At 49.9% G+C, this 57,671-nt stretch carries 50 protein-coding genes, 1 tRNA gene and 1 pseudogene (1 of these 52 running past the window's edge); 32 read left to right on the top strand and 20 right to left on the bottom strand.

Annotated features, from left to right (window positions below):
- From BUB73_RS10835 to BUB73_RS10775, 13 genes are all read left to right on the top strand, one after another.
- Positions 1-931, top strand: partial view of a phage tail tape measure protein gene (locus BUB73_RS10835; protein ID WP_139259194.1) — the 3' portion only. It extends 677 nt beyond the left edge of the window; the window shows 931 of its 1,608 coding nt (coding positions 678-1,608); its start codon lies off the left edge, out of view; the stop codon is at positions 929-931.
- The gene (locus tag BUB73_RS10830) at positions 928-2,157 is read left to right on the top strand and encodes a DNA circularization N-terminal domain-containing protein (protein WP_083539750.1); all 1,230 of its coding nucleotides are present in this window, start codon (positions 928-930) and stop codon (positions 2,155-2,157) included. Before BUB73_RS10835 ends, BUB73_RS10830 begins: the two co-directional genes overlap by 4 nt.
- Positions 2,154-3,203 (top strand): phage baseplate assembly protein, encoded by a 1,050-nt coding sequence (locus BUB73_RS10825; protein ID WP_073285702.1) that lies wholly within the window; start codon positions 2,154-2,156, stop codon positions 3,201-3,203. The genes BUB73_RS10830 and BUB73_RS10825 overlap by 4 nt, the downstream gene beginning before the upstream one ends.
- Positions 3,200-3,751: a phage baseplate assembly protein domain-containing protein gene (locus tag BUB73_RS10820; protein WP_073285700.1), complete on the top strand. Its 552-nt coding sequence runs from the start codon at positions 3,200-3,202 to the stop codon at positions 3,749-3,751. The genes BUB73_RS10825 and BUB73_RS10820 overlap by 4 nt, the downstream gene beginning before the upstream one ends.
- Before the next feature lie 53 nt (positions 3,752-3,804).
- Positions 3,805-4,257 carry a phage GP46 family protein gene (locus tag BUB73_RS10815; protein ID WP_073285697.1) on the top strand — a complete coding sequence of 151 codons (453 nt, stop codon included), beginning with the start codon at positions 3,805-3,807 and terminating at the stop codon, positions 4,255-4,257.
- The gene (locus BUB73_RS10810; RefSeq protein WP_073285694.1) at positions 4,247-5,431 is read left to right on the top strand and encodes a baseplate J/gp47 family protein; all 1,185 of its coding nucleotides are present in this window, start codon (positions 4,247-4,249) and stop codon (positions 5,429-5,431) included. Before BUB73_RS10815 ends, BUB73_RS10810 begins: the two co-directional genes overlap by 11 nt.
- A complete protein-coding gene (locus BUB73_RS10805; RefSeq protein WP_073285691.1) occupies positions 5,431-6,330 on the top strand; it encodes a DUF2313 domain-containing protein in 900 nt (299 codons plus the stop codon). Before BUB73_RS10810 ends, BUB73_RS10805 begins: the two co-directional genes overlap by 1 nt.
- Positions 6,331-6,341: 11 nt before the next feature.
- Complete coding sequence (locus tag BUB73_RS10800) at positions 6,342-7,295, top strand: hypothetical protein (RefSeq protein WP_073285688.1); 954 nt, start codon at positions 6,342-6,344, stop codon at positions 7,293-7,295.
- Positions 7,296-7,312: 17 nt separating this feature from the next.
- Complete coding sequence (locus BUB73_RS17890) at positions 7,313-10,678, top strand: collagen-like protein (RefSeq protein ID WP_139259193.1); 3,366 nt, start codon at positions 7,313-7,315, stop codon at positions 10,676-10,678.
- Positions 10,679-10,689: 11 nt separating this feature from the next.
- Positions 10,690-11,505, top strand: a complete 816-nt coding sequence (locus tag BUB73_RS10790) for a hypothetical protein (protein ID WP_073285682.1) — start codon at positions 10,690-10,692, stop codon at positions 11,503-11,505.
- Positions 11,506-11,537: 32 nt separating this feature from the next.
- Positions 11,538-11,822 carry a hypothetical protein gene (locus tag BUB73_RS10785; RefSeq protein ID WP_073236218.1) on the top strand — a complete coding sequence of 95 codons (285 nt, stop codon included), beginning with the start codon at positions 11,538-11,540 and terminating at the stop codon, positions 11,820-11,822.
- Positions 11,823-11,900: 78 nt separating this feature from the next.
- Positions 11,901-12,389 (top strand): hypothetical protein, encoded by a 489-nt coding sequence (locus BUB73_RS10780; RefSeq protein WP_088658822.1) that lies wholly within the window; start codon positions 11,901-11,903, stop codon positions 12,387-12,389.
- On the top strand, positions 12,386-12,808 hold the full coding sequence (locus tag BUB73_RS10775) for a D-Ala-D-Ala carboxypeptidase family metallohydrolase (RefSeq protein WP_073236212.1): 423 nt from the start codon (positions 12,386-12,388) through the stop codon (positions 12,806-12,808). Before BUB73_RS10780 ends, BUB73_RS10775 begins: the two co-directional genes overlap by 4 nt.
- A gap of 133 nt (positions 12,809-12,941) precedes the next feature.
- Here BUB73_RS10775 and BUB73_RS10770 read toward each other — a convergent pair whose 3' ends face one another.
- On the bottom strand, positions 12,942-13,724 hold the full coding sequence (locus tag BUB73_RS10770) for a site-specific integrase (RefSeq protein WP_249269367.1): 783 nt from the start codon (positions 13,722-13,724) through the stop codon (positions 12,942-12,944).
- Positions 13,725-13,787: 63 nt separating this feature from the next.
- Positions 13,788-14,018: pseudogene (locus BUB73_RS18015) on the bottom strand (Arm DNA-binding domain-containing protein); the annotation flags it as partial.
- Positions 14,019-14,377: 359 nt separating this feature from the next.
- Between BUB73_RS18015 and BUB73_RS10765 the strand changes: the two are divergent.
- Positions 14,378-16,345 carry a putative bifunctional diguanylate cyclase/phosphodiesterase gene (locus BUB73_RS10765; RefSeq protein WP_073285673.1) on the top strand — a complete coding sequence of 656 codons (1,968 nt, stop codon included), beginning with the start codon at positions 14,378-14,380 and terminating at the stop codon, positions 16,343-16,345.
- A 9-nt stretch (positions 16,346-16,354) separates the two neighbouring features.
- On the opposite strand, the gene BUB73_RS10760 is transcribed toward BUB73_RS10765, so the two are convergent.
- Positions 16,355-17,245 (bottom strand): TatD family hydrolase, encoded by an 891-nt coding sequence (locus BUB73_RS10760; RefSeq protein ID WP_073285670.1) that lies wholly within the window; start codon positions 17,243-17,245, stop codon positions 16,355-16,357.
- A 121-nt stretch (positions 17,246-17,366) separates the two neighbouring features.
- Positions 17,367-17,834 carry a transcription elongation factor GreA gene (greA, locus tag BUB73_RS10755; protein ID WP_073161331.1) on the bottom strand — a complete coding sequence of 156 codons (468 nt, stop codon included), beginning with the start codon at positions 17,832-17,834 and terminating at the stop codon, positions 17,367-17,369.
- Positions 17,835-17,873: 39 nt separating this feature from the next.
- Between greA and BUB73_RS10750 the strand changes: the two genes are divergently transcribed.
- Entirely contained in the window at positions 17,874-19,727 is a 1,854-nt protein-coding gene (locus tag BUB73_RS10750) for a DUF1015 family protein (RefSeq protein WP_073285667.1), read from the top strand.
- A gap of 143 nt (positions 19,728-19,870) precedes the next feature.
- Here the strand turns inward: BUB73_RS10750 and lepB are convergent, their stop codons facing one another.
- Both lepB and lepA read right to left on the bottom strand, forming a co-directional pair.
- The gene (gene lepB, locus BUB73_RS10745) at positions 19,871-21,094 is read right to left on the bottom strand and encodes a signal peptidase I (RefSeq protein WP_175552211.1); all 1,224 of its coding nucleotides are present in this window, start codon (positions 21,092-21,094) and stop codon (positions 19,871-19,873) included.
- A gap of 48 nt (positions 21,095-21,142) precedes the next feature.
- Entirely contained in the window at positions 21,143-22,966 is a 1,824-nt protein-coding gene (lepA, locus tag BUB73_RS10740; RefSeq protein WP_073161302.1) for a translation elongation factor 4, read from the bottom strand.
- A 231-nt stretch (positions 22,967-23,197) separates the two neighbouring features.
- Between lepA and BUB73_RS10735 the strand changes: the two genes are divergently transcribed.
- Together BUB73_RS10735 and BUB73_RS17300 are read left to right on the top strand one after the other, a co-directional pair.
- Positions 23,198-23,686: a peptidylprolyl isomerase gene (locus tag BUB73_RS10735; RefSeq protein WP_263859330.1), complete on the top strand. Its 489-nt coding sequence runs from the start codon at positions 23,198-23,200 to the stop codon at positions 23,684-23,686.
- A 3-nt stretch (positions 23,687-23,689) separates the two neighbouring features.
- Positions 23,690-24,706, top strand: coding sequence for a hypothetical protein (locus BUB73_RS17300; RefSeq protein ID WP_073161303.1), 1,017 nt, complete (start codon positions 23,690-23,692; stop codon positions 24,704-24,706).
- A gap of 126 nt (positions 24,707-24,832) precedes the next feature.
- Here BUB73_RS17300 and lexA read toward each other — a convergent pair whose 3' ends face one another.
- Positions 24,833-25,507: a transcriptional repressor LexA gene (lexA, locus tag BUB73_RS10725; RefSeq protein ID WP_199173986.1), complete on the bottom strand. Its 675-nt coding sequence runs from the start codon at positions 25,505-25,507 to the stop codon at positions 24,833-24,835.
- 166 nt (positions 25,508-25,673) lie between these two features.
- On the opposite strand from lexA, the gene BUB73_RS10720 reads away from it, so the two are divergent.
- Together BUB73_RS10720 and mfd are read left to right on the top strand one after the other, a co-directional pair.
- A complete protein-coding gene (locus BUB73_RS10720; protein ID WP_073285902.1) occupies positions 25,674-27,008 on the top strand; it encodes an MATE family efflux transporter in 1,335 nt (444 codons plus the stop codon).
- 29 nt (positions 27,009-27,037) lie between these two features.
- Positions 27,038-30,385, top strand: coding sequence for a transcription-repair coupling factor (gene mfd, locus BUB73_RS10715; protein ID WP_083539748.1), 3,348 nt, complete (start codon positions 27,038-27,040; stop codon positions 30,383-30,385).
- A gap of 233 nt (positions 30,386-30,618) precedes the next feature.
- Here the strand turns inward: mfd and BUB73_RS10710 are convergent, their stop codons facing one another.
- On the bottom strand, positions 30,619-31,440 hold the full coding sequence (locus BUB73_RS10710; protein ID WP_073285661.1) for a TatD family hydrolase: 822 nt from the start codon (positions 31,438-31,440) through the stop codon (positions 30,619-30,621).
- A 137-nt stretch (positions 31,441-31,577) separates the two neighbouring features.
- Between BUB73_RS10710 and BUB73_RS10705 the strand changes: the two genes are divergently transcribed.
- On the top strand, positions 31,578-31,775 hold the full coding sequence (locus tag BUB73_RS10705; protein WP_073161305.1) for a hypothetical protein: 198 nt from the start codon (positions 31,578-31,580) through the stop codon (positions 31,773-31,775).
- A gap of 150 nt (positions 31,776-31,925) precedes the next feature.
- On the opposite strand, the gene BUB73_RS16970 is transcribed toward BUB73_RS10705, so the two are convergent.
- Entirely contained in the window at positions 31,926-33,482 is a 1,557-nt protein-coding gene (locus BUB73_RS16970) for a hypothetical protein (protein ID WP_073285655.1), read from the bottom strand.
- Positions 33,483-33,623: 141 nt separating this feature from the next.
- On the opposite strand from BUB73_RS16970, the gene BUB73_RS10695 reads away from it, so the two are divergent.
- From BUB73_RS10695 to BUB73_RS10670, 6 genes are all read left to right on the top strand, one after another.
- Positions 33,624-34,700: a hypothetical protein gene (locus BUB73_RS10695; protein ID WP_073161307.1), complete on the top strand. Its 1,077-nt coding sequence runs from the start codon at positions 33,624-33,626 to the stop codon at positions 34,698-34,700.
- Positions 34,701-34,727: 27 nt separating this feature from the next.
- Positions 34,728-35,180, top strand: a complete 453-nt coding sequence (locus BUB73_RS10690) for a type II toxin-antitoxin system VapC family toxin (protein WP_073236179.1) — start codon at positions 34,728-34,730, stop codon at positions 35,178-35,180.
- A gap of 33 nt (positions 35,181-35,213) precedes the next feature.
- Positions 35,214-35,771: a hypothetical protein gene (locus BUB73_RS10685; protein WP_073161309.1), complete on the top strand. Its 558-nt coding sequence runs from the start codon at positions 35,214-35,216 to the stop codon at positions 35,769-35,771.
- Positions 35,772-35,843: 72 nt separating this feature from the next.
- The gene (gatB, locus tag BUB73_RS10680; protein ID WP_073161310.1) at positions 35,844-37,298 is read left to right on the top strand and encodes an Asp-tRNA(Asn)/Glu-tRNA(Gln) amidotransferase subunit GatB; all 1,455 of its coding nucleotides are present in this window, start codon (positions 35,844-35,846) and stop codon (positions 37,296-37,298) included.
- A gap of 57 nt (positions 37,299-37,355) precedes the next feature.
- Positions 37,356-37,688: a hypothetical protein gene (locus BUB73_RS10675; RefSeq protein ID WP_249269368.1), complete on the top strand. Its 333-nt coding sequence runs from the start codon at positions 37,356-37,358 to the stop codon at positions 37,686-37,688.
- A 158-nt stretch (positions 37,689-37,846) separates the two neighbouring features.
- Positions 37,847-38,581, top strand: coding sequence for an IMP cyclohydrolase (locus BUB73_RS10670; RefSeq protein WP_073161312.1), 735 nt, complete (start codon positions 37,847-37,849; stop codon positions 38,579-38,581).
- Between the two features lie 180 nt (positions 38,582-38,761).
- Here BUB73_RS10670 and BUB73_RS10665 read toward each other — a convergent pair whose 3' ends face one another.
- The 4 genes from BUB73_RS10665 to BUB73_RS10650 form a co-directional block, all read right to left on the bottom strand.
- Positions 38,762-40,150, bottom strand: a complete 1,389-nt coding sequence (locus BUB73_RS10665) for a GntR family transcriptional regulator (protein WP_073285649.1) — start codon at positions 40,148-40,150, stop codon at positions 38,762-38,764.
- Between the two features lie 74 nt (positions 40,151-40,224).
- A complete protein-coding gene (locus BUB73_RS10660) occupies positions 40,225-41,268 on the bottom strand; it encodes a family 16 glycosylhydrolase (protein WP_073285646.1) in 1,044 nt (347 codons plus the stop codon).
- A gap of 314 nt (positions 41,269-41,582) precedes the next feature.
- On the bottom strand, positions 41,583-42,893 hold the full coding sequence (locus tag BUB73_RS10655) for a LuxR C-terminal-related transcriptional regulator (protein WP_073285642.1): 1,311 nt from the start codon (positions 42,891-42,893) through the stop codon (positions 41,583-41,585).
- A gap of 184 nt (positions 42,894-43,077) precedes the next feature.
- Positions 43,078-44,637: a LamG-like jellyroll fold domain-containing protein gene (locus tag BUB73_RS10650; protein ID WP_073285639.1), complete on the bottom strand. Its 1,560-nt coding sequence runs from the start codon at positions 44,635-44,637 to the stop codon at positions 43,078-43,080.
- Positions 44,638-44,895: 258 nt separating this feature from the next.
- On the opposite strand from BUB73_RS10650, the gene BUB73_RS10645 reads away from it, so the two are divergent.
- From BUB73_RS10645 to BUB73_RS10615, 6 genes are all read left to right on the top strand, one after another.
- Positions 44,896-46,167 (top strand): putative DNA modification/repair radical SAM protein, encoded by a 1,272-nt coding sequence (locus BUB73_RS10645; RefSeq protein WP_073161317.1) that lies wholly within the window; start codon positions 44,896-44,898, stop codon positions 46,165-46,167.
- Between the two features lie 108 nt (positions 46,168-46,275).
- Positions 46,276-47,118 carry a TIGR03915 family putative DNA repair protein gene (locus BUB73_RS10640; protein WP_073161318.1) on the top strand — a complete coding sequence of 281 codons (843 nt, stop codon included), beginning with the start codon at positions 46,276-46,278 and terminating at the stop codon, positions 47,116-47,118.
- Positions 47,119-47,228: 110 nt separating this feature from the next.
- A complete protein-coding gene (locus BUB73_RS10635) occupies positions 47,229-48,854 on the top strand; it encodes a cellulase family glycosylhydrolase (RefSeq protein ID WP_073161319.1) in 1,626 nt (541 codons plus the stop codon).
- 359 nt (positions 48,855-49,213) lie between these two features.
- Positions 49,214-50,035, top strand: coding sequence for a TIGR02147 family protein (locus tag BUB73_RS10625; RefSeq protein WP_073161321.1), 822 nt, complete (start codon positions 49,214-49,216; stop codon positions 50,033-50,035).
- 19 nt (positions 50,036-50,054) lie between these two features.
- A complete protein-coding gene (locus tag BUB73_RS10620; RefSeq protein WP_073285633.1) occupies positions 50,055-51,428 on the top strand; it encodes a LamG-like jellyroll fold domain-containing protein in 1,374 nt (457 codons plus the stop codon).
- Positions 51,425-51,928: a PAS domain-containing protein gene (locus BUB73_RS10615; protein ID WP_073161323.1), complete on the top strand. Its 504-nt coding sequence runs from the start codon at positions 51,425-51,427 to the stop codon at positions 51,926-51,928. Before BUB73_RS10620 ends, BUB73_RS10615 begins: the two co-directional genes overlap by 4 nt.
- A gap of 239 nt (positions 51,929-52,167) precedes the next feature.
- Here BUB73_RS10615 and BUB73_RS10610 read toward each other — a convergent pair whose 3' ends face one another.
- From BUB73_RS10610 to BUB73_RS17295, 7 genes are all read right to left on the bottom strand, one after another.
- Complete coding sequence (locus BUB73_RS10610) at positions 52,168-52,482, bottom strand: hypothetical protein (RefSeq protein WP_073161324.1); 315 nt, start codon at positions 52,480-52,482, stop codon at positions 52,168-52,170.
- An 84-nt stretch (positions 52,483-52,566) separates the two neighbouring features.
- Positions 52,567-52,651, bottom strand: a tRNA-Ser gene (locus tag BUB73_RS10605).
- A gap of 146 nt (positions 52,652-52,797) precedes the next feature.
- Entirely contained in the window at positions 52,798-54,486 is a 1,689-nt protein-coding gene (locus tag BUB73_RS10600; RefSeq protein WP_073285630.1) for a M3 family oligoendopeptidase, read from the bottom strand.
- Positions 54,487-54,538: 52 nt separating this feature from the next.
- Positions 54,539-55,195 (bottom strand): hypothetical protein, encoded by a 657-nt coding sequence (locus BUB73_RS10595; RefSeq protein WP_073285627.1) that lies wholly within the window; start codon positions 55,193-55,195, stop codon positions 54,539-54,541.
- A 22-nt stretch (positions 55,196-55,217) separates the two neighbouring features.
- Positions 55,218-55,622 carry a hypothetical protein gene (locus tag BUB73_RS10590; protein WP_139259192.1) on the bottom strand — a complete coding sequence of 135 codons (405 nt, stop codon included), beginning with the start codon at positions 55,620-55,622 and terminating at the stop codon, positions 55,218-55,220.
- 111 nt (positions 55,623-55,733) lie between these two features.
- Complete coding sequence (locus BUB73_RS10585; protein WP_073285622.1) at positions 55,734-57,197, bottom strand: amidophosphoribosyltransferase; 1,464 nt, start codon at positions 57,195-57,197, stop codon at positions 55,734-55,736.
- A 289-nt stretch (positions 57,198-57,486) separates the two neighbouring features.
- Positions 57,487-57,671 (bottom strand): hypothetical protein (locus BUB73_RS17295; RefSeq protein WP_175552209.1); only part of this gene is annotated, 185 nt, incomplete at its 5' end.

Genomic DNA, 57,671 nt, shown 5'->3' with positions numbered 1-57,671 from the left:
GTCTTCTGCTGAAGAATTTAAGGATGCTTTGCAAGATGTTTCAGAATCTTTTGAAAGTGTGAAAGCTGCCGTTGCCGTTGACCTTTTTCCTATTTTAAAGGATTTATTTGTTTCAGTCAAAGATTTTTTAGGGTCAAAAGAAGGAGACAAACTGAAAGAAAGTATTTCTGAAATAGCCAAGACGATGGTTGGTTTCGTGAAAGATTTACTTCCCAAAATACCAAAAATTTTAAATGTTGTATTGAAAGTAATGGATGTGTTTGGTCCAGAATTGTCTGCTATTATAGTGGCTGTAGTTTCTGGTCTTTCGTTTATTGTTCCGATTATTTCTTCAATAGTTGGACTTGTTTCTGGTCCGGTGCTGCTAGGAATTGGCCTTGTCGTTGCGGCTGTTGCTTTATGGGGTGGCGTTGTGATGAAGGTTAGGGATAACTGGGATATGCTCCTGTCTTTTATTGTCGATGATGTATGGGGAGGCGTCAAGCAGTTCTTTAGCGATTGTATCGATGCTGTCAAAAATTGGGTGAGTGCGTTTGTAGTTAATATCGTAAGTCTTTGGGATAGTTTTAAGACTATCTTTATTGGTCCGATTTTTAATTTCATTGACTCTTTGCCTCAGGCTTTTAGTGATTTGTGGGATGGATTTAAAGTCGGTGCAAAGGCGGCTATAGGCTCGGTTAAGAGTTTGCTTGCGAGCATTCCTGTTTTGGGCAATTTGTTTGACGATGATAATAATGGTGGTACGAACGCCGTTTCAAATGGTACTTCCGCTCCCTCCCAGATTGCTTCTGCTGTGCAGCAGTCCTATTCCGTAACCACCAACCGTTTCGCGGTGGACTTCAACAATGTTCCGCGAGGCACCAACATTACGCCGCCTCCTCAGGGCGACTTTGACTGGTCTCGTAGTTACACCCTTGCAGGAGCTGTATGATGGGAACTTTCCGCTATGAATATGCAGACTCTCTGGAGAAGGTGACTATCCAGACTGTCGCCGGTGAAATTGAATGCGTGGGCGCGTCTTACAACGGCGTTCCGTTCCTGGTTGAAGAAGTTACATCGAATGGTGGCCGAAACATTGTAAGCGCCGCGTTGCCGTTTACCAACCAGCATGTCAATGAGGACACGGGCAAAATTCTTCGTCAGTTCCCGATGAAGTTCTATCTGGTCGGCTCTGATGTTAACAAAAAACTTGCTGACCTAGAAGAAGCCTTCAATACCGAAGGTGCCTTTGAGCTGGTTCATCCGTACTACGGCAAATTCAAGGTTCGCTGCGGTCCTTATACAGTCACCTATACCACTGCCGTCCAGGAGTATGTCACCGGTGAAGTGACTTTTATTCCGGAAGTGGATCCGAAAAAATCCGCGCGCTCTGTTGTTGACCTGAAGGGTCAGGCCGCAATGAAGGCCCAAAAGGCCCTTGAGGATTCCAGCTCCAGCTTCAAGCAGAATTTCAACATTCTGCAGAAGGCGAGGAACACCATCAATTCTGTGTCTAGTGCAGTCAGCTCCGCCCTGGATGCTGTTGAGTCCGCTCGCCAGACCATGCGCGATGTTTCCGGATTTGTCAATGAGATTTCCCGCATCCGTTCTAACATCGGTTTACTGTTGCAGACTCCCGGGGATTTTGCAGCAAGATTCCAGGACTTGTTCACGATGACCAAGGAAACGTTTGGGCTTGGTGGCGGGTTTGTGGATTACGTCAACGAATCTCTTGTCTTGATGGACTCTGTTGAATTTGACGGTGGGTCCATGGTTGCTGATTCTTTGTCTGACATGGTTCGCCGCATGGCGTTGATGTCTGCTGCAGCCATGGCCACAAAGAGCGTTGTAGAGTGTAGTTTCTCCAGTTCCCAGGAATTGGATGATGTTCATGACCGCTTTGCTGCAGCTTTCGAACGTGCGCGAAACAAGGTGGATTCCGTTGACGATTACATGGCTCTTGCCGATATGGAATCGACGGCGCTCAAGTACATTCGCGAAGAAGTTTCCAAGTTGCCTGTGATTGTGGATTTGCCGTTGCTTGCGTCCCGCGACGCCATTACCGTCTGCTACGATTGCTACGGTAACCTTGACAAGCTGGAAGAAATCATCGAGCGCAACGGAATCTTTGACCCGATGGTAATCAACCGTGAATCCTTGAAGGTGCTTTCCAAATGATTGAAGTCTTTGCTAATGGCAGAAAGTTTTCGTACTGGACCGGCGCAAAGATCAGCCGTTCCCTGGACCATATTGCAGCATCGTTTTCATTGAACCTGGTTGCCCGCGACCCGATTGGTAATGTGGTCAAGTTGTTTCCAGGTGACTCCGTGGAAATTGCAGTCGATGGAACTACCGTCATTAAGGGCTATGTGGAAAAATTTTCCACTTCGTTTTCTGCTGGTTCTCATACGTTCTCCGTTTCTGGAAGCGAAATCAGTTGCGACATTGCCGATTGCTGCGTCGAAAATCCTATGGAATGGCAGAACAAGACTCTGGACCAGATTATTTCCGACATTTGCGGTCGCTTCGGTCTTTTCTTCAAAAACGAAATGGGCGTTGATGTAGGCAAACAGCACAAGAAGTTCTCTGTGGATCCTGGCGTAAAGGCCCTGGAGACCATGACAAAGCTTTGCAAGGAACGCGGAATCGTTCCTTGCTCCAATGGGCTTGGACAGATTTACTTGCTGAAGCCTTCTGCCTGCCCGCGTGGCCCTGAACTGAAACAGGGTGTAAACCTGATGAGCGCTTCGGTGGATTTCTCCATTAACGACCGTTATTCCGCTTACTACGTCTATGGATCCGGAAAGGCAAAGAGTAAGGTCAAGGCTGTAAAGACTGATAATGATGTTGGTCGTTACCGCCCGCTGTTGATTGTGGATTCTAACGCTACCCAGAAAGAAAGCGTGAAAGCGAGAGCCTATTGGGAATATACCATTCGCAAGGCTAAATCTATGGGATTCAGGTGTTCCGTTCACGGCTGGTCTCACGAAGGTGGCGTCTGGGCTCCCGGAATAATGTGTTCGTTCTCTGCTCCGGATTTGTGCGTGGAAGAACCTGTGGACTTGCTGGTTTCTTCTGTGGAATACGGTTGGGGAGACGGTGGCGAAACCACGGACCTGGTTCTGGTTTCTCCGGACGTTTATTTGCCGCAGCCTGAAACGAAGAAAAAGAAGACTGTTGCCAAAAGCCCGTGGGACTCTATCAAGAAGGCGGTTAAGGGATGAATTTTGATCACCTTCTGGAGCCGATTTTCAATCGAATGCGTCTGATGATCGGCCGCTGCGTGGTGCTTGCAACCAAGTACAATTCTTCGGACCTTGAGGCCGATATTGAACTTGTGGCTGGAGAAAAGCGCCGAGACGTGGAATTTGTACAACAGTACGGCTTCAGTTCCCGCCCAAAGGGGGATGTTTCCGGCATTGCCTTGTTCCTGGGTGGCTCCCGCGACAATGGGGTAGTTATTGCTACACATGGAGATGGGTCGGATATGTCTAAGGCGAATGACTTGAAGCCTGGCGAAGTACTTGTCCATTCGCCCTATGGTCAAACCATTTTGCTTGACGAAAATGGAAATATTGTGTTGGCTTGCGAAACAGGCAAAGAAATTCAGTGCAAGAATGACCTGATTGTGGATGGGAATGTTCGTGCGACAAGTGAAGTCTCTGCAAAATTTTCGGAAGTTGGCGCTCCCTGTTATAATCTCAGTATGCATGTCCATCCGTCTGCGGTTGGTCCTACGGCTGGTCCTACGTCTACTCCGGCGTCACCGTAAAAAAGATGGTCAAAAAATCTTTAATTCTTTCGCTCACATTGTAATTTCGCAGTGTGAGCGATTTGCGTTTGAAACTTCTTGAAGATGGTTCTTGCGATCTGGATTTTGATTCGACGGACCTTTTGACTACAGACGGCCTTGAAAACGCCGTGCTGCTTTCTCTCGGTTCTTTTGCCAGGGAAAGCTCGTTGGACAATGTTGTGTCTAACCTGGAACCGGCTCGTGGTGGTTGGTGGGGTGACGCCCTGGATTCTGAAGGTACGCTTGGCAGCCATCTTTATGAATCGTTGCCTTCTAAGGGTGATGAGCGAACTCTTCGTGATGTTGAAAAGAAATCCGAAGAAGCGCTGCAATGGATGATTGATGACGGTATTGCAAAATCCGTGAATTGCTCCGCGCGTTTCAAAGACGATTTCGTTGTAATTGACGTTGTTATTTCTAAGCCCGATGGCGGTGAATCCAGTTTTGCCTACGAACTGAATTGGGAGGCTACCCGTGGAATTTAAGAGCCTGTCTGAACTTGTACTGTATGTTGAACAGCAGCTGGCCGCGAACTTTTATGACGGCAAAAATCCTGTGCTTCGCAAGGCTGTCTTGAAGGTCATTGCTCGTGTCATTGGTGCCGCCCTTTACATGCTTGTTCTTATGCAGAAAAAAGTGTGGCGAAACCGCTTTGTGAAGACTTGTGATATTGATGCCCTGGATGGTTTTGGTGCAGAATATGCCATGCCGCACAAGCCGCCTGTTTATGCTACAGGCTATGTCAAGCTGGCTGTTAGCGGAAGTGGATCCGTAAAAATTCCGGCCGGAACCTATTTTGTTGATCCGTTGACCGGCAGCGAATATTACTCTATCAGCGAATCTGATGTTGCTAATGATGGCAAAGTTCGTGTCGTGGCTTCTGTTGCCGGAAACGCCTGGAACCTTGCTGCAGATACAAAGCTTCAGTTTAGAGACTCGACTCCAGATAAAGTTGATGACGAAGTTGTTGTTGTAGCTCCTGGTATTGTTGGCGGTAAATTCTTCGAAGTTGTTGTCAATGGTCAGGTGGAATATTGGGGCGAAACAGCTGAAGAATACCGCACACGCCTTTTGAACAGGGTCCAGAATCCTCCGCAGGGTGGCTCTGCCAACGATTACAAACAGTGGGCTGAACGGTTTAATTTTGTAACCAAGGCTTTCGTAAAGCCGAATTATCCGAGAATTAATTCCGTTGTTGTTGCCTGCGCAAATTTTGCAAACGATTCTTCTGCAAGACTTGATGATGACCAGGTAGAAGAAGTTCGCGCATACGTCAATTCTCCTGAACGCCGTGTGGTAACTGCTGATGTTCGCGTGATTTCCGTGACCCCTGTCAAGTTTTTGATTAACGCTACCGTAGCCCCGTTTAACGATGCTGTCCAGGAATCCGTTCGAAATGCCCTGAGGTCCGTGTTGCAACAGTATGGGCCCGACAGCCGAATAGGTTTCGATGATGTGCGTGTTTACGTGCTGGCAAATTCTAGCGCTGAAAAATTCTCTATCGGATCTGTACAGAAATATGTGGGTGGAGTGGCTCAGTCTGTGAAAGTCTTTGAATTGAATTTGGGTGTTCCTGAAAATTCCGTGGACTACTCTATTGCAGAAGTTGTCGGGTTTGGTATTGGTGAATCTCAAATCAATTTGTCTAGTGGTGAATAATGATTGTTACGGTAGACAAGATTATTGCGTTTGAAGGCTGTGAAGCCACTCTTTGGGGAGTTGGCTTTACGTCTCAATGCTCTGTGGAAGTCGTTAAAGATGGTGAACGCAGCGAAAGGAACCTGATTGAAGTTGAGGATTCCAGGATTGTGTTCTCTGTTCCTGCAGAAGGAACTTATACGGTTTCTGTCAGATTGGGTGACGAATCCATAGAGATTCCGATGATTGTTCTTTCCAGGGACTTGATGCCGGTCAATCGTTTCCCTTCTCGCGGTGATCAAGAGACTTCGAAGAAAGAAGATATCGCCAAATTTGCCCAGATGCTCAAGGGGCTTTTGCCGCGTGGTTTCATCTGGAATTTCAAGTGGACTAGCGTTGATTCCGAAAAAACGAATTGGCAGAAACTGCTGGAGTCCGTAGCGGCTGGAATAAGCAATGTTTGGGATTCCCTTGCCGATTTGCTCGTGAATTCCTCTCCGGCTTGTACCAAGGCGGTTGCCACCTGGAATGACGAATTGGGCTTGCCCAGAAAAGGTCTTGAATTTAAAGACGATGATGACAAGAAGAAGGCGAAAGCGGAAATCTATCGCATTGCGAGAGCCAGAAGCGGAAGCACTGTTCCTCATTTCCAGAACATCATTGATCTGTTTGGCTTGAATGCCGAAGTCGTTGAATACTGGAAGCAGCCCAACCGTTTCCCGGATTGGGTCAAAGATCTTGGCGAAGACGCCTATATGTACGTCATGATAGAAATTCATGATAGCGAAATCGAGCAGACTTTCTTTGACTGCAATTCGGCTTGCGATGATTACCTGTCGTTTTGGTGGAACGAAAATTTTGAAAGCGCAATCGACTTTGACAAGCTAGCTCACGTCAAATTCATTTACCTGTATAAGTAAGGGGAAAGATTATGCATAAGATTGATACAGATACTGCGGTTGGCAATGAATTCGTTGATGGTAATGCTGCGGCTAGCATCAAGGCTACCCGCCTGAACGCCTCCTGGTTCAATACCATCCAGCGTGAACTCGTCAAAGTTGTCGAGTCTGCAGGCATTACTCTGTCCAATGATGATGATGGCCAGGTGTATAAATCGTTTCTTAAGATTATTATTGCTTCTGTATTTCAGAATCAAAATCAGGGGGCTGTTTGTTTGCGGTCCGATGAAGGGTTTGAATCTGTTTTGAGTTCTGAAGGTCTTGATTTCAAAAGTCCTCGTGGGGGTTTGACCGTCAATGTGTCTTCTGACGGCGTTGAAATAAAAGGTAGAGATGGCTCGACTAAGGTTGGATATGGTAGTGTAAAGACAGCTTGTGTTGATTTTGGGACTCATAAAATCATTGTTAATTCTGATGGAACCATATCTATCGTTAATCCTGACGGAACCGAAGGCGTACTTAAACTGAGTTCTGTGTATGCGTCTGGTCCTTGTCAAGTCCAAGGACCCGTTTTTGTTGGCGGTAAATTGACTTGTGACGATTTCAGGCTGAAGTCTGGTACATCATGTATGATGGAAAGTTCTTTGAATGGGATTACCGTTAGAGGACTAATGATTTTCAAGGATTATGCTGAGGGTTATTGTGGTGGTATTGATGCAACGGGCCAAGTGATCGCCTGTGGCGAGCTTCGCGCGGATGTTCTTTTATCCAGATTGATCGAAGCAAGAACGTACACGGATCTTTTTTATCCGTCTGTAGGTGTTATTGATACTTACTGCTCCGGCTTACGGAATGATGGCCAGCAAATCTTCGTCCGTAATGGGACTGGTGAAGACCAGACTAACGATGCGTGGGGATTGACTGTGTTTGCTGGTGATGTACTTCATTTTATTCGCTTCAAAGGAACTTGGCGTAGGGTGCTTTAATGGATTGGGAAAAAGAATTGGTAGATGGTCTAATTAAGGCCGGCAATGACAATTTGTCCCTTAAAGACGAATCTTCTCGTAATAAGGCTATCGAAAATTTCGCGGATCCAATCGCAAAGGCTATCAAGCGTGGGTCTTCGATTCGTGTGCTCGGCTCTGCTACTTGCCGTGAAATCAGCCTCCTTGAGGATATGTCAGATGGTGATATTTGGACTGTAAAGGATTCTGGTTCCATCCGAAATCCAGATGGTTCCGTGCTTAATGTGCAGGCCGGCGATCTTGTGCGATATGATGGTGCTCAGTGGACGCAGTTCCTACATCTGGATCTATCGGGCTATGCTACGGATGACGAACTTAATAGCGCTGTTAGGAATTTGTTGAATAGCGTTGATGTCATGCTGTCTGGGAAACAGGATTGTTTGACTTTTGATACAACACCGACCGAGCACAGTAGCAACCCTGTCACCTCCAACGGCATCAAGGACTATGTGGACAGTGCCGTGACGGGTACCTACAAGTATCGTGGAAGTGTGGCCGCATCGTATGTTAACGGTCTCACAAGCCCGTCCAATGGAGATGTGTACAACATCAACGAGGCGGGCGAGATTACCAATGGCGAAGACGGCAAGCCCATGTCCGTATCTGTGGGTGATAATGTCGCCTGGGTTGACGACCCTGTGCAGCACAAGTCCTACTGGGACCGTATGGCCGCAGAGCTTGATCTGAGCAACTTCGTGGAGTTCGATGATATCGCAACGGCAAACATGACTGGCGTGGTCAAGTCAAGCACGGCCACGGGCAAGGTCAGTGTCGGCACGGACGGCACCATGAGCGTGAACGGGTGGAACGACAAGGCGGACAAGTCCCACACACATGCAACTACCGACATCACTGACATGCCGACCGACTACCTGACGGGTGGCAGCCAGACTGCGACATCTACGACAGACGGTGGCACCAATACCTTCACCTTCACCAAGGCGGATGGGAGTACTGCCACATTCAATGTCAAGAACGGCACCAAGGGCAGCAAGGGCGACGATGGCAAGACATGGCTACCCACCGTGGCAGCCAATGGTGACATCAGCTGGACACAGAGCAGCACGAGTACCGCACCTGCCACTGTTAACATCAAGGGACCCCAGGGCATCCAAGGCATCCAAGGCATACAAGGTGCAAAGGGTGATCAAGGTATTCAAGGTCCCAAAGGCGATAAAGGAGATACTGGTGCAACCGGTCCTCAAGGTCATAAGGGTGACCAAGGCATACAAGGTGAAAAGGGCGAGAAGGGAGACAAGGGTGATAAAGGTACTTGGGAAGGTATCGTGGACACCTCCATGTCCGACACCAGCACAAACCCTGTGCAGAACAAGGTGGTGAATGCTGCGCTCGGAACTAAGTTTGACGGGTTCAAGCCTACTTCATCTGGATTTAGCGATTCCACCGCCATCCTTGTAGGCAATAATGATAATACTAAGATTGAGGGCCGTACTGCATCTAATTTGTGGTCCTACATCAAGGGCAAGGGGGACAGCACTTATGTGAGAAATGATGGGGGCAGAATGACATCCCCACTATATGGTTATTTCCCGAGTTCCCGATCATCCGTAATTGGTAACGAGTACAATGTACTGCTTAATGGTAATGAACGAGGTGTTACTATAACCCAAAGTGGCAGTGGGCAGGTAAGTGCTGAGTCTATTAAGGCATTGCTAGACGGTAAAGTTACCCCCGTATATGGTCCTTCTATCGACCCTGATGATCCTCTTATATTGACCATTGATGCAAGCAGTGTTGTCACTGAACACTGTCAAGTGTTCTCAGCCTTCGGTTGGACTTGTAGATATTGGGAACCCCTCAAGTTCAAAGTGGAGCTATACGACACATATCTGTCTAGAAATGAGTGGGTAACTATCGCTGATTTTAGCTCCACTAGTTATAACGGACAAAATAACCCTGGTGGGGATACAGCAAATTTATTCATTCCCTTCGGGAGTAACACCACCAATCCATACACAGGAGTTATGCGAAGCGGAACATTCATTAAAATACGCATAACCATATATAAGGCAAATGAAAGTTCTAATAGGTGGGGCATCAGTGAGTTATACTTCTGGTATCCAGAAACACAACGAGTATATCAAGGATTACATGCATACAGTACTGACAAACTTGCCACCGCCCGTACCGTGCAGACTAACCTTGGTTCTACCGCACCAGTATCGTTTGATGGTTCTTCTAATATCAAGCCCGGTGTCTCTGGCATACTTCCTCTTGCCAATGGCGGCACAGGTGCCAATACGGTAGAGGGTGCGAGGACTAATCTCGGACTCGGTTCTGTAGCTACACTTGATGGAAACAATACCTTCACTGGTACAAACACATTCAGCCAGAGCATCAACATCAGCAACACTAATGGTCAAGCACAGCTTGTTGCACAGGGCAAGTCAGGCTCAATCACCTTGGCCTCAAGCAACAACGGCAATACTAGAGGTGTATGGCTATCAGCACACGGAACGGACACCAACGGAAAGTGGGCATTCAATGCTGACACCAATAACAACGTGACATTCAACGGCACGTTGAACGGGACCGCAAGCAAGGTATCGCAGAGTGTCGGTACTGGTACCATCGTTTCAAGAGATAGCGATGGTAATCTCAAGTATACATACGATTTTTTCAATATCGTCAGTGATGACAATAACGGCAATATGCTCGCAATCAAGTCTACGGGTGTGCGAAGAGCCAGAGTGCGTATGCAGTCCAAGGGTACTAGCTGCCATGCATACTTACGCCCTCAAGATGGATACACAGCTGAACGTGAGTTTACCTTACCTAACAATGGCGGTACACTCGCATTGACCTCAGACATTCCGAGCCCATCCAACTTTGTTGCCAAGTCTGGCGACACGATGACTGGAGCGTTGACAGTGGGTGGCACCATTGAGGCGACTGCCAGTAGCGATGACAAAGCCCGTATGTATATATCAGGTGCCCTGGGCAGCTACGGGTTCCTGGGCGAGGCAAGTGGTGATAATACTTACAACGGGATATACGCCTGGGGGTATGGGTGGGTAATCAAGTCCCGTGCGGGCAACAACCAGTTCCTGGGCAACGCATCCACGGCTGACACGGCATCCATTGCGACCATCGCATCCACGGCCAACCAGCTTGCTGTTGCTGGTTCCACGTCCACTGCTGTACTTACAGCCAGCCTGACGGGTACCTATGTCGACATTACGAGTAACATCCAGACAACCGGGGGTAACTACAGGGGGGTCGCTGTCAGCTACGCCAAAGATGCCGACGCGGTAGACGGCAAGCACATCGTTGTAGGTAGCGCCCTGGGCACTGCTTCCAACACAATCTACTTCATTCAGTAGGAGGCGCATCAATGGCTAACAACGTATTCACCAATGGCGCATTTATGTACTTGACGAGCCAGGGCTACCCTAGGTGCTACAAGGTAGCGGACAAGGACCATTACTATTTCTACCCGTTGGTCGGAAGGAACATGTTCGCCTGGGAAACAAGTGATGAATCACCACCTATGGTCATCATATCTACAAAAAATGCAGATTCAGCCGGTCGCATGGGTGTGTCCGTATCGGGGAGTAATACGGGCAACATTTTTGCCGTGTCCAAGTCCTCGTCAACAACTGACAACACAGCAACCGTGTATAAGGGCGGGACGAAGCAGAGTTGGACGATGAAGTACGCTAGTGCTGGATATTCTGTCCAACCGCAAGTATTCGTGGGCATGACGTTCCCATCAAGCACATATACCGACAACACTATGGGAGGCAAACTCGCATCTGGCAATACGGCACACATAAGTAACATATCAAGCAGCAACACGGCATTCAAGAACGGGGTAGCCTATAGCAACGCAATGATAGTGCGTGTATCCAGTGCTGCCTCGAGCTACTCCTTCGATTACTACTCGGAATATTATGACAACATTACAGACGGGATGATAATTGCGACCTATAAGTACCCACAGGCTGCCTCTGGAAATACGAATTTGAACAGCTTCACTGTTGAGGGGGACACGTCACACGTCTACTACCTAATCAAGGGCGGACATAACTACGGGAGCAGCGGTTACAATACGCCCGTAGGTAACGGGTTTGCCGTGAGTTACACCAAGGAGAACTCCTCGCTTGCGATTGAGATATTGGCTGTATACATGTCCGCCAAGGGCACATAGCTTGTAAACAAATATTACTGCAATGGTGACTTATGACAAAGCTACTTGAATTAATAGGAACAGCAGCATCCAAATACGGCCTCTTCCCTGCCGTGTCCATCGTAGCTCTTCTGCTCGGTGGATACGGCTTTTATACCGCCCAGATAAACGCTAAGGCTATCCAGTCGCAGGCTGTCGACATTGCAAGGCTGGAAGCTCGGCTTGATGCCAATACCGAAAAACTTAGCGATAGGCTGGATCGGATTGAAAAAGCATTGATTGAACAAACAACTCAAATCAAACTGCTGATTGACGGTAAGCTGGTGGTGACGAAATGAATGGAGACTACATCATAATGCTAGCGATAGCCGGTGCCGTGGCAATCGTGGCGACAGCACTAAAAGGAGATGACGAAGATGATGAAGGTTAAATCAACTGAGATTATCGAAAAGTTCCGATTTTCGGATCCAGACAAGAAAGAAGTAAGAACTGCCTTCGATAATTTTTCTTTCTGTGCTCGGTGTGCCATTGACGGCGAAGATGGATGTTTATGGTTCTTTGTGTATTCCGGATGCCGTTACAACGGAGCGTCAAACAAGCTTGGCTGGCCGATTAAGAGATTTTACGGCAACGACAAGAAGGACTGTTGTGGCCTTGGGCACGACCTTTTTTTTGCACACGGTGGCTATGTTGAAGGGCTGAAGCGCAAGATTACCTTCAGCGAGGCCAATGACTATATCCGCGGTGCAATGAGGGAGGCTGGATTCAAACGTTATGAGGCCGGGATTGTTGACCGCGCGGTTCGCATACCTCTTGTGTACCTTCTGCATTGGGGCAAGAGAAACGACAATGATCAGATGCACCTGTTCAGCAAAATAGTGTGGATTCCTGGAGGCGAAAAATGAATTTCCCTGAACATTTTTCTTTCAAAGAGTTGACCGCTACGTCTACTGGCTTGGCTAATGTCCCGGATTGGGACGCTGTTGAAAATCTCCGTGACCTGGGTTTGTTCCTTGAGAAGGTTCGTTCTGCACTTGGCGGAGTCGCCATTAGGGTGAATTGCGCATTTCGTTCAGAGTCCGTAAACAAGGCTGTAGGCGGTGTAGCTACTTCGGCTCACCTTCGTGGCCTTGCAGCTGATATATGCGCCTGGAATGGGAAGGAATTGACCAACAGGGCGCTTTATTCCGTGCTTGTCAAAAAAATTGGAGTTATTGATCAACTTATAAGCTATCACAAGACCGCTGGAGACTTTAATTCTCCGATACGTTTTATCCACGTTGGCCTTTCGTCAAAACCGAGGAACCAGGTGCTAATCAAATGACTCGTGAAGAAATCTCGGCGAAACATGATGCAGCAGATAAACTTTGCCATCGTTGTATCCATTCTTATTGCCGGATATGCATAAGCTGCGTCTTTGGTTCTCGATATCAAGGACCTACTCCGTGGAATAAACGCTAGAGTTTCGGGATCGCGTTTACAGCCCTTTGACGTCCTTTGTCGAGGGCCTTGGTGTAAATCTGCGTTGTCGTGATCTTGGTATGTCCCAGCAGCTTGCTGATGGTGAACAAGTCCGCTCCGTTATCCAGGCTGATTGTCGCAAAAGTATGTCTACTGACGTGAAATGACACGTTCTTCTCGATGCCGGCAAGTTTAGCCCATTGCTTTATCTTCTTGCCGTACCATGTCTCACAAGTGGGGAAGTCTATAAATACTCTATCACCGGTCTTTTCGGGCATAAATCGTGCCGCATTTGGACTGATGGGAATCCTGACGAACTCGCTTGTCTTGTGCTGACGGAGGACTATCCATCCGTTGTCTATGTCGGACCATTTGAGTGTCCGTACGTCATTAAGCCTCAATCCAGTAAAGCACGCGAACATGAATGGGTTCTTAAGCCTGTCCGGAAATTCTACTGCCGCCATAGCCCTCAGTTCTTCGATAGTGAGAAAACATCTGTGGCCAGGTTCCGGCTTTGGAGTCAGTCCGGAAAAGTCCGGTCGGTGACTAATGATGTTGTCCAGTTCGGCTCGATGCAATACAGCCTTAAGAATGTTGACTCGTCCACAGACGGTGTTCGTTTTGTGACCCTTGCCGAATAGAAACTTGACGAATTCGGCAAACCATGATCTATTGACGTCGACGACGCGGGTATCTGGACGGAATTCACGGACCATGGCACAGAAATTCTTTCGACTTTGAACCCATTCCTGGTTGGTGGAATGTTGTGTTGTCCCCATGGTGTAGTCTATCAGAGAGATGTGCTCGTTCTCGGTCCTGATTTGTATACCCTTGTCCGCCATGTCCAGTTCCTCGGATTTCTTCCGGGCGACTGCTTCGGCGAGCTTTAGGGTGTTCTGGTTTGCTATCTTTTGGGCGCTGGTTTTAGGGTTCTTGACCAGGAACAGGTTTAGGCTTTCGCGATGCCGTTTGCCGTCGACCGTGTAATTAATCCAAAGCGGGATGCGCTCGGACTTTGCGTCCGGTTTCTGGAAAACGGTGACCCTTGAACTTGTTGAACGTGACCTTGACATATTGCACTATCTCCGTGACCTAAAAGTAATCGTGACGAAATCGTGACCGAAAAGATAGATAGACGTTATTAACTGCGTTTAACTGAATTTAAAAAAGTTTTGTAAATGCTGTTAAATACTAGGTTTGATTCAGTTAGTAAATTTTTTGTGATAATGTAGCGGAAAGAGTCCCTCTGGCACTATAAAAAGATCCGTAGCGGGAATGCTACGGATTTTTTGCGTATAATGGGCCTGTTTGAGGCCTTATTCTGGCTTTGTTGAATGTTTTTTGTAAGTCAGATGTATTTTTGTAAAAGAAAAGTTATATTTTTTGTTCAGTTATATGGTTTTGGAATTTGGATAAACGGGATTTGGTTTAAATGCGGCTTTTCGATGAAAAGAAGATCGTTCGTTTCCTGCTGATTTTTGCAGGAATTTTCTTTGCTGTGTTTATACCGGAGCTGGTACGCAGTATCCATAACGTGTTTTTGGTGGTACCTTACGTGCTGTCGGTCTTTTTCCTGTTCCTGGTGGCATTCACTTATAAGTTCCCCATCGTGGGTAACCGCAAGAAGATGCGCAACGATGTGAATATCGTGCCGCCGCCAACCATAACTTCTTACCCGCCCCGAGATCTTCAGCGAGATTTGCTGGAACGCGACGAACTGTTCCAGATGATGGTAGACGTTTCTGCCAACGGTTTTTGGACGTTCGACGTGGTTAGCGGAAAGGTTTACTGGTCCCAGAAGGCTCTTAAGCTGCTCATGGCCGAAATGGTCAATGTGGACGATACCTTCGACGTGATGCGAACCCGTATTGTCGAAAACGACTGGGAAAATTTCCGCGAAGCCTTGAATGGCGCCCTGGAACGCTGCGAAAACTTCAATATCAAGATTTCACTCCAGAATGCGGTTTCCAGGGAGCACCGTCTGCAGATTTCTGGACATGTGCAGAAGAACGAAGAGGGGAGGCCCATTCGTGTGATCGGTTCCCTGACCGAGGAACTGGATCGTTTTGCCGCAGAAAAGCAGAACTATTATTATGTCTACCAGGACGCTCTGACGGGTGTCTACAACCGCAAGTTCTTCTTGGAAAAGCTCAAGGTAGACGTGGACATGGCCCACCAGAATCCCAATTATATTTTTGCGGTGGCCCTCCTGGATATCGATAGTTTTGGTGCGATCAATACGTCGTTCTCTATTAACGTAGGCGACAACGTCTTGCGTGTCATGTCGGAACGTCTTAAGGCCCAGTGCCGCAGCAACGACTCCATCGCCCGCATTGGCCCCGACGTGTTTGCTCTTATTTTGCACGGCATCCGCAGTACCGATAGCGATGATGATGTTCTGCCAATTGTACGCCGCATTCATAATGCGGTAAAGATGCCTATTCAGATCGATGGCCGCGAACTTTATATCAGCGTGTCTATGGCGGTAGCCCTGAACCGCGACGTGGATTGCGTCGAAGATATTCTTGCCAATGCGACGGCCAGCCTCCGCGAAATGAAGAAGGGCGTTAACCACGGCGATATCCAGTTCTTTAGTGGCCGCATCCGCGAAAAGGCCATGAGGCTCTATAAGCTGGAATTTGAAATCCGCCGTGCCATTCAGGATAGCGAATTTATCTTGATGTACCAGCCCATTGTAGATACCGGTGCGAAGGACAAGGTGGTGGCCTTTGAAGCTCTGGTTCGCTGGCAGCAAGAAGAAAAGGGGATTGTCTCGCCGGCCGAGTTTATTCCCATTGCCGAAGAAACGGGCTTGATTATTCCTATGGGCGCCCAGATTTTGCGCATGGCCTGCAAGCAGGCTAAGCAGTGGGTGGACATGGGCTACAAGGACATTCAGGTTGCTGTTAACTTCTCGGCTAAACAGTTTGCCCTTGATAACATGGTGGATGACATCAAGCGAGTGCTTATCGAGACTCAGCTCCATCCCCGTAACCTGAAGCTGGAAATTACCGAATATACCGCCATGTGCGAGGCCGAAAAGACCATCGAGATCATGCGCGCCCTGTCGAATATGGGGTTGCAGATTTCCATTGACGATTTTGGTACGGGTTACAGCTCCCTCTCTTACTTAAAGCGCTATCCGATTCATACGCTGAAGATGGATAAGTCCTTTATCGATCATATGACCGAAAACGAGGAAGACGCCACGTTCGCCCGAATGGTAATCGGTATTTCTAAGTCGCTGGGTTTGGACCTGGTGGCCGAAGGTGTCGAAACCGAAGAACAGCTGAACTTCTTGAAGGAAGAGGGATGCCGCCTGATTCAAGGTTTCTATTTCAGCAAGCCTTTGACTACGGGTGAGGCCCTGGCTTATCTGGAACAGCACTACAAGCCGTAGACTTTCAGCCTAGATTCCGTAACACTGGCGAGTATTTTCGCGACATTGCCTGTAGAGTTCATCTACAGGTATTTTTTTGATGTCCGAAAGCATCTGGGCGGTGTAGGGAATGAATCCGGAATGGCAGGTCTTTCCGCGGTGGGGCACGGGGGCCATGTAGGGGGAATCTGTTTCTAGCAGGATCTGGTTGTAGGGGACCAGCATGGCGGCGTCACGGACGTTCTGGGCACTCTTGAAGGTGACGATCCCGGTAAATCCGATGAACACGTTTGCGTCTAGGGACAGAAGTTCTTCGACGAATTCGGGAGAACCCGTAAAGCAATGTACGTGGATGTTGCGGTCGTGCAGGTTTGCGTTACGGAGAATGGCCAGGGCGTCTTCGTCGGCTTCGCGGAGGTGGAATACCAGGGGCTTGCCGGAGTCTATGCCGATAGACAGCTGACGTTCAAAGAGTTTGCACTGGTCGATTTTTTTGTCGGCACCGTAATGGTAGTCGAGGCCGATTTCGCCACAGGCGACGCACTTGGGGTGCTTCAGGAGGCCTGCAATGCGGGCTTCGTCGTCGGGAGTGGTGACGCTGACGTATTCCGGGTGGATTCCGAATGCGCCGTATACGAAACTGTATTTTTCGATAAGCTCGACGCCTTTGTCTAGATCCTTGGGGTCGCAGGCCACGTGGATGAATGCTTCGGGCATGCGTATGTTAGGGTCGGGCGTGTTGGACTTGGAGCTGCTCCAGCTTTTTTGGCTACTGAGGTCGGGAATGGGGAAGGCGGCGGAGTTGGTTGAATTTAAGCGTGCGGCATCCGTTGCGGCCTGCAGGCGGGCAAAAAGTGCATCCAGCGTTTCGCCAGAATATTCCTCGTAAGCATCCAAATGGCAATGAGAATCGATAAACATAACAGGTACGAGGTCGCGGCGTTGCCGCTTTGAGGTGAGAGGGCGCATCCTTCGGATGCTTTGAGGTTTGAGGGGTTTCCGCATCGAACCTCAGAGGGCGCGAAGCGACCGGCTTCAATACTTAATAACTTACTTCCACGATTTCGTAGGTGATTAGGCCTTTGGGGGCCTGTACTTGCACTTGTTCGCCTTGCTTCTTTCCCATGAGGGCTTCGCCGACGGGTGACTTCATACTGATCTTGCCTTCCAGCGGGTTGATTTCCTTTTCGCCTACAATGCTGTAGATGCGTTCGCGCTTGGTCTTGATATCTTTCATCTTGACGGTAGCGCCGAATCTGATGGAGCCGTCGTCAGAGGCGGGGGCGGCAACCACCTGGGCACCGTCCAGGATTCGATCCAGTTCGCGGAGGCGGCGGTCGATTTCGCGGACTCGCATACGGCCATAAGTGTAGGCTGCATTTTCGCTACGGTCACCTTCGGCAGCGGCTGCCTGGACCTGGTTGATCATGGCGGGGCGTTCCACGAACTTCAAATGTTCCCATTCCGCCTTGAACTTGTCAAAACCTTCTTGCGATATCAGATGTTTCATGATTAAAAATGTAGAAAAATTGCTATCTTTGCAAACCATATGAGTGTTTTAGATAGAATCCCCAAAAGACGTCAGGAATCCAAGTATAAGCGCCTTAGCCGCATTTATTACAATAGAATGTTCCCGAGGCGTCACGATGCTCTGGAAGTGGCCTGGTCTGTATTTGTGGGTGTGTTTATTGGTGTGAGTCCCACCTTTGGCGTTGCCATCATTATGACTGTGGCTACTTGCGCCTTGTTCAAGTTGCCCAAGGTTCCCGGTGTCATCGCAGATTTTGTGGCTAACCCGGTCACTCAGTTCGGCTTTTTCTATCCGGCAGGTTATGCTCTTGGCTGTGCCATTGTGCAGCCCGAAGCCATCAGTTTTGACTTCCTCAAGGAATTCGAACAGGTCTCCTGGAGCAATTTCGGTACGATCATGGGTAACCTGTGGCACAACGCTTCCGGTCACCTTTTCGCCTTCCTGGTGGGTATCGAAATTATTGCCACCATTACTGGCTTTATTTTCTTCTTTATCGCCTACTTCGTGGTGGGCTACCGCAAAAAGAAGTGGCTTGCCGCCAAGACGGGCTATATTCACAATCTGATTGCCGAAGATGAAGTTTTAATCAAAGAAACACGCAACAAAGGAAAGAAACCTATGATGCACATCTACCCGTTCAAGGCTCTGCGCCCCGTTGATCCGGCCGAAGCCAAGAACATCTCCGCTCTCCCGTACGACGTGATGAACCGCGCTGAAGCCAAGGAAATGGCTCAGGGCCTTCCTCACTCCTACCTCCGCGTTACCCGTTCCGAACTGGAACTGGACGACAGCCTGGATGCATACGATCCTAAGGTCTATGCCCACGCTCGCGAAAACCTGGACAAGATGATTGCCGATGGCGTTATCGCTCACGACAAGAAGGACTGCCTTTACATTTATCGCCAGACCATGAACGGCCGCGAACAGTACGGTCTGGTTTGCTGCGTTCCTGCAGAAGACTATTTCAATGGTACCATCAAGAAGCACGAACTGACCCGCGCAGACAAGGAAGAAGACCGTCTCCGCCACGTTCTGGGCACCAACGCCAACACTGGTCCGGTGTTCCTGACCTACCGTGACGAAGGTCAGTTTGCTTTGCTGGCTGACGTAATCAAGACTGCTCCCACCTATGACTTCGTTACCGAAGCTGATGGCTTTGGCCACACTGTGTGGGTTATCGAAGACGACGCCAAGATCGCCGCTATCCGCAAGGCTTTCGAAGCTGTTCCCGTGAGCTACATCGCCGACGGTCACCACCGTAGTGCTGCAGGCGCTCGTGCCGCTAGCTACCGTGCCGAAGAAGCCAAGAAGGCCGGCACCTACACTGGTGAAGAAGAATTCAACCGCTATCTCGCTATCCTGTTCCCCAGCACCCAGCTGAAGATTTTGGACTACAACCGCGTTCTCAAGTCTCTGAACGGCCGTACTCCGGAACAGCTCATGGCTGAAATGGAAAAGGTCTTTGACATTGCTCCGCTGGCTGAAATGCAGAGCCCCGCAAAGCAGAACCAGGTCAACTTCTACATGGGCGGCAAGTGGTATGCTTGCACCTTCAAGGCTGAATACCTCCAGAACCTTGGCCCCGTAGATAGCCTTGACGTGGCTCTCCTCCAGAAGCTCATCCTGAAGCCCCTCTTCGACGTTGATGATCCTCGTACCTCCAAGAACATCGACTTCGTCGGTGGTATCCGTGGTCTCGGCGAACTGGTGAAGCGTGTCGATAGCGGTGAATGCGCTTGCGCATTTGCCATGTATCCGACCACTCTGGATCAGCTCATGAACATCGCCGACGCTGGCGAAATCATGCCGCCCAAGAGCACCTGGTTCGAACCTAAGCTCCGCGACGGTCTGCTGGTTCACACTCTGGACTAATTCCGAAAGCGAATGGACTATAAAGAAAGACGGCTGGTTTTACCGGCCGCCTTTCTTTTTTATCGGAATGATTCCGTTTGAAATTTAGTGTTTGAAATTTAGCGTTTGGTTTTGCGATTGGAACCTACGATTAGGATTTCGTGTTAGGGCTCCATGTCTTCGCGTTTGATGGCTGACTTTCGGGGCTTAGTCGGCTGAGGTTTCTTGACCTTCTTGCTGGGAGCGTCTTCGCTTTCATCATCCTTTTCGCTTTCGTCAGCCTCGTCGCTCTTGAAGATTTCAACCACGAAATTGTAGGCTTTTTCTGCGGAGTCCTTTACGATCCTCCAGATGTCCTTGGCTACGACTTCTGCTGCTTTGACGTAGGTGAGGGCCGGGTCTACGAACTTCGCCTTTATCTTGTCGGGGGTCTTTAGGTGGAGCCCCACAATGTGGTCGGCAGAGAAGTAACCTAGTTCACGGGAGTCGGGGCAGTTGGATCCTTTTTCGCAGGCTAGGAAGTAACAGTCCTTTGTAATGATTACTTCGTCTAGTGGTTCCGCAGTCTCTTCGGGTGGGGGAGGTGGCTGCGGTTCGTCGCTTGCCGTATCGACCTTGGCAATTTCTGGGACTGCAACTTCGCCTGGTGGGGTCAAGGAGATGTCTACAGAGTCTTGCAGGGAGTCTTGTTCCGCGATATTTGTAGGAGGCAGTTCCTTTTGCTTTATTCTATATAGTTTGCGTTTTAACTTGATTGGTGAATTACCGGGTTCACTCCGTCTAATCTGGAGTTCAATCAGGTAACGGTCTTGCCAGGGCAGAAAGTCAATTTCCTTTAGGCTGACCTGTCTGTTTGCGATCTTGGTTGCACCGACACGGTCAATATTGATTTCTCTTTCGCCTTGCCACAAGGTGGTCTTGACGAATACTTTTTCGCCTAGGCTATGGAGGTATGAAATCAGGTAATCCTGTTCTACTTCGTTCAGTTGTTCGAATCTGAGGGTGTCGCCGATTTTGGGAATGTAGATGGATTGGGTCTGGATGAATGCGTCTTCGCCTTTCCATTTGAAGTGGCGGTGGGGCGTAATGACTTTACCCTTGTCCGAGATGCTGATTGTATCGCCCGGCATGGCGATAATCCTGCGGATCATATACACGTTGCTATAGAACTTTGCCAGGACGTAATCCTGCTCCTTGGCAGATGATGCGCATTGGGGGAGCTTGCATACCCAGACAACCGAGCGTTCCTTGAACTTAGGGAACATGGAAGAGTCGGGAATCTGCACCGGATCGATTACGTAGTATCGGGCTAAAATGGATGCCGCGAATATGGCTATCAGGACGAAAAACAAAAAGAAGGCGTGGCTTTGGCTGTTACGCCTCTGCAAACGCCTAACTTTTCGGTCTAGTCTAGACAACTCTTAACCCCGCCTCGATTAGTCTTCGCTGCCGCCGGAGGAATTGTCGGAGAGGGAAAGAACTGCGAGGAATGCCTTCTGGGGCACTTCCACAGAGCCGATGCTCTTCATGCGCTTCTTACCTTCCTTCTGCTTTTCAAGGAGCTTGCGCTTACGGGTAATGTCACCGCCATAGCACTTGGCAAGCACGTCCTTACGTACTGCCTTCACGGTGCTGCGGCTGATGATCTTTCCGCCGATGGCACCCTGGATAGCCACGTCGAACTGCTGACGGGGAATAAGGTCCTTCAGCTTGACGCAGATGGCGTTGGCGTAAGTGTGGGCCTTGTCGCGATGGATAATCACGGAGAAGGCGTCCACTGGATCACCGTTCAAAAGGATGTCCAGCTTCACCAGGTTGTTCTGGCGGTAGCCCATGGGGGCGTAATCCAGACCGGCGTAACCGCGGCTCACGGACTTCAGACGGTCATAGAAGTCGAACATGATTTCTGCCAGGGGCAGGTTGTACTTCAAGATACACTTGGTTTCGTCCAGGTATTCCATGGTCTCGAACTCGCCGCGCTTTTCGTCGCAGAGGGTCATGAGGGCGCCCACGAATTCCTTGGGGGTAAAGATCTGGGCCTTTACGTAAGGTTCTTCGATGTGGTCGTAGCGGCTGGCGTCGGGAAGCTTGCTGGGGCTTTCGATCTTGATCATTTCGCCATCGCTCATGTAAACGTGGTACTCCACGTTGGGGACGGTGGTAATGATGTCTACGTTAAATTCGCGGTCCAAGCGTTCCTGCACGATTTCCATGTGCAAGAGTCCCAGGAAGCCAGTGCGGAAACCAAAGCCCAAGGCTTCGGAAGTTTCCGGTTCCCAGGTGAGGGCGGAGTCGTTCAAGCGCAACTTTTCAAGAGCTTCGCGCAGGTCCTTGTAATCTTCCGGATTGATGGGGTAGATACCGGAATAGATCATGGGGAGGATATCCTTGTAGCCGGGCAGGGGCTCCGTTGCAGGATTTGCTGCGTCGGTCAAGGTGTCGCCGATCTTCACGTCGCTAATGGTCTTCACGTTGGCAAGCACATAGCCTACCATGCCTGCAGTCAGTTCCGGCTTGGGGTCGCGACGCATGCTGAAGGTACCTACTTCGGTGACCATGTATTCGCCGCCGGTCTTCATCATGCGGATCTTCATGCCGGGCTTCAGGGTGCCTTCTACAATACGGATGTAGTTGATCACGCCGCGGTAGGAATCGTACACGGAGTCAAAGATCAATGCCTTCAGGGGCTTATCGCTTTCGCCAGTGGGGGCGGGAATTTCATCGACGATCTTGTCCAGGACCTGTTCTACGTTCAGGCCGGTCTTTGCAGAAATGCGGGGAATCTTATCCGGATCGTAGCCTAGCAGGTCGCCGATCATCTGGGCGAAGTGGTCGGGCTGGGCACCCGGCAAGTCAACCTTGTTCAAGACGGGAATCACTTCCAGGTTGTTCTCGATGGCCAGGTACAGGTTGGAGAGGGTCTGGGCTTCGATGCCCTGGCTTGCGTCCACCACCAGGATGGCTCCTTCGCAAGCGGCTAGGGAACGGCTCACTTCATAGGTGAAGTCCACGTGACCCGGGGTGTCGATCATGTTCAGAATGTATTCCTTGCCGTCACGTTCGTAGACCATGCGGATGGCGTGGGCCTTGATGGTGATACCGCGTTCGCGTTCCAGGTCCATGTCGTCCAGGAGCTGGTTCATCATTTCGTTCTTGGAAACGGTCTTGGTCAGTTCGATCATTCGGTCGGCCAGGGTGGATTTACCGTGGTCGATGTGGGCGATAATACTGAAGTTTCTGATATTGTCGTTATGAGCCATAGTGAGCTATTGGTTCCAGTTGTTGAGAACTTCGTTAAAAGCGTCTTAATTTCGCCCAAATATAGAAAATGCTCAGCCTCCCCCGAACCGATATATTCTATATTCTACAGGCAATTAGTTTTTATTGACAAAAACTCGTTCGTATACGATTACATGATGGAATCTATGAAACTGTTCAAGAAATTAGCACTTGCATGTGTTTTTTGTGTTGGTCTGTGTGGGCTTTTTTCCTTGACATTTGCTGATGGCGAAAAAGGGAAGGTCTTCAATAAGGATTATACTGGAATCAAGTCCATTGTAGCGACCATTTCTACTCATGAAGGTCCTATTGTCGTGGAACTGGATTTTAAGGCTGCTCCGAATACGGTGGCAAACTTTGTTGAACTTTCCAATAGCGGTTTTTACAATGGACTTCTGTTCCATCGTGTGATTAACGGTTTTATGATTCAGGGTGGCGATCCTAAGGGAAATGGCACCGGCGGTCCTGGATACACCATTGACGATGAAATCAGCAGCCTGGTTCATGATGCCGGTGTGATTTCTATGGCGAACCGTGGCCCCAACACCAACGGATCTCAGTTCTTTATTACTCAGACACCGCAGCACCACCTGGATGGCAAGCATACTGTGTTTGGCCGCGTTCTTCAGGGGCAAGATATTGTTTGCCGCATTGAACCGAACGACCCAATTTTAAACATTAAAATCGAAGAAAAGAAGTAATCTATGAGTTCTAAGAAAGTTGCAACGAAGGAAACCAAGGCCGCCGAAAAGAAACCGGCTGCAAAAAAGACTGCCACTGCCAGTGCAGCCAAGAAACCGGCAACTAAGCCTGTAGAAAAGGAAGTTCCCAAGGCCGCAAAGTCTGCTGCCAAGGAAACTGCCTCCAAGACTGCTTCTAAGTCTGCTGCCAAACCGGCTGCCAAGGCTGCCGAAAAGGTTGAAAAGGTTGAAAAGGCTGCTCCCGCCAAGGCAAAGGCCGCAGCCAAGGCTGCTGAATCCGCTCCTGCAAAGGCTTCCAAGGCAAGTGCCAAGGAAACCAAGGCTTCTAAGGCTGCAGCGAAGGAAACTCCGAAGGCCGAAGAAAAGGTTGCTGAAAAGGCTCCTGCAAAGACTGCAAAGGCCGCCGTGAAGGAAGCTCCCAAGGCCGAAGAAAAGGCTCATGCAAAGACTGCAAAGGTTGAAGTCAAGGAAGAAAAAGTGGAAGTGAAGGTTGAGCCCAAGGCTGAATCCAAGGTTGACTCCAAGTACGACTATGCTGTTTTGCTGGAAGGCGTCAAGAAGTTGTCTAAGTCTGTCATGTTCGTCGAAATTGATGAACAGGAAGACCGTTCCAACAAGAAGAAGATGTCTTCTGAAATGAAGAGTCTCGAAATGAAGCCCACTGCAGCTATCCGTCACAAGGCTTCTCTTGCTGAAGAAACTCAGGAAGAACTGACTGAACGTATCCTTAAGGAACTGGAAGAACAGAACCTGGCTTTCGAACGCGAAGCTGCATCCCAGATGTGTACCCGTTGCAACCGCAACCTGGTGTCTCCGGAATTCTGGGTCGATAAGCATCTCGGTTACTGCGAAGAATGTGCATTCATCCTCAAGCTTGGTCAGTCCAAGGAAGCCCGCAAGGTGGAATACCAGCTGGGCGGCATGGGCGACTCCCTTGATGAAGAAGATGAAGATATCATGGGACCGGACGCAGACGATCTGAAGGCTGCCGAAGACGATCTCGCCGATCTTGATGATTAATGAATGAATCCACCGGCTTTCGTCGGTGGTTCTTTCTTTATGGCTATAAAAGTGTGGGTATAAAAAAAGACGGACTTTTGTCCGCCTTTTTTTGTATAAATGCAAGCGAGTTTGAAAAATCGCAGGTTAGCTAATCTTGCGCATAACGCCGATGACGCGGCCTGCAATGGCAAAGTCCTTGTCTTTCTTTACGATGATGGGACGGTAGCTGGGGTTTGCAGGGCGCAGCTCGACGTGGTCTGCGTTGGGGTGGTAATATTTGACGGTAGCTTCGTTATCGACCTGGGCTACGATGATTTCGCCGCGGTCTGCGGTTTTCTGCTGACGTGCAAAGATCAAATCGCCATCAAAGATTCCTGCGTTGATCATGGAATCGCCCTTGACGCGGAGTGCAAAGACGTCGGTACGGCAAGCTAGAAAATCGCGGTCGATGGTAACAGTACCTTCCAGGTTCTGCACTGCGAGAATGGGGGTACCTGCTGCAACTCGACCCACGATAGGAATTTCGATGGTGTTGCTGGGTGCCAGTTCCTTATTTTCGTCATCGTTGGAACCGATGATTTCGATACCGCGGCTCAGGCGGGGAGAACGGCTGATGTAACCCTTCTTGATGAGGGCTGCGAGAATGGAACGCACGCCATTGGTAGAAGAAATTTCAAAATGGTTGCCGATTTCTCGCACGGTGGGCGGCATCTTGTTTTCCTTGGAGTACTTCTTGATGTATTCCAGGATTTCTTCCTGACGGGAAGTCAGTTCCTTGCGGGAACTTTCGTTACCCTGCATAGAATCGTTCATTTCCATTATAAACCTCGCTTTTGAACTTTACATTTATAAATATAGTGTTCAAATGGATAATTGTCAATATGAACACTGCACAAAAGTGAGTTTTTTTCCTGTATACTGGTAGAACCAATTTATTTTGAGGTCCATCTAGTTTTTGGCCGTCTTTATTTCTAAAATCCGCGCCATGAAAAAGGTTGAAGTCAAGGATCGTTCCCTTATAAGCCTCTCGTGGCCTCTCATTTTGACTTTTGCCATTGGGATGCTCCAGCCCCTGATGGATAGCTGGTTCCTTTCCCGAACGTCGGAAACGGCTGCGGCTGGGGTCGGCGCCATGATGCCTGTTCTTGCCGCCCTTTTTACGGCCCTCAATGCCCTGGCCCAATCCGGTGCCAGTATCGCATCGCAGTTTATCGGGGCCAATCAGAAAAGTCACGCCCGTTCGACGCAGTCCATGGTGTTGGTGGGCAGTCTGATTCTTGGATTTGCCCTCAGCTTGATCATTTGGCCCATTTCGGGGTACATTCCCAAGTGGATGGGGTTGGATGCGGAGCCTGCTCAATTTGCAAAGCAGTTCTTGTCCGTCGTCGCTTTTGGTTTTGCCTTCAGGTCTGCGCAGTCGACGTTGACGGCCCTTATTGCTACCCACGGGTTGACAATTTGGAATTTGCTAGGCAATTTAGTGACCATTATTTCCAATGCGGCCATGAACTATGTCTTTTTGGAAGGCTGCTTTGGCTTGCCGAAGATGGGCGTGTATGGCGTCGCCCTGGCCACCGCGCTTTCCTGGTTGATTTCTTCTGGAATCTTGTGGTGCGTTTTGCGGTATAAGGTGGAACATCAGACTCACCGTCGCGACCTGAAACGTTCCCGCGCCATTTTGCCGGACTGGATCCGAATTGGATTGCCTGCCGCTGCGGAACCCATCAGCTTTCAGCTGTTCCAGGTTTTTATTACCGCCATGGTTGTGTATGTGGGAACGACTGCCATGACCGCCCGCGTTTTCGCAGGTAACTTTGCCGCACTTTCTGTGATTCTTGGAATTGGCCTTGGTCATGGAAACCAGATTCTGGTAGCCCATCTGGTGGGGGCCCACGATTTTGAAAAGGCCAACAAGAGGGTCTATCAGACCCTTGCCATTGGCGTGGTCAGCGGTCTGGTGCTGTCCATTTGCATGGCCCTGATGGGGGAGCATCTCATCGGATTCTTTACGGATAATCCCGACGTCATTAAGCTTGGATGCCTTTGCCTTTGGTGCGATGTGGCGGTGCAGCCTTTCAAGGCGGTGAACTTTATTGTGACCACGTCCTTACGGGCTTCGGGCGATTCCAAGTTCCCGGCCATTGTGGGAGGCGGCATGATGTGGGTCCTGGCGGCTCCGACTGCACTGTTCCTGGCTTTTGTTCTGGACCTTGGGCTGGTGGGTTTATGGCTCGGCATTGCCTGCGATGAATTCTACCGTTCCATTGCAAACATTTGGCGCTGGCGTAGCGGCCGTTGGAAATCCAAGGCTGTGGTGTAAAGCTAAAAAAGCTATCTTTACACCGAATTATGGAATCCTTATCAGAATTTTTAACCTTCGCCCACTCGCAAACCCTTAACGTTTTTCACAAGGTCAAGGGAGAGGCCATCCACGTAAACGGAGCGACGATTCCGCTTGCGGCCATGATGGTGGCGACTCGTTACTTGAAGAATCCGGAGCCCATTATTGTGGTGGCTAGGGATTACCGAAGTGCCGAGGCATGGGTTGAAAATCTGGAAAGCCTGGTGGGGGAGCAGTTCGTGCGATTCTTCCCTTCGGTGGGCCTGAAGCCTTACGAAAAGAAGGTTCCTTTTGAGGGTGTCCTAGAAGAACGTCTAAAGTTTTTTCGAGACGTAGATAAGTACAATTCCAATCATGGGGAGGCGCCCTTTATTACGGTTTGCCCCCTGGATTCCTTTATCATGCGCCTGCCCAGTCCGGGTGCCGTGATGAAGAACTGCCTGAATTTGAAGGTGGGTGACGTTCTTGAACCGTCTACGCTTCGCCCCTGGTTCATGGACCACGGTTTTGTGGAACAGCCTGTGGTTAGCGGGGTTGGGGAGTTCTCGGTTCGCGGTTGTATCGTTGACGTAAACTGCCTGCTTTACCCGCACCCGATCCGAATTGAATTCTTTGGCGACGAGATTGAATCCATACGAAGTTTCGACATTTTCAGCCAGCGTTCCGTGGAGCAGATGAAGCAGGTTCAGCTGTACCCCATGGGAGAATTTACCATTCCCGAAAAGGAACTGTCTCGCTATAATGGCGAACAGGAAGGGCTCTGGTGGCACCGCGGTCGCTATGAACGTCTGGAAAGAAGTCTGCTGGATTACTTGCCGGGAGCCTCCCTGGTTTTCGAGGAACTTTCCCTGCTTTCGGAACAGGCATCCAAGACTTATTATGCTTACGAGGCAGCCTACCATGAAGTGCGTCTGGTGGATGAAGAAGCCTGCGCTCCCAGCGATTTGATTTACAAGATCGGCGAACTTTCCCGCGGCTTTGTGGGGCGCGCCTCCATGGACATGACCCGCGTCAAGGTGGATGACGGCAACTGGTTCGATCTTCATTGTAAGCCTCAGGATTTTTCATCTCACGGAACCGAACTGGTGGAACGTGAAATTGAGGAATTCACTGCGGCGGGCGGCACCGTTTATGTTGTGGCCCCCACCCAGGGGGGCCTAAACCGTTTGCGTCTTGTTTTTGGCAATTACCCCATCGAAGAATATATCCTGGGCAATATGACCGAAGGTTTCTGGCTTGAAGAAGACAAGGTCGCCTTCTTGACGGAAACTCGAATTTTCAATCGTCATTCCAATAAGGTCCGCAAAAGGAAAATCGCTGGCTCTGTTTCGGGTGCGTTAATGGTGGAATCCCTGAACCGCGGGGATTTCGTAGCCCACGAAGATCATGGGGTTGGCCGTTATTTGGGCCTTGTCCGTGTAGAAGTGAACGGCGGCATGGTGGACTGCGCCTTGCTGGAATATGCCGGCGGCGACAAGCTGAAATTCCCTGTGGCGGACCTTCAAAAAATTGAACGTCTCGATAACGGCGAAAACGAACCGAAGCTAGATAAGCTGGGCGGCAAGAGCTGGGAAAATGTCAAGAAGCGTGTCAAGCAGAAGGTCATCCAGATTGCCCGCGAACTGGTGGAACTTTACGCCAAGCGCGAACTGATCGATGGTTTTGAGTTCCCGCCTGATGATAGTCTGCAGCGTGAATTTGAAGACGCCTTTGAATACGATCCCACACCCGACCAGGTGAAGGCAACCGCCGATATCAAGAGGGATATGGAAAGCCATAAGCCTATGGACCGCCTGATTTGCGGTGACGTTGGCTTTGGAAAAACTGAGGTGGCCATGCGCGCCGCCTGCAAGAGTATCGCCAGCAAGAAGCAGGTTGCCGTTCTTGTTCCCACCACCATTTTGGCGGCCCAGCATTATGAAAATTTCATGGATCGTTTTGCGGGTTTCGGCGCCAACATCGCCCTGGTGAACCGCTACAAGACCACCAAGGAAAAGAAGGAAATTTTCAAGCAGGTGGCCGAAGGGAAGGTGGATGTTCTGATCGGAACTCACGCCTTGCTTTCTGAAAAGAATCAGTTCCACGACTTGGGACTTTTGATTATTGACGAAGAACAGAAGTTTGGCGTAAAGCAGAAGGAAAAACTCCGCGAGATGCGTCTGGCGGTGGACACCTTGAGCATGAGTGCCACGCCCATTCCCCGTTCCCTGCATTTGAGCATGACCGGCGTCCGCGATATTTCCTTGATCAATACGCCGCCGGTAAATCGCCTGCCTGTTGAAACCAAGTTGCTGAAGCGTGACGATGAAGTCATCAAGAACGCCATTGTAGACGAACTAGCCCGTGGCGGTCAGGTGTTTATCGTGAATGACCGCGTGCAGAACATTTACGATTTGGCCGACGAAATTCAGGAACTGGTTCCTAATGCGGTAATCGGTGTGGCTCACGGTCAGATGGACGATCGCGATCTGGAAAATTCCATGGACGCGTTCCTGTCTCGAAAGTTTGACGTTCTCGTAAGCACAAGCATTATCGAGTCGGGCCTGGACGTTCCTAACGCCAATACGATTATCATTATGAACGCCCATCATTTTGGCATCAGTCAGCTGTACCAGATGCGTGGGCGAGTGGGCCGCAGTAGCGTTCTTGCAAAGGCCTTGCTGGTGATTCCCGCCAAACATGAAATTTCTCCGGAATCCATGCGCCGCCTGAAGGCTCTGGAACAGTTTACGGACTTGGGCAGCGGCTACCAGCTGGCTATGCGCGACCTTGAAATCCGCGGTGCGGGCAACTTGCTAGGCCAGGAACAGCACGGCTTTATTGCCGAAGTTGGCTTTGAAACTTATGTGCGCCTGGTGAAGGAAGCGGTAGAAATGCTCCGCGGCGGTCCGCTGGAAAAGCCCATCCAGACTCGCGTGGAATTGGGTGTGGACGCCTACCTGCCCGAAGATTACATTCAGGATGGCCTTACCCGAATTTCGCTGTACCAGAGGATTTCCCGTGCGGCAAAGCCCAGCGATCTGGAAGCCATTGGCCAGGAACTGAACGACCGTTTTGGCCCTGTTCCCGAAGCGGCCAAGATGCTTTTGCTTGTGTCTGAAATTGGCCTGCATGCGGGCCGCCTGAAGATCCAGGGCTTGCAACAGAAGAAGGGGCTGCTTGCGGCCACCTTCGTGGAATCGCCCCCGGTTGGCCCCCGCGTGTTGAGCGAGATGTACGCCAACGCGTTGTTCCCCATGCGCATTATGGGCGGTTCACCCTTGCAGGTGGTGATTGAACTTGGCCGCGGCAAGGCGTCGGAACTGGCGGAAAACGCCTTGAAGCAGTTCAAGGCTTTTGATAAAATTTCGGTTTAACGGCGTGAGAGCCCCCGAAATTGCGATTTTTACTAACCAAACTCCGTTTTTTGGTGTAATTGGTTAGTAGTTTTTCATAAAAAAAATCCGTTCCGGGATAATTTGTGTTTTATTTTACTAACTAAATCTCTATTTTAAAGGAGTTTGGTCCGTAATCAAGACTCGCTACCCATAAAAAAGATACATACAAATTAAAATTTTACTGCCTAATTGGCCATTTGGCACCCGTTTGGTTAGTAAACCTGCGAAAACTGCCCATGAATTCGCTCCAAGCACTCCTGAATTCGGGAGGCAACGGCGGCTGAGGTGGAACAATCCGACGCTGATTCGCCTTTGGGGGTGTCTGTGCCATTTCGGGGTGGCACGTCTGCGCCGTTTGGAGTGTTTGCGTCGTTCGGTGAGAAACTTTCGTCGGCGTCGGTTTCAAAGCGGACTTGTTCCCGAGGGATTAGACCCATTGCGGCTGCCGTTGATTTTTTGCGGAAGGAGTCGGCGTGCAGCGAAAAGAGGGCCCGTGTACCCAGCTGTTGCAGTGTCGCCTTGATAATGCCAGCGTCCCCGCCGAAGCGGTGGAAAATGACCTGAGGGACCGGGGCGGTTTCCCGTTGACAGCATTCCACGTCTGCGATCATTTTCAATATCCTGCTGTAATCTCCGACGCAGTGAACCTGAATGGGGCGGTTTAGTTCCTGCGCCCACTTTACCTGTCTTTTAAAAATTAGCTCTTGAACTCCTGCGGACTCATATCCTTCAAAACGCTTGTCTAGCCCGCATTCGCCAACGGCATAATCGCCGCTACGGAGAATCTGTTCTAGGCGGTTCATTTCTGATTCGCTCACTTGGGCGGCGGCCATGGGGTGTACACCGAAGGCTTGTGTCCATTTCGTTGCGGACTGGGCGTGCTGAACGTCAGTGATTTTCATCAGTTCCATCGATTTTTCCCATTCCCAGGGCTCGCAAGCCACGTTGTTGAATCCGCAATCGGCTTGTAAGAGGGCTTTGGCCACATCGGCGGAGTGGGGGAGTCGTGACAAATGGAGGTGAAAATCGAACATGTGTCAAAATATAGACTTGCTTGGTCTAAAAAATGCCTTTTTTTTGCTCAAATTCTGTAAAAAAGGGTTGTTTTTCCAAACGAAAAAGCCTAATTTAGGGCTATAAGTTTTATCAATCCTCAAAAAAGGAGTTTCTAATGCGTGATTTGCTGGAAAAGGCACTGAATAAGGGTCTGTCTGTTTCTTTTTCTAATGAAGGTGGTTTCACTATCATTCGCATTGCCAAGGGTAGCGAAGTTGTTGCTAGCTGCAGCCTGGGTGTTGCTGACTTCCGCACCAGCGTCGAAGATTCCCTCCAGTCTCTCATGATGGATCTGGATCGCAAGGGTCTCTAATTTAAAGTCAAATTTTTTTTGCGAGCGCTCGGCTTAAGCCGGGCGTTTTTTTGTTTGGGTTTATATGTGGGAAGGAACGTTTAACCTTGGGAATAAAAAAAGTGCCTGGCGTTAAACCAGACACTTTTTCAGAGAAATTCTCTAATGTGATTAGTTGATGCGGCCAACCAGGTTGCCAGACAGCATGTAGTCCTTGGTAGAACCGTAGCTGTGGAAACCAGCAGAGAGGCTGAAGCGGTCGGTGAATGCCTTTTCCAGGTAGATTGCACCGAGAACGTCCTTCACATGCTTCTGCTTGTCGCTAACACCGAATTCCTTGTGTTCGTTACGGTCAGCAATGTATTCGGCTTCGACGATGATGCGGTCTACAACCTTGGTGTAGAAGGTAACACCGCCGGTAACCGGGATAACCAGGTCGTCGGAAACGTCCATGAGGGCGCCTTCAGCGAAGATGTCCATGGTGTTGGAGACAACCGGCAGGTTGAACTTGGCGGAAACGTTGTGCTTGATGTCTGCATCGGCGTCGTAGATGGCGTCGAAGAGGTTGCTGCGGTAAGCCAGCTGAACCTTCAGCTTTTCAAGCCCTTCGAGGCCGTGGAAGTTGAATGCAGCACGGATGTCGCCTCTGTCCAGATTTTCAGACTTGCTGATGAGAGACAGGTACAGGTCCATGTTGTCGCTCGGGGTGAAGCCGAACTGCAACTGGTTTTCGGAAGCCTGAGTGGAGAGGAAGCCGTTTACGTAACCATCGATGTAGCCACCGAAGTAGTCACCGCTCTTGTCAGTGTTGTCCCAACGACCCACCTTGAAGGTGAAGTAGTCGGTGCCCTGCATTGCCCATGCTTCGTCCAGGGAGAAGTAGTCGGCTGCTGCAGTTTCTGCGGAGCTGTTACGGATCTGTTCCTTCTTGACCTTCTTGTCGACGTTGTCGTCGGAGGACTTCAGGTCGCCGGGGTAGAATGCGAGGCCGATCTTGCCCTTGAAGTCTTCGGTTTCAGCGAGGACTGCAAAGTTAGCTTCTCCGTTCCAGGTTTCCAGGTTGTCGCTATACTTGTCGTTTTCGGAAGACCAGAATACCTTGCCTGCTTCCAATTCGAAGTCAGCGTTGATGTCGAAGTTGATCTGGTTAACAGACATCACTGCGTTTTCGATCATCTTTTTCTTTTTGCGCTTCTTCTTCTTGGGCTGAGCCTGTTCAGCAGCGGGAGCGGCTGCAACTTCGGCTGCAGGTGCTGCTTCGACGGCAGGTTCTGCGGCAGGAGCTTCGGCGGCCTTTACTTCTTCGGCCTTGGCTTCTTCTGCGGCAACAGCTTCTGCTGCGGGTGCTTCAGCGGCAGCGGCTTCGGCGGCGGGTGCCTGTTCGGCAGCGGCTTCGGCAGCCTTCACTTCTTCAGCGGGGGCAGCAGCGGCTTCAGCAGGAGCTGCTTCGGCGGGGGCGGCGACTTCGGCTGCAGGTGCTGCCTTTTCGGCGGCGGGAGCAGCGGGAGCGGCGGCCGGGGCTGCTACTTCAGCTGCAGCGGGAGCAGCGGCAGGAGCGGCTGCTTCGGTAGCAGCAGGAGCGGCCTTTTCGGCAGCGGGGGCAGCAGGCTGGGCAGCGGGAGCTGCGGCGGCGGGAGCGGCAGCAGGTGCTGCAGCGGGTGCAGATGCTTCAGGTGCAGCAAAGACAGCTGCAGCCATGATGCAAGAGGCTAAAAACATTTTCTTCATAGAGGGAACTCCTTTCACTAATTCCACGTTCAAATTTTAGTAAAAAATTTTGGCAGTATGGTAAAAAAAACTTTCCTTAGGGGTTTTTACTTTCATTTATCATTTAAAATGGCTAACTTTACGCTTCAAAAGAGGTGAATTTTGAAGAGATCTATCATTTTTGCATTGTTTTTTGCCGTTGCATTCGGTTTTTCACAAGAAACTCTGTCCGTTTATAAAAAGGTTGGCGGTACCGTAGACGAAAGTACCCCCGCAGCAACCCTCCAGCTTAATGACTGGATCAAGGAACTGCCCATTCCCCAGGATTCCGTAAAAAAGACCAAGATTGTCAAGGAAAAGGTGGAAGTCAAGGACAAGAAGGGCAATGTCAAGAAAGACAAGAAGGGACGCCCCAAGATGAAGACCGTCAAGAAGAAGGTGGTCTATTATGAAAAGGTAACTCCCTCTGAACCGCCCCGTTTCGTTCCCATCGATTGTAAGTATGGTGCCCTCTGGGTCAAGCGCGCCGACCTGGCCCGTTTCCAGCAGGCAGCCCAGGACCTGAGTGGCGAGTACGCCTCCGCAACCGGTCGCGTTGTCCTCAAGAAGTCTCCTACGAACCCCAGACAGTTTACCTTTATCATCCAGAATGGCCCCGAATCTGGTCGTGCCGAACTGGAAGCCAGCAATGTGGAAATGCGCGAAGCCGGCGGCCAGGGTCGCATGACCTATAGCGAAGAAGGCTGCACCGTTGACCTGGCAATCGCCAACCGTCGAGTGAAGGTGGCTCAGCGTGGCTGCTCCGAATACAACGTGGGCAACTACACTCTCGAAGGCGAATACAACGACTTCAGGGGCATCCGTCGCGTGGTCGAAACCTTCAACATGCCCGAACAGGCTTTCACCTACAAGTACTTCAAGTGGTGCGACAGCGGCTTTGATTCCTGCAAGGAAGAAAAGGATGAAAACGGAAAGGTGACCATCACCTGGAGTAAGGGCGGTAACGGCTTTATCGAACGTAAGGCTGGCGAAGAAGTCCATACCTATCGTCCCTTCGAACACGTGATTCCCCACAAGCGCGACTACTTCAAGGGTGAAAAGCCCGTGGCCATCAAGACCAAGCGCACCGATATTAGCGGTGAATGGTGGATCTGGTACTTCTACCCCAAGGCTGAACGATTCAGGATGGTTCGTGCCGGCATGCGTGAAGACATCGCCCAGATGGAAATCTACGAGTAATTACAGCAGGTCAGACACTCTAACTTTATGAACAAGGTTATAGAACAGTCCCGCATTCTATTTCTGGATACAAGCGCAGTTGTCCGCCTGCTCCAGATGCATCCGGACTTCTATCCTGTCGTTTCGTCGGTGCTGGACTATGCTTACGAAAAGAACGTCACGATTCTGACTTCTAGCGTCACCCTGTTCGAACTTTCCCGCAAGGCCTGTGTGGCAGGGGAGGGCGTTCTTGCCCGCCAGTACCGTGAGTTCTTTGAACATTCCCAGAACGTTAAACTCTGTGACGTGAATGGCGAAATCGCGGTGAAGGCTGCAGAACTTTTTGCATCTGCCAATCGTACAAACCACAAGCTTTCCGAAGAAGATTCCCTGCGACTGGCCACGGCATTCGTGAACGGAGCGGATTGCATCCTTACCGAGAATGTGAACTTTGCGAACTCTACGGATATACCCGTGGTAACGCTGGAAGAAGTTTTATAATTATATTTGCGCCCGACAAAAGAAGGACTCGATATGGCAAATGAATATAAGATGCAAATGAACCTGACGTCTCGTCTGGACAAGTATTCCCTGAAGCTGCAGCAGCTCATGGTGAAGTCCAAGTTCACCCTCAAGGCTATGGAATACGGCGCAACCCACGGCATGCTCCGCGACCTGATCAAGTACGGTGTCGAAATTGATGGTGCATTCAACAGCGTTGGTGACTTCTGCTTTTCTAAGACCACCTTGCCTCTGGAAGAATACGCCCTGGACATGACTGTTCAGTTTGATGCAGTGACTCTCAATGCCCGCCTGATGAGCATCAACATCTCTACCAAGCGCGTTAAGGATGGCAACACCGAAACGGAATATTCCTTCAACTTCGAAAAGGATGCAGACAAGGATGACTTCGACCTGGTAATCCCTTACTTCAAGGTCAAGGAAGCCGAAGAAGAAGACGATCCCAACAAGGTTGAAATGGGCGGCCTCCAGGATCTGGTCTCTGAATTGGAAGGCGGTGGAAAGGGCAAGTTCAAGAAAAAGAAGAAGCGCCCCTTTATCTACTACGATACATACTTCACCATTGAGTAATTTTGAATTGAGCCGCACTTTGTTAGTGTGGCTTTTTTCTACATTTTCTCTTGTAAATTTACTGGAGTTAATATGCCTAACTACTCTACCGTTATCGGTCTCGAAATCCATTGCCAGCTCGCTACCAAGACGAAGATGTTCTGCGGTTGCGAAATTGAAGTGAACACTACTCCTAATAAGCACGTTTGCCCGGTTTGCCTGGGTATGCCCGGTGCCATGCCGGTTCCCAACAAGCAGGCTGTGGAATACGCTATCCGCTTGGGTCTCGCTCTCAACTGCGAAATCGACCTGAACGCTATGTGGACCCGTAAGAACTACTTCTATCCGGACCTTCCCAAGGGCTATCAGATTACCCAGACTGGCGGTCTTCCGGTGTACGACCATCCCATCTGCAAGAACGGCTGGCTGGAAATCATCAAGGCTGACGGCACCAAGAAGCGCGTGGGCATTACCCGTATCCACATGGAAGAAGACGCCGGTAAGCTGATCCACGACATGAGCCCCACCGACTCTCACTTCGACGCAAACCGCTGCGGTACTCCGCTTTGCGAAATCGTGACTGAACCTGACATCCGTAGCCCGGAAGAAGCTGTGCTGGTCCTCAAGAAGATCAAGCAGACTTTGGAATACACCCGCGTTTCCAATGCTAACATGGAAAACGGCAACATGCGCTGCGATGGTAACATCTCCCTCCGCGCTTCCGAAGACGCTCCTTTCGGCACCCGTGCAGAAATCAAGAACCTGAACAGCTTCACCAACCTTGAAAAGGCTCTGAACGCCGAATACTACTTGCAGTCCGCAACGCTCGACGCAGGCAAGGAAGTGGAACAGTGCACCAAGCGTTACGACCCCAATGCTGACAAGACTATCGTCATCCGCTCCAAGGAAGACGCTCACGACTATAAGTACTTCCCGGAACCGGACATGGTACGCCTCGTTACCGATCCTGCCTTCGTGGAAGAAATCCGCCGCACCCTTCCGGAACTGCCGGATGCACGTCGCGCCCGCTTCATGAATGATCTTGGCGTGTCTGAATACGATGCACAGGTTTTGACCGACGACCGCGACATCAGCGACTGGTTCGATACCGCTTCCAAGAACTGCAAGAACGGCAAGGTTCTCGCTAACTGGGTCATTACCGAACTCCTGGCCAAGATGAAGGATCTGGAAGGTGGCCTCGCTGACCTGAAGATCAAGCCGGAACAGCTCTGCGCCCTGGTGAACCTGATTGAAGACAAGACCATCAACGGTAAGATTGCAAAGACTGTCTTCGCCGACATGTTCGAAACTGGCAAGGATCCTGCAGATATCGTTAAGGAAAAGGGTCTGGTCCAGGTGGCTGATACTGGCGCTATCGAAGCTATTGTTCGCGAAGTTTGCGCAGCCAACGCTGCCCAGTTCGCAGAATTCAAGGCCGGTAAGGTGGCTCTGAAGGGCTTCCTTGTGGGTATGACCATGCGTAAGTCCGGTGGCAAGGCTAACCCGGGTATGGTGAACGAGATTCTCGACAAGCTGGCTCAGGAATAATCGGCCTAATCGCCACCCTTCGCTATGCTCAGGGCAGGCTCTGCTTCGCAAGTTGCTATGGCATTGAATCGTGTGTTTGCAATATTCGCAATTGCAATCGCCTGCGTCGCACTGACGCCGGCGGTTTCGTCTGCCGCCGACAAGCTGGACCAGTATGATTCCGCCTATGTCAATACCCTAAATATGACGGATGCTGAAATTGCCGAACTCTATGGTATTGATAGTACAAAGCTGGCGGAAGGTCCGACCTTGCAGGAACTGAACGAAGAGAACCCTAGCTATGTCAAACGCGAGTACGACCATAAACAGCAGGTCATAGTTGGTAGTGTCGTTATGTTGTGTGTAACCATCGCCATGGTGCTGATGAATAATTATAATCCGAAGAGGTAGTGAGGTATGAGGTCGCACCTTGCGGTGCTTTGAGGTGTGAGGTCTAGTTATTTTTGAGCGTAGTTATGTTGTGTAATAGCCTCATACCTGAAAGGGAACGGTAGTGACCGACCTCAAAGCGAAGCGACCTGAAAATTTTTAACAACAAGAGGTACAAAATGTCTTATACAGATGAAGCAAAAGAAAACTTCAAGGCTCTCACCAAGAATCCGTATCCCGGTCGTGGTATCGTTCTCGGCACCAGCCCCGATGGCAAGTCCTTCGTTCAGGTTTACTGGATCATGGGCCGCAGCGTCAACAGCCGTAACCGCGTTTTCGAAATGGAAGCTAAGACCGGCTTCATGAAGACCAAGGCTTTCGATGAATCCAAGCTCACCGACCCGCACCTCATCATCTACTATCCGGCTCGCCACACTGCTGATGTTCAGATCATCACCAACGGTGACCAGACTGATACTATCTATGACGCCATCAAGCTGGGCGGCACTTTCGAAAGCGCTCTGGCTACCCGTCAGTACGAAGACGACGCTCCCAACTTCACTCCGCGTATCTCCGGTATCCACTACAAGAACGCCCAGCCGGCTTTGTACAAATTAAGCATCCTCAAGTCTCGCAACAACTGCGAAGACGCTGGCTGCGAACGCGCTACTTTCGAATTCGAAAAGGCTCTTCCGGGTCTCGGCCACTTCATCAGCACCTACGTCACCGACGGCAAGCCCATTCCTTCCTTCGAAGGTTCCCCGAAGCTGATGCCCATCTTCGACACCGCCGAAGAAAACCTGAAGAAGTACTGGAACGCCCTGGACAAGGACAACAAGGTTTCCCTGATGGTCAAGGTCATCGACCGCAAGACCTTCAAGGCTAAGACTTTGATCGTCAACAAAAACAAGTAAACTTGTTTTTGTCTAGATCAAAGTCAATTATGAATTACGATGTATGAATTATGAGACTTAGTTAGGCGGCTTCTCCGCGACTATTATTCTCGTAATTCGTACTTAATAATTCGTAATTGGAAATGTTGTTGAAAAATGAAGGCCCCCTTTGGGGGCCTTTGTTTTTGTGGAATTGTTTCGCTATTTTTCAACAACATTTCCTAAAATGTGGTGGATTTTCTTTTTGTCGTAATATTCCGACGGATTGCTGATGCTGTAGAAAATCTGCTCTACCAACGCTTCGGTATTGAAGTCATAAGAGGGGAGTCGCAATAGGTAGCTTTCGATGGAATTGTCGAACCCCACCAAAACGGGACCGTATTCCGGCTGTTCCAATTTGATGTCGCCATCGTCATTCATTTCGATAAAGATGCCGGCCACTTCGTCGTTGACGCAAACCCAGGGAATGTTCGGCTTGCCTTGGCGGTCAGCGATTGCGCGCTGGGCCATAGACTTCAGTTTATCCTTTTCCAGGTTGCGGGCGTATGTTTCGACAGAATGCTTTTCCACATTCTTTCTGGCAATTTCCTTATAGTCCCAGGGACTTGCAAATTCATCGTCTGCGTAGGGGTGTACCTGCAGGCCCGAAGTCAACAGCCCCATAAGGCGATCCTTGGACCAGGAACTATTATGGTAGGGCGAAAAGTAGTTGATTTCCTTGACGCCCTGGCTCATCAGGTAGCGGCCTGTTTCCTGACCGGGATTTTCTCCGAAGGTGGAGTTGAAGAAGGTCCAGTTCAACTTTCGCAAGAATGTTTTGGGGACTGCATCTTCGGGATGCTCCCACCAGACGGCCACGGGATACTTGGCGTCGGCAAAAAAGTTTAACAGGGGCTGGAATCGCTGCACCAGCAGAGTGGACAGGACGGCTCCCACAGCGTTGGGATAGTCTGAAAGTCTGCGTTCCTTTCCGCTACGGTCTACGATCTTGCCTGTTTCATCATTAATGCCTAATAAAGATAGCTTGTACCGTTCTGCGCCGGCCTTTCTATATACTAGACGCAAAAAATCCAGTTCGCGTTCACTTTCTGGCGTAAAACCGCCCCAACTGTTGCATCGAGTTACAAAAATCACTTCGCTGAGGGGGGAAGTTTCGTTTACAACCCTGTTTTGGGCAAAGAAATATTGTCTGCCGGACTTGTTCAGGACTCCCTGGGAAACCTTTCCATCCAGGAATTTGCGCAAGGTGTTCTGGGCTACGTTGTAACGCAGGGCCAGTTCCTTGGACTGGGGGAGGGACTTAGACGGCTTGAGGAGTCCGCGCTCGAAATCGCGGTCAAAAGCTTTTGCCAGACGTTCGGCCACAGTTTCGTGAACCATGGGTATATTCTGGCTGATCAGTTCCTTTCCCCAGAAGCACCCCTTTCCTTGAATTTTGCAGATTTTTCCTTCTTCCGTCAGTTCTTTCAGGGCGGACTGTACCGTACCCGAAGACGTGTTATAATGCTTCATCACATCTCTGATAGAAGGAAGGCGGTCTCCATCTTTATGGGGAGTATCCAATAAAATTTGCTTAATCCGGTTCTTCACGGACTACAAAATAAAAAAAAGCCTGTACAATATTGCTACTGTACAGGCTTTGTTGTTTGGGGTTGGAGTCTTTTTTAGAGCTTGAAGTCTACGCGGTAGCGGGCTGCGTTAGCCTTGTTCACCATTTCGCCCTTGGCGTTGAAGGTGCCGCGAGAATTCTGGAGCTTTGCTGCAGGAGTGAGCTTCTTGATGGAAGACGGATCTTCAGAAGCGCTAGAAGCCGGATTGGCGGAAGCGCTAGAGGAAGGATCCTGGCTTGCAGAGCTTGTAACGGGGCTGGGTTCTGTATCCTGGGGAACCACGCCGTTGAAGCTTTCCTGACCCTTCTTGGTGAGGGCGAGGATCATCATGCCGTCCTGTGCGTAAATGTTCTTGGAGCTGATGTAGACTCGGTTGCCGTCAAAGGTCCAGTTACCCTTGAGCCAGCGGGAAGAGTCGAAAGAATCGAAGTTATCAACCCAGTCCAGAGTGAAGTCGGAACCGTTTTCGCCCTGACCCGGAGTGTACTTGTAAACCTTGACCCAGTTGATGAACTGGTAAACGGGGAGGATGGAATCGTCCCACGGGCCAACCCAACCTGCATCGGTATGGGACCAGAGGTTGAAACGGAGACCCTGGGGCTTCTTCTTCAGGTCTACGACCTGATCTGCACCCTTGCTGTTCAGTTCGCCAGCCTTGGTTCTGCGGACTTCAACACCATCAATAATCCAGGCCACGTAGTCCGGAGTCCATTCCATGACGTAGGTATGGAAGGCGGTGTTCACGGCGGGGCTCATGGGATGAAGCTTTTCGCTGTACTGCTTTCTGTCGGCGCAGCCATCGGCAGGACCGTAACCGGTAATGATGTTGGACTGGAATTCATTGGGGTTCTTGCCCAGAATTTCGATATCCACTTCGACCCAGGGTTCGTCGCAGCCAATGTAAGAATCGTTGTGGTAGAGGAACATGGAACTGACGGTGCCGGAACCGGCTGCCATCTGCATACGGGCTTCGAAACGACCGTATTCGTAGGTGTCCCTAGTGTAAAGTTCGGCGCCAGAGTAGTCCCTGTCGTTGGTTTGTGCGGAAACGGCTGCTGCAGCCATTGCCAAGAGAGAGAGAGATTTTTTCAGGTTCATTTTGACTCCTTTTCTACACCGGAATCAAACATATAAACTGTCTAACTTTATAACAAGTTTAACGAGTGTTAATTTCTCAGCACTGTATCGATTGATGGGTTGTCTGGCAACAAAAAAAGGTAGCCTTCTCCCAATTGGAAGGCTACCTCTCTTTGTCCCCCAAGTGATAATGCTCTCCTATAAGAGGTGTCGGACAGAGAGCGTTTCTCCTTCTCAGGTATTCATAAAATAATAAGTTGGTATGATTAAAGCCATAGCCCATATGGGCTATATAAATGAAAAAAGGCAGGGTAAACTGCCGTTTTTTCGTGATTTTAGTCAAAAATGTTTTGGATCGCCTCTAGGAGAATCTGCTTGAGGTTGGGAGATACTCCTCCGATAAAACGCTCCAAGTCATTTCTTGTAAAGTTTGGATGGTATTCGTAGAATATCTTCACCTGTTTCTTTACTTCGTCCAAATTCCCCTTCTTGTTGTTGCAGGCAATTACAAAAAGCCTTGCAAAGGGGATTTCGGGGTGGAACATCAGTACTTGCCTAGAAACTTTTTCGCAGAAATCGTAATTCCCCTGGAGGAAATAGATCATGGCCTTGGCTACGAATTGGAATGGCTGGTCCATACCGTTGGGGACAAGGCGGGCAATTTCATCAAGCTGCTTTAAGGCGTCTTCTTCGCGGCCCATGAGCATATACAGCTGGACCAGCAGGCGGCGGCACATGACGTTCAGCGGGTTGGACAGCAGGATGCCCTCGAAGTAGACGATAGCTTCGTTCTTCTTGCCCAACAGGATATTGTAAAGGGCCATGGTGAACATGGAATAGGCCGATGAGGGGTTGTTGCGCATGGTATCGCAAGCCAGTTCCCCAATTTTCTTGACGAATTCCTCTCCGTTTACCCAGTTTTCGGAAATTCCCAGGTAGTAGATTGATGCCTGACTGCACAGGACGTAGTTTCTGATGTCTCCTTCCACCGTGAGGGACTGAAGCATCGACATGCACTTTTCGAAACAGTCCCTGCTGCGGTTTTCACTCTTTATGATGGAGTATGACGTGGCGTACCACCAGGCGGGGGAGGCATTGGAGTTTTGTTCGAGAACCTTGGCTGCAGAAATGATCATGTTGCGGAACAGCACGATTGAATACTGGTCTGCGTAAAGATCAATTGCGCTTGCGTCATCCAGTTTAAGGTTCTGTGACCAGATTATAGCCTTGTTGTTGCCCTGGAGCAGTGAAATAAATGCCTGGTTGCCGTCTTGGGAAGCCGAAATTTTAATTTGATAGGTTGAATCCTGTACAATTTCGTCTGACAATCCGGTATTGATTAGGAACAGGCGGTATTCCTGGAAGTTTTCTACGATGCCGTGGAACAGTTCATAGACAAGGGGATGGTCCTTTATGTCGCTGTCGTGGATGACGCGAATGCGGACTTCATCGGAATTAACCCAGTTTTCGGCCGTTTCTGCGACTGCGGCTACTGCTTCCGTACGGTTTGAAACTTCTAGCGTCTTGTAGATGTTGGCCAGGTGGATTTTGACGGTGTTTTCTGAAATATTCAAGGCACGACAAATCTCGGCGTTTGTCAACCCCTTGCGCAGCAGGTCGAGAACTTCGAGCTGCCGGTTAGTCAATCCCTGTACTTTACACCTCTCGGACATCGTGCCAAATTTAGTCTATCGTTGACATAAAAATTGAATTTTTTCGGGAATGTTACAAAAAAAACATAAATATTTTGAAATTTGGGAGGGATGCTCCCTAAAAACGAAAAACGCCTGCGTTGAATATTGCGCAGGCGTTAAAATTTTTTTTGTGCGGTTAGTAGAGCAACTTGGAGGTTACGAGGATGTTGTCGAAACTTCCAGAAGTGTAGGCACTGCCTTCTCCGTCAGAAGTACAGCAGTAACTCTTATAGCCCACCAGGATTGAATTGCCATAGGCGGCATAGTATGTTCCTCTTGTAGAGGGTGTGTAGACCGTGGTGGTGGCGGTTTCGCCAATCAGTTCCCCATTGACATACAGGGAAATGGAGGTGCCGTCCCACTGGGCGGCGATCTTGTTCCAGCCTTCCTTGAAGGTGTACTTACCGCTAACCTTGATATAGCTGTCAGGCAAATTCTTGTAGAATACCAACTGATCGTTGACTTTCAGGATGGTCATTCGGCTTTCGTCGGTTCCGACCAGGGCTGCCTTGTACATGGATTCGAACTGTTCGCCGGGCTTGAATGAAAATTCAAAAGTACCCCGGGGAATTTTTTCGTCTAAGGCCGCCAATACGATTTTTTGCCCGTATTCCAGGCTTGCTGCCATACCGCTTTCGCCATCAATGAGTGTGACTCCGTAGTTCTTTCCGCTGTCGAAGTCTTCAAAGAAGATGATGTCGTCATCGGAATTTTCGCTGCTGGAGGATTCTTCGACGATTACATCTTCACTGCTGGAGGATTCCTCGATGATCACTTCTTCACTGCTAGAGGAATCCTCGACGATCACTTCTTCGCTGCTGGAAGATTCTTCGATAATCACTTCTTCGCTGCTGGAGGAAATTTCTTCATCCTTGTCTTCTATGGAACCTTCGTTCTTGTAGCGGGGGATGATGGAAATGCGAATCTGGTCGTATGCGCCACTGGTTGTCAGGGGGCTATACATACCGGGTCCTTCCATGCAGCAGGAACTCTTGTAACCGGCGACTAGCAAGTTGCCGAAAGGCTTACCGCGGTTAGAGGGCTTGTAGCCTTCTGTATGGGCAATCTTTGCCACCAGCTCGTCGTTCATCCAGACGCTCAGGTAGCCGTCACCCCACTGGCCGGCGATCTTGTTCCAGCCTTTCTTGAATTTGGCGGGACCCATGACGTAATAATGCTTGTCGGCGTGATTTTTCTGGAATACGAGCAGGTTGTTCATGACGAAGAAGTGGATGCGTGCTTCGTCGTTACCCAGGAGGGTTCTGTCCAGGTTGAAGAAATCTTCTGCTGGCTTGAACCAGAATTCGATGGTGCCCTTGGACATTTCGTCGACCATGTTAATGGTGAGGGGAGCGACTTCACCGGATGCGAGGGCGACGCCCTTGCCGCAGACGCCGTCTACAAGGGTTCCTTCTCTATAAATGCCTTCCATTTCATCGAGAAGCAGAGTGTATTCGTCGATGTGGAGGCTGTTCTTGCAATTTAAATTAGTCTGGATGGATGTTTCACCGGTATGGAGTACACCATTGCTTTCGAAATATTCGCTGACACCATCCGTTTCCAACTGCTTCCAGAGGGCGCTGGGGGTTGCGACGGATGTTTGGCTGGGGTGACTATTGTTGGCGATAGAATCGTTTACGTCGGAGCAGGCCATAAGGCTCAATGCTGCGGCGACCGGTACTAGGAACTTCTTCATTCTTTACTCCAATCTAAATGAATTCTGTTGTCCTGTTGGGAAATTCATGTCATCCGCCGTAAAATATACATAAAACTTACACTCTAAAAAAAGGGTGGAAAGTGTTAAAAGGGCTACGTGCTGAAATATGATGACATTAATCACGGAAATATTTGATTTTTTATGAATTGAATTGAAAACTATGACTTGCTTTTTTGAGCACTAGTTATTATATTAAATGGTGTACAAAAGTGCATTTGTTTTTTGCGGGCAATTATAATGGACGTAAGGGAAAAGTTGAACATTTTGGCGGATGCGGCGAAATACGATGTTTCGTGTTCGTCTAGCGGTTCCAATAGGAACACTCCCAAGGGCGGGATGGGGAATGCCTGCCAGGCGGGTATTTGCCATACATGGGCGGCGGACGGCCGTTGCATTTCCCTTTTGAAGGTGTTAATGAGTAATGCCTGCAAGTATGATTGCGCCTATTGCGTCAACCGTCGTTCCAATGATATTCCCAGGGCGACTTTTACGCCTAAGGAATTGATCGACCTGACGCTGGAATTCTACAAACGTAACTATATCGAGGGCTTGTTCCTCAGTTCCGCCGTGGTGGGGAGTCCTGACGCTACCATGGAAATGCTCATCAAGGTGGCAAAGGAACTGAGGACTGTCCATCGTTTTGGCGGTTACATCCATCTAAAATCCATCCCGGGGGCTTCCGAAGCGTTACTGCACGAAGCGGGACTCTATGCTGACCGAAGTAGCGTGAATATTGAGATTCCGTCGGATAAGGCCCTGCAGTACCTGGCGCCCGAAAAGAATCATGCGTCGGTGTATCGCCCCATGAACTATCTGGCAGAGCGCAAACTGGAATACAATCCAGGGAAGGGCGTGTCCCGTTATAGCCCGAAGTTCCTGCCTGCGGGGCAGACGACCCAGATGATTGTGGGGGCGTCTGGCGAAACGGATTTTCAGATACTGACTTTGTCTAACGGTTTCTATATGCAACAGCAGATGAAACGCGTTTATTTTTCGGGCTACGTTCCTATCAATGCCGATAAGAGGTTGCCCGTTATAACCACCAAGCCGCCTCTGGTCCGTGAACATCGTCTGTACCAGGCTGACTGGCTTATGCGTTTCTACAAGTTTCAGTATAACGAGATTCTCGATGAGGCCCATCCCAATCTTGATCTGGACCTTGATCCGAAGGTGGCCTGGGCCTTGCGACATCCGGAAATGTTCCCTATCGACATTCAGACTGCGGACTACGAAATGCTTTTGCGGGTGCCGGGTATCGGAGTTAAATCCGCAAACCTTATTGCCAATGGCCGGAGGTTCTGTAAAATCCGTCTGGAACAGCTGAAGAAGATGGGGGTGGTCATGAAGCGGGCCAAGTACTTCATCTACCATCCGGATACGCCTGCCAGTTTACGCCGGCTTTACCCTGAGATGGTGCGCCCGTTGTTGGTGGGGCCGTCGCAGCCTCTGCAATTGAATATGTTCGACGCCCTGGACTCTAGGCCAGCGATGCTGCCAGCTCATGCGTAAGCTTATCTCTGAGTTTGTCTCTGTAAGCCTGCCCCAGTAAGCAAGTTTCAATGGGACTGTCTTGGAAAATCTGTTTTATGAACCTTTAACTTTTAGTGGCTAGATATAATGTCTCTTAATATTTCTTACGATTCGACTTTTGATGGATTCCTTAGTGTTGTGTTCGAAATCTACCGCCAGCGCCTGGTGGTGGGGAACATTACGCCTGACCGTAGGGCGGGGGAGGATGCGGACTTGTTTATGCAGCCTTTCTGGGTGGAAACGTCCGAAGATTCTGCCCGACGTCTGAAACGGGCCATTGTGAATGCCGCCAGCGAAGATGTGCTGTGGATGTTGGATGTGGTGTTCCGTTCCGAGGTGGAGGGCGTTGAAATGCAGATGCTCTCCTACCTGCGTAAGCTGTTTGCGGGCCTTGATCCGAATTATGGTAAGAATATTGCGTCGGCTGAAATGCTCCCGCTGTACAAGATTGCCCAGGCCGTCCGCCGAGAAATCGGCGACATGCGCGGCATGGTCCGTTTTTCTAAAACGGACGACGGCTGTTACTTTGCGGAAATTGAGCCGAAGTACGATATCGTGACGTTGTTGACGGACCATTTTCTGCGGCGTTTTGTGAACGAGCGCTGGGCAATTTACGATTCAAGGCGAAATTATGGTGTCTATTACGATGGGCGTTCTCCTCAGGAGGTTACCATTCCCAATTTGAAGGCCCTGAAGGCGGGCTTGCCGCCTGATGCCATAACCCAATTGTGGAAGGACTATTATAACGCCATATCTATCAAGGAACGCGAGAATCCGCGGTTGTTGCGGCGGTGCCTACCGGTGCATTATTGGAAGCATATGCCCGAAAGGGATTTTGCCAATCAACTTTCGGCTCATTCTCCACCGCAGGTTTCGTTGCCGTCGAACGTGGCCAAGGCGAATTCCCTGGCGCGTCTGGCTAGTTTTTGATTTGTTGAGCGAATTTCTCCGGATAATGGTATAATTTTTAACACAGAAGCCTATTTCAGTCAAATAATTGTATCTTTCTTTTGGATAAGAATTAATGGAGAAAATGCGTAATGACTATGGCGTCTGCAAAACCGGGATTTTTTGTACAGGATCGCTACCTTTACAGCAAAGACAACGAAAAGACTATCTTACGTGGCGTAAACCACATGTTCATCTGGACTGATCGCGAAGGAAAGACCATTCCTGAAATCGCGAAGACCGGTGCCAATTGTGTGCGCATTGTCTGGAACACCCGTGGCCGAGTGAGTGATTTGGATAATATCATTGGTCTCTGCATTGCCAACGGTATGATTCCCATTCCCGAAATTCATGATACCACCGGTAACTGGGAAAAACTCCCCGAAGCTTTGGATTACTGGCTCAGCGAAGAAATGATGCAGGTGATCGCCAACCACCAGCAGTACCTGATTATCAATGTCGGTAATGAACCTGGTGATGAGGTTGTGCCTGCCGAAGACTTCTTCCTGGCGTACAACACCATCGTTACCAAGATGCGTGCTGCCGGTATCCGCATTCCCATCATGATTGATGCTGATATGTGGGGCCAGAGCGAAAAGAACTTGCTGGAAGTGGGGCCGAGGCTTTTACAGGCTGATCCTGAACATAATTTGCTTTTCTCGATCCATATGTGGTGGCCTTCGGAACTTCATAATCCAGAAACTACAGGGTATGCAACCGTCGAAGACCGCGTCCGTGGAGTCCTTAAGGCTTCTGTCGACAAGAAGTTGCCCTTGGTTGTGGGTGAATTTGCTCCTGTTGCCGTAGGTGGCGCCAAGGAGATTCCCTATAAGCTGATTATGTCGGAAGCGGAACGCCTGGACATTGGCTGGTTGGCATGGAGCTGGGGCCCCGGTAACTTCGATAGCCCCGAAATGGATATGACGATCCATGGTTCTGTAAATACCCTGGTTGGCTGGGGTAAGGAAATCTGTCTGGATAGCCCCAACGGTATCCAGAATACCAGCATTATTCCCAATTTTATCCAGAACAAGGATTATGTGACTGGCTCCCTTTCTGTGGGGACGAACTTGATCCAGAATGGTGAGTTTTCTTCTGAAGAGGCTTTGTCTGGCTGGGTGACGGACTTCTGGGGCGGTAAGGCCGAGGTTTCTGTAAAGGATGGTGCCGCAAACTTCGTAATCAAGAAGGCTGGCAAGGAATCCTGGAATCTGCAGTTCAAGCAGCGCCTGTCTATGCGTCATGGCGTTACCTATGTTTTTAGCATGCGAGCCAAGGCCGACAAGCCCCGTACTCTCCATGTGAATATCAAGAAGGACTCTGACGAATATACGCCCTATGCAAATGGACGTATTTTGGACTTGAGTACCAGCTGGCAGAACTTTAGCTGGAAGTTTACCATGAAGGAAGAGTCTGACCCCGAAGCACTGCTGATTTTCGATATGGGTGGCGTTCCCACTTCCTGGAGCCTTGCTGATATCAGCCTAGTTCAGGCTCGTAGCGTGGCGGATCGTCTAAATCGATCATTCCAGCGCAATGTGCAGAAAAATTCCGGCTATTTCAATTCTCCCAACGTTCCTTGGGAACTGCACCTGTACTCTACCAAGGGTGAACTTCTTGAAGTTCTGGACCGTGGCAAGGGTGGCGAAGGTATGCGTCAGTATCCTAAGACCGAACGAGGTGGCATCCTTGTGGTCAAGGAAGTTAAGCTCGGATAGCGATTCCTGATACTAGGAAATTTTGAATGCGGATTCCGTCGGCGTGTGCTGGCGGGATTTCTTGTTGCGTTAGCGTTGTATTGTTTGCGTTGTATTGTCTGCATTGTATTGTTTGCATTGTACCGTTAGCATTGTATTTTCGCTTTTGTATCATAGGTTTTTCTATCGCGATTTTGCCTAATTGGTTCTGAAGTTTTAACATTGTGCTGTTTATCACGTATTTTTGCAATGTTTGTATCATGAAAATACTTGAAATGTATGAAAACCTTAGATTGGTTCTTGTAATACGAAAAAAAATAAGCTAATTTTGTATCATAAATATTTGAATCCTTTTGATACAAAACTATATTCATCATAACATGAAACAGGTCTTGGAATACGTCAGCTATCGCGATTATCTGCGCGATTATTACCAGGAACGCAAGGCGCGTTCTGGTTTTACCTGGCGTGACTTTGCTAAGGCTGCCGGATATTCGTCGCCCGTGTTCCTTAAGTTGGTGTGCGACGGTAAAGCTAACCTTAGTGATGTGGGGACGGAACGAGTTGCTGCCGCTATCGGCCTTGCCGGTGTCGAACTGCAGTACTTCCGTCTGATGGTCAATTTTGACCAGACCAAGGATTCTCTGATCAAACGTAGTCTTTATAACTCCATGCGTGCCCTCGCAAAGGACAACTCCATGGAAGTTATGGGGGAGGAGGCTTACGTTTACTACGAAGACTGGCTGAATCCGGTCCTTCGTGAGATGGCACCCAGGATGCACGGCGCTTCCCCCACCAAGATGGCGGGACAGTGCGTGTTTCCTGCGGATGCCCAGAGTGTGAAGCAGTCCCTGGATCTTCTTGTGAAGACCGGTTTGCTCCAGAAAGATGAAAAAGGTGAGTATCAGAAGTCGTCGAAGTCCGTTACCACGGGAATCCGTGACGGGGAAAGCATGGCGATCCGAGAAATGCATCGTCAAATGGGCGATCTTGCTGTAAAGTCCCTGGATCAGGTTTCGATGGACGAACGAGATGTGTCTGGCATGACAATCGGTATATCCAAGGAAGGCTTTTTCCGTATCAAGAATGAAATTGCCGATTTCCGTAGACGCATCGCCGCCATTGTCATGGAAGATGACGATGATGATCGAATCTACCGCCTTAACTTGCAGTTGTTTCCGCTTACGAAGCCTGCTAAATAGGAGGGGTAGCTTTGTGAAGATGTTTTTGATTTTCTTATTTTCGCTTGTGATGCTCCTTTGCGGATGCAGCCCGGTTGAAACAGCCGGCGGTGTCAGTGAAGAAACCAATTCCGTTTCTGGAGTCCTCGTCGCCGCTGATGGAAATTTTGCAAGAAATGTCGTTATTCACGCCCGTCACAGTGCTAAGTCTGACCAGCTGTTTGTTGATACGACTGATGAAAATGGTGCTTTTGGCTTTAGCATCAAGGAATATGGAGAGTACGTCCTGTCTTCTCATAAGGCTGGACAGGCCATATACGAGACTTTTGTGTACTCCGGTTCGGATCTGAAAATGAGTTCCAAGATGACCACGGTCAAGACGATTCAGGGCAATCTGGTTTTGGATGGTGTTTCCAGTCCGGAGGACGCCAAGGTCGGAATTCCGGGCACGGATTGGGTTTCTTCTGTGAAGCCTACCGGGTACTTTGTCTTGAGCAATCTGCCGTTGGGAACCTATAATTTGACCGTTTCTTCGCCGGATCGTGAACGCTTTGATGATGCGGAATACACCCTTGTGCTGGAAGGTGATTCCTACTGGCTGAACGGTCCGCTCCCCAGGGGTATCGTTCACTCCGAGCCGGTTGATGTGTCCGTAAATTCTAAAGGCGTGTCTTATAATGGCGTTTCTGAAATTACGCTCCCCATGATCGATGTGGACTATAAGATTCAGTATGTGTGGACTATGGATTCTGTGCTTGCGTTGCCTTCTGATTCCGGAACCGGCTACTACCTTCTGGATGATATGGGGCACGAGACCGAGACGGTCTTCCTGTATGAGCCTGAATTTACCGAAGGTGTCGATGGCAAGGCAATCCGCTTCGTGGCTTCTGATTATGCTGCTGTAGATACCAGCGGCTTCCTGGATGTGGATTCCCTGACGGAACTGTCTATTGAAGGCTTCTTCAAGTTCAACAATCCTGAGGCTTTTGCGGTAGGTGAGTTCCAGAAGAATATCTTGAGCAAGCGGGGCGACGATTACATTGAAGAAATGATCGGTGTTTCCCTAATTAGCGGAAAATGCGGTGCAGTTGAGCCTAGGCTGGCGTTCTACTCGGTGAATGTCAATAATCCCACCTGCGGGTACATGGCGGTCTCTCAGCGTGCTGTGCCGGCTGGCGAATGGATTTATGTGGTGCTCACCTGGAGGCGAGGCATTGCGAAGATTTATCAGAATGGGGTGTTGACGGGTCGTATTGACACGGGCCTCCGTTGGATGGAAAACATTTCCAAGCCGCTCTATATTGGCGGTGACGGGCTGGACTTCGAAATGGATGATGTACGTTTTGGGTTTAAGGAAATATCATCTGCAGAAGTACTTTACAGGTATTATAAAAGGTTAGGAGGACAATTATGATTGACGAAAGAAAAGGTTCGGTGGAGCAGGCCTATTTCGAGGCCAATCGTCATGGCAGGCTCATCAAGGCCAACAAGCGCTTTTGCCGCATGTTTGGCTTTGAAGAGGGCGAAATCGAATGGCATTACGTAACGGATCTGTGCCGCAATGCCAAAGACTGGGAAAACTATGTCAATTCCCAGATGCAGCCCAGCACTGTCTTGCGCATGAAAAACCGTAAGGGGCGCAGCTTCTGCTGCAAACTCTTTACTCATCTGCGCCAGGATGGTGACGGTGAACTGCGATACGATGTTTCTGTCCATCGTGTTTCTGCGACTTCGCCCGTGGTTGCTGCCCCTGCCGCCTTTGTTGAAAGTCGTGTGTTCCTTGCTAGATGTGCTCACTGCGGTAGTCAGATCCGCGTGGAGTCTGCTAACGAGGTTCGTTTCCGTCGAGTATGCGACCAGTGCGCTGCTCGCGAATATCCAGAAGCTTACGCAATCCGCTGTGCCCAGGTGTGATAGGAGGACCGGTTAGGAGGACTGGTTAGGAAGGAAAGGGGGTAGGAGGTTTTGCGTAGGGGTGACCGGTCGGATCCATTTGGGGGTGTCCGATCGGTCGCTTTTTTTGTGAACTTTTTATGGGGGTTCGTCGGGCGGGTCCGTTAAACGGATAAGGGGCAATAAAAAGAGCAAAAAAAGAACGATTCTTTTGAATCGTTCTTTTTAATTTTTCTAGGAACTTAAGCTGTTGGCTCAAATTATTCGCCGAAGGCGTCGTCTGCTGCAGCGCTCACCTGTGCGGTGTTTTCTGCGGTCATTTCGATTTCTTCTGCGGCCTCCACTTCAGCTTCGGCCTGTGCAGCCTTCTTTTCAGAAATGGTGAGCTTGCCTTCCTTGAACTTGTACATGGCGATGGTGGTCGGCTTCTTGGTCAACTGAATGTAACCCTGGCCAGCCTGCTTGTTGATGAAGCGTGCTTCCTGAGCCATCATCACAACAGCGCGGAAGACAGAACCCTGACATTCTTCACTTGCGTAAATATCGTCAAGATAAACTCTCTGATCGTCAGCCATCTTAGTACCTCAAGTTAAGGTTTGTGTTCCTACAAAAAATTCTCAAATGCTTTTTCCAAAACATTTGAGAAGTTTTGTTTTTAGAAGAGGGAGAGGGATTCGAACCCTCGTTACCGCGAGGTAAACACGCTTTCCAAGCGTGCGCCTTCAACCACTCGGCCATCCCTCCAAGGATGTGCGCCAATTATACATTTATTTTTGACACTTGTCAAGGGTGTTGGCGCATTTTTTTTGATTTTTTTGAAAAAAGTTGAATTTTTTTGAGATAAACTCTCCAAATCACACTTTTTCGACAAAAAATCGTTCTGATCCCGTCTAGAACTTGCTCAGTTCGTCCCAGACCACCTTCATCAAAGGCTCGATTGTCTTGGCTGTAAAGTCGAAATTGATGTTTGCAGCCTTGAACATTTCGGGCACGGTTACGCTGTAGCCCAGACTTTCTGCCTTGAACAGGTCGTCGATGGCCTTTTGCGGGTCCTTCTTGAAGTTGGCCCACACCTGCAGGGCGCCCAGCTGGGCGATACCATATTCGATGTAGTAGAAGGGGCATTCGAACAGGTGCAGCTGCTTCTGCCACATGTTATTGCGGAACTTCTCGAGACCCGAATAGTCCACGCCGGCGTCGTAGCGGTCCATGATGCCTGCCCAGATGGCTTCGCGGTCGGCGGCGGTATGGTTGGGACGGCTGTAAAGCTCGTGCTGGAAGCTATCGATGCTGGCCACCCAGGGGAACAGCCAGATGACGTCTTCCAGTTCGCCCTCGATGCTGCGGGCCATGGATTCTGCGTCGTCGCCATAGAACGGCTTCAGGTTGGACATGCCGATCAGCTCCATGCTCATGCTGGCCACTTCCGCAAATTCAGAAGGAACGTCGCGGTAGGCGAGGATCGGCTGGCCTGCCAGGCCGAACTGATGGAAGGAATGGCCCGATTCATGGAGCAGCGTATAAATGTCGCGGTCCGTACCTGCGGAATTCATGAAAATGAAGGGCAGACGGGATTCGTCAAAACCGATCTGGTAGCCGCCCGGAGCCTTGCCCAGGCGGGAATCCGGGTCGATCAGCTTCTGGGCCTGCATCTGGCGGGCCCACTTGCCGGCCTGCGGGTGGATGCTTTCAAAAATCTGGTCAACCTTCTCGATCAGCTCATCGCCGGTCTTATAAGGCTTCAGAGGTTCGCGATTCAGCGGGTCTACAGCCAGGTCCCAGGGGCGGAGCTTTGCCAAGCCCATCTTGGCGGCGCGCTTCTTGTAAATTTCCTTCAGCAGGGGCAGCACCAGCTTCTCTACGCTTTCGTGGAAGTCCTTGCAATGCTTGGGGGTGTAATCGCGGCGCTTGGCCATGTAGATAAAGTCAATGTAGTCCTTGCAGTGGGCGTTCTTTGCAATCTTGTTGCGGATGGAGAACAGTTCGTCGAAGGACTTGTCCAGGGCCTCCTTGTCCTGCATGCGGCGTTCCCAGGTGGTGCGCCAGGCCTTTTCGCGGATATCACGGTCGGTACGTTCCAGATAGGTTCCCAACTGCTGCATGGTCTGGACTTTGCCATCGAATTCCACGCTCATGCCGCCGGTAATCTTCTGGTATGCCTGCACGGCCTTCACTTCTTCAGTTTCCAGGGGAATATTCTCGGGGCTGAACAAATCCAGGGAAAGCTGGACGCTCTTGAACCAAACGCCGAATTCGCCCTTCAGCTGGTCCTTGGCCGGATGGGCCATCAGCTTCTTGTTCAGCTTGTCGTCAAACTCGTTGGCGATGGGGTCCACGTTCTCTACGAAGCTTTCGTAAGCCTTGGCGGCCTCTTCGTCCTTGGTGTTTACGGTCATGGCCACATAGCGGCGGCAGCTCACTTCCTGAAGGACGGAACCCAGTTCGCTCCACTTCATGATCCAGGCGCGGAGGGCGTCGGCGGAGCTGGCGACGTTCTCGTTCAGCAGCTGCTGGAACAAAGCTTCCACTTCCTTGGAGTTGTCTACATTAAAATTCTCGGGTACAAATTCGCGTTTCATATTCTACATCAATCCTTTTTTTCTATAAAAAATAGCATCTCGTTGTGTGCGATCATTTCTGGATGGCCCCCATCCAGTTGTTCACCACGCTGTTCAATATGGTGTTCCTGACGTTATCCATAAGGGCGGTCTTTTCTTCCTGGGAGACCGGGCGATCGATATCAAATTCCAGGGGGACCGATTCCCCGTCTACATCCAGGGCCACTGTCAGAACGCCCTTCATGTTGATCAGGGAAACATCCTTCAGCCAGAAAATCCGTCGGTCGATGGGCATGGTGGTGGTCACCGTCAAATTATTGCTGCCGGGAACCATCTTGATGGAATCCTTCAGCGAAATAGGCAGTTCCATTAGCGTATCCAGTTTCAGGGTAGCTTGTAAATCCCGAATCCACAAAGTATCGGTACCTTGATTCTTAGCAATCACTTCGGCGGAAAGTCCCAGAGTTCCCAGTTCCTTTTCCAGCTTGCCCTTGGCGAAATCCTGAACGAGCGCCACCACCTGGGGGTTGGGCAAAAAGCCGTTAAACAGCCCCTGCTTGGGGAACAGATCCTTGTTGATGCTTACGGAATCCAGGGTCAGGGCGTTAAATTCCAGCTTGGTCTTGGAAAGAATGTCGGCGGCGCTGATCTTGCGGGTCACGGCGCAGCCGAACAATGACAGAACCACCAGGGCGGCCAACGAAATGGTTAAGGAAAATCTGAATTTCATACGGCCCCAAATATACAAAACCCTACTTCTTGGTGACAACGTATCCATCGCCGTCGTCGTTCTGGATAATCAGGGTGGTGGAGTGGTTGATCAGTTTGTCGTATTTGGCGTACACCGTGAACTGGATGCCCGATGTGAACACCACCAGCTTCACATCCTTTTCGAAAGTGTTTTTCTGGATGTTGTAATCCTCCTTGCCATCCTTGGCCGGGTTGGAATAAGTATACGTGGTATCGGAATCCTCATCTACCATGTAGACAATAAAGGCCGTACCCTTGGTCTGATTTTCAAGGGTGATGGTGAAGGGATATTCCGCCTGTTCGCCCGAATCGGTGGAACCATTGCCGGAGCAACCCCACAAAAAGGAGAGGCCCATAAGGGTTATCGCAACGGGTACCGCATATTTTTTAATAAAACGTGAAACCATACCATCCCTATATCGTATCAAATGAACTTGTTGTCAATATAAAAAAGTCCGAACCGCAAAAAGGTCCGGACAATTTCTTTAGGCAGCCTAAGCTCGCCGAAGGATTCTGAATTACTTCTTTTCTTCTTCCGCGTGGCAGGGGCAGTGATAGCAGTCGCCCGTTTCTGCGTAGTCCTTACCAGTCCAGCAGAAGGTGCAGAGCTGATCTTCCGGCAGGCCGATTGCCTGGATCAGGTCGTCGATACGCTGGAAGGCCAAGGTGGTCAGGTTCAAGTTGCGACGGATGTAGTCCACCATGTCCTTGTATTCCGGGGAATCCGGATTGGTGTACTTGTCCAGATCGGCGTTCTCGCCTTCCTTTTCGCGGATGTAGCGGCGGGTAATCAGGTCGTACACGCTCTTGGAACGGGAGAAGTTGATGAACTTACAGGGGTAAACCAGGGGAGGGCAGGCAATACGCATATGGGTTTCCTTACAACCCATGGAGTAAAGCTTTTCGGCCTGCTTGCCCAGCTGGGTACCGCGGACGATGGAGTCGTCGCAGAACACCAGGCGCTTGTTGTCGATGAGGCCCGGAATGGGAATCAGCTTCATGGAAGCCACATGTTCGCGCTGGCGCTGGTCCTGGGGCATAAAGGAACGTGCCCAGGTCGGGGTGTACTTTACAAACGGACGGGCGAACTTGATGCCGGCTTCGTGAGCGTAACCCAGGGCGTGGGAAGTACCGGAGTCGGGAATACCGCAGGCGGCGTCGGCTTCGGTAGGAGTGCGCTTTGCAAGTGCGGAACCGCAACGGTAGCGGGTCATTTCCACATTGCGGCCTTCGTAGGCGGATGCCGGATAGCCGTAGTAAACCCACAGGAAGGAGCAGATGGCCATCTTCTTGCCCGGTTCAACCAGGGTGTTGATTCCATCGGGGGTGAGTTCGGCGATTTCGCCCGGACCCAGGTCGCGGAGGTGGTCGTAGCCCAAGTTGGGCAGGGCGCAGCTTTCCTGCACGGCGATGACGGAACCATCCTTCTTGCCCACGATGATGGGAGTACGGCCCCACTTGTCGCGGGAGGCGTAGAACTTGCCGTTGCTGTCCATGACGAGAACGGAGCAGCTACCCTTGATCTTCTGCTGCACGTAGTTGAGACCTGCAACAATGGAATCCTGGGTGGCGATCAATGCGGAAACCACTTCGGTAGGGCCAACCATACCGCTGGTGGTAGAATACTGGAGCTGCATGCAGTTGTTCTGGAACAGCTCGTTCTTAAGATCTTCGATGTTAGAAATGAGACCTACGGTGACCAGGGCGAAAGTGCCATGCTTGCAGGTCATGACCAGGGGCTGGGGGTCGGTATCGGAAATAACGCCCAGGCCCACGTTGCCGGCGAACTTGGCCAAGTCGTTTTCGAACTTGCTGCGGAACGGGGTGTTCTGGATGTTGTGGATGGATCGATGGAAATTACCATCGGCCTTCAAGACGGCCAAACCGCCGCGATGAGTACCGAGATGAGAGTGATAGTCAGTACCGAAGAACAGATCCGTTACGCAATCGTTCTTGGAAATAACGCCACAAAAGCCGCCCATAAAGACTCCTTAGTCGGGGATTTTACACCAAAAAGATAGAAATCTTATAAAACTTTTCATTATTTGTACTGCAAGAATATGAAAAAATATGTTTGGGCCTTTGCAAAAAATGAATAATCAAGACCGCTTCCCCAAAAAATCAAGCAATTTTCACAATTGGGGAAAATGCTCACCAGAAATTTTAAGCAGTATCTACAAGACGATGAAAGCCGTTCAAAAAAATTATGAGGAGTATCGCCACCATGGCAAGACTACTTCAAAAAAATTTGGGAGAGGTATTTATTGACTTTTACAGCAGGCCGTGTTGTCTAAGGATTGCGGCATATTTGTCGGCTTGGGCTTTCACAGCTTCTAGCTCCTGTTTGTTCGCAGCTAGTTTTTGCCTGTTGGCTTCGATGGCCTGCTTTTGCTCTGCGATTTCCTCTTCCTGCTGTTTGATCAGCTCTTCGGTGTACTTGCGGGTAGAAATCGCGT

It is taken from the genome of Fibrobacter sp. UWH6, assembly GCF_900142465.1.
Lineage (GTDB): Bacteria > Fibrobacterota > Fibrobacteria > Fibrobacterales > Fibrobacteraceae > Fibrobacter.
Note: the sequence above shows the minus strand (reverse complement) of the source record. Positions and strands in the feature narration are given on the sequence as shown.

Bases quoted from the DNA above. Each gene is read 5' to 3' on its own strand.
- BUB73_RS10830 (WP_083539750.1), top strand. From the start codon at position 928: ATGATGGGAACTTTCCGCTATGAATATGCAGACTCTCTGGAGAAGGTG.
- BUB73_RS10825 (WP_073285702.1), top strand. From the start codon at position 2,154: ATGATTGAAGTCTTTGCTAATGGCAGAAAGTTTTCGTACTGGACCGGC.
- BUB73_RS10820 (WP_073285700.1), top strand. From the start codon at position 3,200: ATGAATTTTGATCACCTTCTGGAGCCGATTTTCAATCGAATGCGTCTG.
- BUB73_RS10805 (WP_073285691.1), top strand. From the start codon at position 5,431: ATGATTGTTACGGTAGACAAGATTATTGCGTTTGAAGGCTGTGAAGCC.
- BUB73_RS10800 (WP_073285688.1), top strand. From the start codon at position 6,342: ATGCATAAGATTGATACAGATACTGCGGTTGGCAATGAATTCGTTGAT.
- BUB73_RS10790 (WP_073285682.1), top strand. From the start codon at position 10,690: ATGGCTAACAACGTATTCACCAATGGCGCATTTATGTACTTGACGAGC.
- BUB73_RS10785 (WP_073236218.1), top strand. From the start codon at position 11,538: ATGACAAAGCTACTTGAATTAATAGGAACAGCAGCATCCAAATACGGC.
- BUB73_RS10780 (WP_088658822.1), top strand. From the start codon at position 11,901: ATGATGAAGGTTAAATCAACTGAGATTATCGAAAAGTTCCGATTTTCG.
- BUB73_RS10775 (WP_073236212.1), top strand. From the start codon at position 12,386: ATGAATTTCCCTGAACATTTTTCTTTCAAAGAGTTGACCGCTACGTCT.
- BUB73_RS10770 (WP_249269367.1), bottom strand. From the start codon at position 13,724: ATGGGGACAACACAACATTCCACCAACCAGGAATGGGTTCAAAGTCGA.
- BUB73_RS10765 (WP_073285673.1), top strand. From the start codon at position 14,378: ATGCGGCTTTTCGATGAAAAGAAGATCGTTCGTTTCCTGCTGATTTTT.
- BUB73_RS10760 (WP_073285670.1), bottom strand. From the start codon at position 17,245: ATGTTTATCGATTCTCATTGCCATTTGGATGCTTACGAGGAATATTCT.
- greA (WP_073161331.1), bottom strand. From the start codon at position 17,834: ATGAAACATCTGATATCGCAAGAAGGTTTTGACAAGTTCAAGGCGGAA.
- BUB73_RS10750 (WP_073285667.1), top strand. From the start codon at position 17,874: ATGAGTGTTTTAGATAGAATCCCCAAAAGACGTCAGGAATCCAAGTAT.
- lepA (WP_073161302.1), bottom strand. From the start codon at position 22,966: ATGGCTCATAACGACAATATCAGAAACTTCAGTATTATCGCCCACATC.
- BUB73_RS17300 (WP_073161303.1), top strand. From the start codon at position 23,690: ATGAGTTCTAAGAAAGTTGCAACGAAGGAAACCAAGGCCGCCGAAAAG.
- lexA (WP_199173986.1), bottom strand. From the start codon at position 25,507: ATGGAAATGAACGATTCTATGCAGGGTAACGAAAGTTCCCGCAAGGAA.
- BUB73_RS10720 (WP_073285902.1), top strand. From the start codon at position 25,674: ATGAAAAAGGTTGAAGTCAAGGATCGTTCCCTTATAAGCCTCTCGTGG.
- mfd (WP_083539748.1), top strand. From the start codon at position 27,038: ATGGAATCCTTATCAGAATTTTTAACCTTCGCCCACTCGCAAACCCTT.
- BUB73_RS10710 (WP_073285661.1), bottom strand. From the start codon at position 31,440: ATGTTCGATTTTCACCTCCATTTGTCACGACTCCCCCACTCCGCCGAT.
- BUB73_RS10705 (WP_073161305.1), top strand. From the start codon at position 31,578: ATGCGTGATTTGCTGGAAAAGGCACTGAATAAGGGTCTGTCTGTTTCT.
- BUB73_RS16970 (WP_073285655.1), bottom strand. From the start codon at position 33,482: ATGAAGAAAATGTTTTTAGCCTCTTGCATCATGGCTGCAGCTGTCTTT.
- BUB73_RS10690 (WP_073236179.1), top strand. From the start codon at position 34,728: ATGAACAAGGTTATAGAACAGTCCCGCATTCTATTTCTGGATACAAGC.
- BUB73_RS10685 (WP_073161309.1), top strand. From the start codon at position 35,214: ATGGCAAATGAATATAAGATGCAAATGAACCTGACGTCTCGTCTGGAC.
- gatB (WP_073161310.1), top strand. From the start codon at position 35,844: ATGCCTAACTACTCTACCGTTATCGGTCTCGAAATCCATTGCCAGCTC.
- BUB73_RS10675 (WP_249269368.1), top strand. From the start codon at position 37,356: ATGGCATTGAATCGTGTGTTTGCAATATTCGCAATTGCAATCGCCTGC.
- BUB73_RS10670 (WP_073161312.1), top strand. From the start codon at position 37,847: ATGTCTTATACAGATGAAGCAAAAGAAAACTTCAAGGCTCTCACCAAG.
- BUB73_RS10660 (WP_073285646.1), bottom strand. From the start codon at position 41,268: ATGAACCTGAAAAAATCTCTCTCTCTCTTGGCAATGGCTGCAGCAGCC.
- BUB73_RS10650 (WP_073285639.1), bottom strand. From the start codon at position 44,637: ATGAAGAAGTTCCTAGTACCGGTCGCCGCAGCATTGAGCCTTATGGCC.
- BUB73_RS10645 (WP_073161317.1), top strand. From the start codon at position 44,896: ATGGACGTAAGGGAAAAGTTGAACATTTTGGCGGATGCGGCGAAATAC.
- BUB73_RS10640 (WP_073161318.1), top strand. From the start codon at position 46,276: ATGTCTCTTAATATTTCTTACGATTCGACTTTTGATGGATTCCTTAGT.
- BUB73_RS10635 (WP_073161319.1), top strand. From the start codon at position 47,229: ATGACTATGGCGTCTGCAAAACCGGGATTTTTTGTACAGGATCGCTAC.
- BUB73_RS10625 (WP_073161321.1), top strand. From the start codon at position 49,214: ATGAAACAGGTCTTGGAATACGTCAGCTATCGCGATTATCTGCGCGAT.
- BUB73_RS10620 (WP_073285633.1), top strand. From the start codon at position 50,055: ATGTTTTTGATTTTCTTATTTTCGCTTGTGATGCTCCTTTGCGGATGC.
- BUB73_RS10615 (WP_073161323.1), top strand. From the start codon at position 51,425: ATGATTGACGAAAGAAAAGGTTCGGTGGAGCAGGCCTATTTCGAGGCC.
- BUB73_RS10610 (WP_073161324.1), bottom strand. From the start codon at position 52,482: ATGGCTGACGATCAGAGAGTTTATCTTGACGATATTTACGCAAGTGAA.
- BUB73_RS10600 (WP_073285630.1), bottom strand. From the start codon at position 54,486: ATGAAACGCGAATTTGTACCCGAGAATTTTAATGTAGACAACTCCAAG.
- BUB73_RS10595 (WP_073285627.1), bottom strand. From the start codon at position 55,195: ATGAAATTCAGATTTTCCTTAACCATTTCGTTGGCCGCCCTGGTGGTT.
- BUB73_RS10590 (WP_139259192.1), bottom strand. From the start codon at position 55,622: ATGGTTTCACGTTTTATTAAAAAATATGCGGTACCCGTTGCGATAACC.
- BUB73_RS10585 (WP_073285622.1), bottom strand. From the start codon at position 57,197: ATGGGCGGCTTTTGTGGCGTTATTTCCAAGAACGATTGCGTAACGGAT.